64 protein-coding genes (1 of these 64 running past the window's edge) are annotated in these 57671 nt (G+C 31.9%); 15 read left to right on the top strand and 49 right to left on the bottom strand.

The window, feature by feature from the left end:
* The 42 genes from ABW636_RS17485 to ABW636_RS17280 form a co-directional block, all read right to left on the bottom strand.
* Positions 1-756 carry the 5' portion of a hypothetical protein gene (locus ABW636_RS17485; protein ID WP_367591362.1) on the bottom strand. 42 nt of this gene lie to the left of the window's left edge, so only the first 756 of its 798 coding nucleotides appear in the window; its start codon is at positions 754-756; its stop codon lies off the left edge, out of view.
* A 123-nt stretch (positions 757-879) separates the two neighbouring features.
* Positions 880-2937, bottom strand: a complete 2058-nt coding sequence (locus ABW636_RS17480) for a leucine-rich repeat domain-containing protein (RefSeq protein ID WP_367591361.1) — start codon at positions 2935-2937, stop codon at positions 880-882.
* A 116-nt stretch (positions 2938-3053) separates the two neighbouring features.
* Positions 3054-3773 carry a leucine-rich repeat domain-containing protein gene (locus tag ABW636_RS17475; RefSeq protein WP_367591360.1) on the bottom strand — a complete coding sequence of 240 codons (720 nt, stop codon included), beginning with the start codon at positions 3771-3773 and terminating at the stop codon, positions 3054-3056.
* A gap of 161 nt (positions 3774-3934) precedes the next feature.
* A complete protein-coding gene (locus ABW636_RS17470; protein WP_367591359.1) occupies positions 3935-4453 on the bottom strand; it encodes a hypothetical protein in 519 nt (172 codons plus the stop codon).
* Between the two features lie 29 nt (positions 4454-4482).
* Positions 4483-4743 carry a hypothetical protein gene (locus tag ABW636_RS17465; protein WP_367591358.1) on the bottom strand — a complete coding sequence of 87 codons (261 nt, stop codon included), beginning with the start codon at positions 4741-4743 and terminating at the stop codon, positions 4483-4485.
* Between the two features lie 24 nt (positions 4744-4767).
* Positions 4768-6825 carry a leucine-rich repeat domain-containing protein gene (locus ABW636_RS17460; protein ID WP_367591357.1) on the bottom strand — a complete coding sequence of 686 codons (2058 nt, stop codon included), beginning with the start codon at positions 6823-6825 and terminating at the stop codon, positions 4768-4770.
* A gap of 21 nt (positions 6826-6846) precedes the next feature.
* Positions 6847-7587, bottom strand: a complete 741-nt coding sequence (locus tag ABW636_RS17455; RefSeq protein ID WP_367591356.1) for a YARHG domain-containing protein — start codon at positions 7585-7587, stop codon at positions 6847-6849.
* Between the two features lie 9 nt (positions 7588-7596).
* Entirely contained in the window at positions 7597-8160 is a 564-nt protein-coding gene (locus ABW636_RS17450) for a DUF7638 domain-containing protein (RefSeq protein ID WP_367591355.1), read from the bottom strand.
* Between the two features lie 6 nt (positions 8161-8166).
* Entirely contained in the window at positions 8167-8454 is a 288-nt protein-coding gene (locus ABW636_RS17445; protein WP_367591354.1) for a hypothetical protein, read from the bottom strand.
* A 3-nt stretch (positions 8455-8457) separates the two neighbouring features.
* On the bottom strand, positions 8458-8796 hold the full coding sequence (locus ABW636_RS17440; RefSeq protein WP_367591353.1) for a hypothetical protein: 339 nt from the start codon (positions 8794-8796) through the stop codon (positions 8458-8460).
* An 8-nt stretch (positions 8797-8804) separates the two neighbouring features.
* Positions 8805-9134, bottom strand: coding sequence for a hypothetical protein (locus ABW636_RS17435; protein WP_367591352.1), 330 nt, complete (start codon positions 9132-9134; stop codon positions 8805-8807).
* A 38-nt stretch (positions 9135-9172) separates the two neighbouring features.
* Positions 9173-9682, bottom strand: a complete 510-nt coding sequence (locus tag ABW636_RS17430) for a hypothetical protein (RefSeq protein WP_367591351.1) — start codon at positions 9680-9682, stop codon at positions 9173-9175.
* A 6-nt stretch (positions 9683-9688) separates the two neighbouring features.
* Positions 9689-10126, bottom strand: a complete 438-nt coding sequence (locus tag ABW636_RS17425; protein WP_367591350.1) for a hypothetical protein — start codon at positions 10124-10126, stop codon at positions 9689-9691.
* A 480-nt stretch (positions 10127-10606) separates the two neighbouring features.
* Positions 10607-10942 carry an EF-Tu C-terminal domain-related protein gene (locus ABW636_RS17420; RefSeq protein ID WP_367591349.1) on the bottom strand — a complete coding sequence of 112 codons (336 nt, stop codon included), beginning with the start codon at positions 10940-10942 and terminating at the stop codon, positions 10607-10609.
* The gene (locus tag ABW636_RS17415) at positions 10939-11448 is read right to left on the bottom strand and encodes a hypothetical protein (RefSeq protein ID WP_367591348.1); all 510 of its coding nucleotides are present in this window, start codon (positions 11446-11448) and stop codon (positions 10939-10941) included. The genes ABW636_RS17420 and ABW636_RS17415 overlap by 4 nt, the downstream gene beginning before the upstream one ends.
* Positions 11429-11752: a hypothetical protein gene (locus ABW636_RS17410; RefSeq protein ID WP_367591347.1), complete on the bottom strand. Its 324-nt coding sequence runs from the start codon at positions 11750-11752 to the stop codon at positions 11429-11431. The genes ABW636_RS17415 and ABW636_RS17410 overlap by 20 nt, the downstream gene beginning before the upstream one ends.
* 115 nt (positions 11753-11867) lie before the next feature.
* Complete coding sequence (locus ABW636_RS17405) at positions 11868-12338, bottom strand: hypothetical protein (protein ID WP_367591346.1); 471 nt, start codon at positions 12336-12338, stop codon at positions 11868-11870.
* 54 nt (positions 12339-12392) lie between these two features.
* On the bottom strand, positions 12393-12842 hold the full coding sequence (locus ABW636_RS17400; protein WP_367591345.1) for a DUF6756 family protein: 450 nt from the start codon (positions 12840-12842) through the stop codon (positions 12393-12395).
* A 9-nt stretch (positions 12843-12851) separates the two neighbouring features.
* Positions 12852-13286 (bottom strand): hypothetical protein, encoded by a 435-nt coding sequence (locus ABW636_RS17395; protein ID WP_367591344.1) that lies wholly within the window; start codon positions 13284-13286, stop codon positions 12852-12854.
* 11 nt (positions 13287-13297) lie between these two features.
* Positions 13298-13711: a hypothetical protein gene (locus ABW636_RS17390; protein ID WP_367591343.1), complete on the bottom strand. Its 414-nt coding sequence runs from the start codon at positions 13709-13711 to the stop codon at positions 13298-13300.
* A gap of 1 nt (position 13712) precedes the next feature.
* Positions 13713-14450 (bottom strand): hypothetical protein, encoded by a 738-nt coding sequence (locus ABW636_RS17385; protein WP_367591342.1) that lies wholly within the window; start codon positions 14448-14450, stop codon positions 13713-13715.
* Positions 14451-14468: 18 nt separating this feature from the next.
* Complete coding sequence (locus ABW636_RS17380) at positions 14469-14870, bottom strand: hypothetical protein (RefSeq protein ID WP_367591341.1); 402 nt, start codon at positions 14868-14870, stop codon at positions 14469-14471.
* Positions 14871-14872: 2 nt separating this feature from the next.
* Positions 14873-15244, bottom strand: a complete 372-nt coding sequence (locus ABW636_RS17375) for a hypothetical protein (RefSeq protein WP_367591340.1) — start codon at positions 15242-15244, stop codon at positions 14873-14875.
* Positions 15245-15246: 2 nt separating this feature from the next.
* Positions 15247-15711: a hypothetical protein gene (locus tag ABW636_RS17370; RefSeq protein WP_367591339.1), complete on the bottom strand. Its 465-nt coding sequence runs from the start codon at positions 15709-15711 to the stop codon at positions 15247-15249.
* A gap of 79 nt (positions 15712-15790) precedes the next feature.
* Complete coding sequence (locus ABW636_RS17365) at positions 15791-16084, bottom strand: DUF7677 family protein (protein ID WP_367591338.1); 294 nt, start codon at positions 16082-16084, stop codon at positions 15791-15793.
* A gap of 12 nt (positions 16085-16096) precedes the next feature.
* Positions 16097-16222 (bottom strand): hypothetical protein, encoded by a 126-nt coding sequence (locus ABW636_RS17360; protein WP_367591337.1) that lies wholly within the window; start codon positions 16220-16222, stop codon positions 16097-16099.
* 227 nt (positions 16223-16449) lie between these two features.
* Entirely contained in the window at positions 16450-17181 is a 732-nt protein-coding gene (locus ABW636_RS17355) for a hypothetical protein (RefSeq protein ID WP_367591336.1), read from the bottom strand.
* On the bottom strand, positions 17171-19096 hold the full coding sequence (locus ABW636_RS17350) for a PA3715 family protein (protein WP_367591335.1): 1926 nt from the start codon (positions 19094-19096) through the stop codon (positions 17171-17173). Before ABW636_RS17350 ends, ABW636_RS17355 begins: the two co-directional genes overlap by 11 nt.
* Positions 19097-19120: 24 nt before the next feature.
* Positions 19121-19480: a hypothetical protein gene (locus ABW636_RS17345; RefSeq protein ID WP_367591334.1), complete on the bottom strand. Its 360-nt coding sequence runs from the start codon at positions 19478-19480 to the stop codon at positions 19121-19123.
* A gap of 17 nt (positions 19481-19497) precedes the next feature.
* On the bottom strand, positions 19498-19818 hold the full coding sequence (locus tag ABW636_RS17340; RefSeq protein WP_367591333.1) for a hypothetical protein: 321 nt from the start codon (positions 19816-19818) through the stop codon (positions 19498-19500).
* A 25-nt stretch (positions 19819-19843) separates the two neighbouring features.
* Entirely contained in the window at positions 19844-20089 is a 246-nt protein-coding gene (locus tag ABW636_RS17335) for a hypothetical protein (RefSeq protein WP_367591332.1), read from the bottom strand.
* Positions 20090-20108: 19 nt separating this feature from the next.
* The gene (locus ABW636_RS17330; RefSeq protein ID WP_367591331.1) at positions 20109-20453 is read right to left on the bottom strand and encodes a hypothetical protein; all 345 of its coding nucleotides are present in this window, start codon (positions 20451-20453) and stop codon (positions 20109-20111) included.
* Positions 20454-20527: 74 nt separating this feature from the next.
* Entirely contained in the window at positions 20528-20914 is a 387-nt protein-coding gene (locus ABW636_RS17325; protein WP_367591330.1) for a hypothetical protein, read from the bottom strand.
* Between the two features lie 296 nt (positions 20915-21210).
* Positions 21211-22470 (bottom strand): cadherin repeat domain-containing protein, encoded by a 1260-nt coding sequence (locus tag ABW636_RS17320; RefSeq protein ID WP_367591329.1) that lies wholly within the window; start codon positions 22468-22470, stop codon positions 21211-21213.
* A gap of 31 nt (positions 22471-22501) precedes the next feature.
* Entirely contained in the window at positions 22502-23071 is a 570-nt protein-coding gene (locus ABW636_RS17315; RefSeq protein WP_367591328.1) for a hypothetical protein, read from the bottom strand.
* 131 nt (positions 23072-23202) lie between these two features.
* Positions 23203-23940, bottom strand: a complete 738-nt coding sequence (locus ABW636_RS17310) for a LytR/AlgR family response regulator transcription factor (protein ID WP_367591327.1) — start codon at positions 23938-23940, stop codon at positions 23203-23205.
* Positions 23941-24054: 114 nt separating this feature from the next.
* The gene (locus ABW636_RS17305; RefSeq protein WP_367591326.1) at positions 24055-26235 is read right to left on the bottom strand and encodes a tetratricopeptide repeat-containing sensor histidine kinase; all 2181 of its coding nucleotides are present in this window, start codon (positions 26233-26235) and stop codon (positions 24055-24057) included.
* A gap of 172 nt (positions 26236-26407) precedes the next feature.
* A complete protein-coding gene (locus tag ABW636_RS17300) occupies positions 26408-27664 on the bottom strand; it encodes a POTRA domain-containing protein (RefSeq protein ID WP_367591325.1) in 1257 nt (418 codons plus the stop codon).
* Between the two features lie 2 nt (positions 27665-27666).
* Positions 27667-28410: a hypothetical protein gene (locus tag ABW636_RS17295; RefSeq protein ID WP_367591324.1), complete on the bottom strand. Its 744-nt coding sequence runs from the start codon at positions 28408-28410 to the stop codon at positions 27667-27669.
* Positions 28403-29401, bottom strand: a complete 999-nt coding sequence (locus tag ABW636_RS17290) for a glycoside hydrolase family 113 (RefSeq protein WP_367591323.1) — start codon at positions 29399-29401, stop codon at positions 28403-28405. The genes ABW636_RS17295 and ABW636_RS17290 overlap by 8 nt, the downstream gene beginning before the upstream one ends.
* Before the next feature lie 154 nt (positions 29402-29555).
* Entirely contained in the window at positions 29556-30470 is a 915-nt protein-coding gene (locus tag ABW636_RS17285) for a hypothetical protein (protein WP_367591322.1), read from the bottom strand.
* 44 nt (positions 30471-30514) lie between these two features.
* Complete coding sequence (locus tag ABW636_RS17280; protein WP_367591321.1) at positions 30515-31225, bottom strand: DUF547 domain-containing protein; 711 nt, start codon at positions 31223-31225, stop codon at positions 30515-30517.
* Between the two features lie 314 nt (positions 31226-31539).
* On the opposite strand from ABW636_RS17280, the gene ABW636_RS17275 reads away from it, so the two are divergent.
* The 4 genes from ABW636_RS17275 (at position 31540) to ABW636_RS17260 (ending at position 36246) form a co-directional block, all read left to right on the top strand.
* The gene (locus tag ABW636_RS17275; RefSeq protein WP_367591320.1) at positions 31540-32841 is read left to right on the top strand and encodes an NAD(P)/FAD-dependent oxidoreductase; all 1302 of its coding nucleotides are present in this window, start codon (positions 31540-31542) and stop codon (positions 32839-32841) included.
* Positions 32842-32886: 45 nt separating this feature from the next.
* A complete protein-coding gene (locus ABW636_RS17270) occupies positions 32887-34488 on the top strand; it encodes a 4Fe-4S binding protein (RefSeq protein WP_367591319.1) in 1602 nt (533 codons plus the stop codon).
* A gap of 582 nt (positions 34489-35070) precedes the next feature.
* Positions 35071-35688, top strand: coding sequence for a hypothetical protein (locus ABW636_RS17265; RefSeq protein ID WP_367591318.1), 618 nt, complete (start codon positions 35071-35073; stop codon positions 35686-35688).
* A 207-nt stretch (positions 35689-35895) separates the two neighbouring features.
* Positions 35896-36246 carry a hypothetical protein gene (locus ABW636_RS17260; RefSeq protein WP_367591317.1) on the top strand — a complete coding sequence of 117 codons (351 nt, stop codon included), beginning with the start codon at positions 35896-35898 and terminating at the stop codon, positions 36244-36246.
* Between the two features lie 56 nt (positions 36247-36302).
* Here ABW636_RS17260 and ABW636_RS17255 read toward each other — a convergent pair whose 3' ends face one another.
* Positions 36303-37580 (bottom strand): metal-dependent hydrolase family protein, encoded by a 1278-nt coding sequence (locus ABW636_RS17255; protein ID WP_367591316.1) that lies wholly within the window; start codon positions 37578-37580, stop codon positions 36303-36305.
* Between the two features lie 219 nt (positions 37581-37799).
* On the opposite strand from ABW636_RS17255, the gene ABW636_RS17250 reads away from it, so the two are divergent.
* The 9 genes from ABW636_RS17250 to ABW636_RS17210 all read left to right on the top strand — a co-directional run bounded on the left by ABW636_RS17250 (position 37800) and on the right by ABW636_RS17210 (position 48335).
* Complete coding sequence (locus ABW636_RS17250) at positions 37800-39704, top strand: glycoside hydrolase family 36 protein (RefSeq protein WP_367591315.1); 1905 nt, start codon at positions 37800-37802, stop codon at positions 39702-39704.
* Positions 39705-39737: 33 nt separating this feature from the next.
* Complete coding sequence (locus ABW636_RS17245) at positions 39738-41309, top strand: sulfatase family protein (protein ID WP_367591314.1); 1572 nt, start codon at positions 39738-39740, stop codon at positions 41307-41309.
* Positions 41310-41431: 122 nt separating this feature from the next.
* Complete coding sequence (locus ABW636_RS17240) at positions 41432-41992, top strand: toxin-antitoxin system YwqK family antitoxin (protein WP_367591313.1); 561 nt, start codon at positions 41432-41434, stop codon at positions 41990-41992.
* On the top strand, positions 41993-42685 hold the full coding sequence (locus tag ABW636_RS17235; protein ID WP_367591312.1) for a glycosyltransferase family 2 protein: 693 nt from the start codon (positions 41993-41995) through the stop codon (positions 42683-42685).
* A 5-nt stretch (positions 42686-42690) separates the two neighbouring features.
* A complete protein-coding gene (locus tag ABW636_RS17230) occupies positions 42691-44163 on the top strand; it encodes a cellulose synthase family protein (protein ID WP_367591311.1) in 1473 nt (490 codons plus the stop codon).
* On the top strand, positions 44163-45578 hold the full coding sequence (locus ABW636_RS17225) for an MptA/MptB family glycosyltransferase (protein ID WP_367591310.1): 1416 nt from the start codon (positions 44163-44165) through the stop codon (positions 45576-45578). Before ABW636_RS17230 ends, ABW636_RS17225 begins: the two co-directional genes overlap by 1 nt.
* 344 nt (positions 45579-45922) lie before the next feature.
* Complete coding sequence (locus tag ABW636_RS17220) at positions 45923-46141, top strand: hypothetical protein (RefSeq protein ID WP_445012697.1); 219 nt, start codon at positions 45923-45925, stop codon at positions 46139-46141.
* 534 nt (positions 46142-46675) lie between these two features.
* Positions 46676-47341: a hypothetical protein gene (locus ABW636_RS17215; protein WP_367591309.1), complete on the top strand. Its 666-nt coding sequence runs from the start codon at positions 46676-46678 to the stop codon at positions 47339-47341.
* 823 nt (positions 47342-48164) lie between these two features.
* Complete coding sequence (locus tag ABW636_RS17210) at positions 48165-48335, top strand: hypothetical protein (RefSeq protein ID WP_367591308.1); 171 nt, start codon at positions 48165-48167, stop codon at positions 48333-48335.
* Between the two features lie 650 nt (positions 48336-48985).
* Here the strand turns inward: ABW636_RS17210 and ABW636_RS17205 are convergent.
* From ABW636_RS17205 to ABW636_RS17185, 5 genes are all read right to left on the bottom strand, one after another.
* Positions 48986-49093, bottom strand: a complete 108-nt coding sequence (locus ABW636_RS17205; RefSeq protein WP_367591390.1) for a transposase — start codon at positions 49091-49093, stop codon at positions 48986-48988.
* Between the two features lie 204 nt (positions 49094-49297).
* Positions 49298-50164 carry a pseudouridine synthase gene (locus ABW636_RS17200; protein WP_367591307.1) on the bottom strand — a complete coding sequence of 289 codons (867 nt, stop codon included), beginning with the start codon at positions 50162-50164 and terminating at the stop codon, positions 49298-49300.
* A 56-nt stretch (positions 50165-50220) separates the two neighbouring features.
* Positions 50221-53472 (bottom strand): tetratricopeptide repeat protein, encoded by a 3252-nt coding sequence (locus ABW636_RS17195; RefSeq protein ID WP_367591306.1) that lies wholly within the window; start codon positions 53470-53472, stop codon positions 50221-50223.
* 38 nt (positions 53473-53510) lie between these two features.
* Complete coding sequence (locus ABW636_RS17190; RefSeq protein ID WP_367591305.1) at positions 53511-54248, bottom strand: tetratricopeptide repeat protein; 738 nt, start codon at positions 54246-54248, stop codon at positions 53511-53513.
* Positions 54248-54856, bottom strand: coding sequence for an RNA polymerase sigma factor (locus tag ABW636_RS17185; protein ID WP_367591304.1), 609 nt, complete (start codon positions 54854-54856; stop codon positions 54248-54250). Before ABW636_RS17185 ends, ABW636_RS17190 begins: the two co-directional genes overlap by 1 nt.
* 233 nt (positions 54857-55089) lie before the next feature.
* Between ABW636_RS17185 and ABW636_RS17180 the strand changes: the two genes are divergently transcribed.
* The gene (locus tag ABW636_RS17180) at positions 55090-55761 is read left to right on the top strand and encodes a helix-turn-helix domain-containing protein (protein ID WP_367591303.1); all 672 of its coding nucleotides are present in this window, start codon (positions 55090-55092) and stop codon (positions 55759-55761) included.
* 21 nt (positions 55762-55782) lie between these two features.
* On the opposite strand, the gene ABW636_RS17175 is transcribed toward ABW636_RS17180, so the two are convergent.
* A complete protein-coding gene (locus tag ABW636_RS17175) occupies positions 55783-56739 on the bottom strand; it encodes a carbon-nitrogen hydrolase family protein (RefSeq protein ID WP_367591302.1) in 957 nt (318 codons plus the stop codon).
* 441 nt (positions 56740-57180) lie between these two features.
* On the opposite strand from ABW636_RS17175, the gene ABW636_RS17170 reads away from it, so the two are divergent.
* Positions 57181-57531, top strand: a complete 351-nt coding sequence (locus tag ABW636_RS17170; RefSeq protein WP_367591301.1) for a hypothetical protein — start codon at positions 57181-57183, stop codon at positions 57529-57531.
* Positions 57532-57671: the final 140 nt, after the last annotated feature.

Genomic DNA, 57671 nt, shown 5'->3' with positions numbered 1-57671 from the left:
AGTACAACTATGACAATGTATATCTCCTTTAAAATATGGGATTAATGGTTTAAGCGAATTGATATTCATTATCTCAATTGGTTTTTCTAACCACTCAAGATTTATATTAGATTCGTGTAAATCAACTGCCAATTTTTCCCGGTTTTTATTCGTTGTTGGATCACTGCTATATGCATTTAAAACATTTTCTTCATTCCACAAAAAAGTTTCTTCTTCACAACTAGGACATACAAAAATATATTCGTCATTTATATTGAAGGTTTTAAATATTTCAGCTTCTTTATGTCTTTTTATAGAGACTAAAAATGCGATTAAGTAAAATCTTCTGGACTCTTCATCCAAAATTTCAGTATTGTGTGAATACTTATTTACAAGGTTTCTAAATTTTTCTATCGAATCCATAAATGCTACCTGAATCCTCTTTTTTTCTTTTTCATTAAGATGATTCTCTTCAAATATTTGTTCTAACTCTGATATATTGTCAAGGTAAATTAAAACAACTCCCAGAGATGCTATTACATCCAAATTAAATTCGATGTTATCTGATTCTTCAATTATTTTTAATAGATGAGGTATGGTAGCAAGTGTATTTTCATATACTGATCCTTGATGATAAATGTGTTCCCAGATTAGTTCATCCGCAATTTTCTTATTCAACGTTTTTGAAAGTTCGTGAATTAGTGAAGGGATTACCTCAGAATTCCCATATGGACTGCTTAACTTTTTCCAAATATGTAGTTCATCTAATTGTATCATTGTTTATGAGTTGTAAGCGTTTTGCATATTGTAATTTTAAGCATATTTCTTTTATAATTCTATAGCTAATCCATATCCGCCGGTTGGCAACTTATATTCGTTCGTATAAATCCATTATACTATTTACAATTTAAAATATTGATCGTCCCATATCCTAAAAGGCACAAAGGGCAACCCATAAAAAATAGCTATTTCAGGTTTTTTTAGTTGGGATAGGTATTCTTTTTTTTCTAAACCGTTACCTGCTAAATTGACTTCTTTTAAATTAGGGAGTGTGTTTAATACACTGATATCAGAAATTTTATTACTGTATAAGTTCAATTGTTCTAATTTTTTAAGATTTTTTAATCCGTCTATATTTTCTATCGTTCCATTTTCTGAAAGGTCCAATACTTTTAAGTTTGTAAGCTTTTCCAGGTTTTTAACTTCTGCTATATTACAGTAGCCCAGATCCAATTTTTCAAGATTAGGTACATTATCAAAACAAGTTGTATTTGTTAAATTGGACTCACCTTGTATTCTCAAAATCTTGAGTTTATTAAGTTTTCCTATATCAATATTAGCAGTACCAGTAATATTTAAATTCTCTAAATTAGGAAATTGCTCTAAAGTATCAATTTTAGATTCTTCTGATACTTCTAGCACTAGTGTTTTTAAAGATTTGATAGAATGTATTTCGTTTATATCAGTATCTTCATCTAATCGTAAGTACTTTAGATTATGTAAGGTCTCTAATCTTGTGTTTTTTAAATTCCCATAAAGTGTCAAGTTTTTTAATTTTTGAAGATGTTCTATACCTATAAATTCAATAGAAAAATAACACCAAAGTTCTAGAGTCTCTATATTCGTTATAGTACTTACATCTATAGCTATAGTATCTTCTGGTTCGGGTTCAATATCGATGAATAATCGTAATCGTTTAAGGGTGTTAAAAGCTAAAATACTTTTTGTTTCGGCAATAGAAGTTACTGTTAAGTCCAGAGATTCTAATACCGTAAATTCTTTGATGCACGAAACGTTTTTCACCTCATCTTCATCTACTTTCAATTTTTTAAGTTGATGTTTTAACGGTAAGAGTTTTTTTAAATCAATCAACCCTTTTTCATGCGGATTGGTGTAAAATGTAATTTTTTCTAATTGTGTAAACGCTTTTAGCCGTGCTGATTCTTTTAATTCTGATTGACTAAAATATAATTCTTTTATTTGAGGTGCTATGGGTATAAAATTACTAATGGTAACGGTACTATATTCAAATTCTAATTTTTCGAGCTGGGTAAAGTGTTGTAAAAACGTCATATCATTAGGCACATACTGGTTAAATTCTAAGCTTTTGATATAATGTGCTATAGACGCTAAGTTTTGCAAGTTGACTTTTGCTTTTGGATAAGACCTTTCTTCTCCCAATGAACAATAATTTATAGTAAATGTACTTGATGTATCCTGAGAAAGTTGTTGATCTTTTATACTAGTGCTGGTATCCATATCTAAACGTTCTAGTTTAGAAAATTGATGTAAGTTTTTAATCGAATTAATTGTACAACTATTTAAACCAATATGTTTTATATTTTCTGATATAGGTAAAAATAGATCTATAACATCAAAGGTCATATTACTTAAGAGAATCCGGATAAAATTCCTATCAGGTTTTGCTTTATGAACAATATCGTTGTCTGATTGCTTAATAGTTACACCATTTAATCGTAAATCATACAATTTTGTAAAGAGATTAACTTCATAAAAATTATGAACTATACAATCTGTAATAAAAATATGATCGATTTTTTTTGCCATGGGTTGTAACACCGCTAGATGATCAATAGTCATATTTTTAAGATTGATATGTTTTAAATTGCCATCGTAAGTAGTTGTACAAACCTTGTCACTGTAGAGCTCATCTATATTTTCAATAGTTACCTTATCTAAAGTAAGTTCACGCAGGATTTCAAACTTAATTAGGTCGCTAATATCCTTAATCGTACAATTGATAAAGGTTAATCTGGATACTTCTTTGACCAGATGCAAAAAGAGATCCAGATTGTCAATGCTTATATTTTGAAGGGTTAATGATGTTATTCTCTTATAATGTTCAAAATATTGATAGGTATTGGTTTGCTCTTTACCATAATCATGTTTTTCGAATTGTATGCCGAGTGCTTCTTCTATGTTTTTAAGTTTGTCCATAGTGTTTATTCTTCTTCCTTAAATTCATTAATTAGATTGATTAAGACTTCAAGGATTTCATATTGCGTTAGCATTTTAAACATTAACACCTTGATAACTTTATCACCTTTACATTTTTAAACTATATTGATGTGAGGAAGTCTTTCTTCAATAATTTCTTTTCGTCCATTTTTCAAAAATCTTGGTAAGATTCTCAAGTGATTTAAATCTTTCAGTTCTAGTAAAGGAGAAATGTCATAATTCTTGTTTTCTGTATTTAATATGAAATTCAAGTATTCTAAGTTTGTTAATTTTGATATTGACTCCATGCTTCTAATCGCTTTTCCGGTTCCGCTCATTTTTCCATGGTCCAACCATAATTCTTTTAAGTTTACAAGAGTTTCGATTGGGGTTATATCGTAAAGGTTATTGACCCCATAAATGTATAGTGTTCTTAAATTTTTTAAATCTTTTATAAAATCAATGTCTTCTGCCTTTTTAATACCACTTAGTATAAGTACCTCTAATGATTTTAAAGGGGATAAACTCGGAATTGATATTTGTTTATTATTAGAAATATGAAGGTATTTTAGATTAGGTAAAGTAGAAAATATACTAATTCGATTCTCATTTATATCGTTTAATGTGATAGCTTCTATCGTTTTATTCCCTATTAAAGCATCATAATTTGTATACTCTAACTTAAATTTTTTCAGAGGTGTACTCATCTCTAGTACCCTTGTATTATTAGGTAATTCAGAGATATCAAACGGGCAGCGAACAGTACCTTCCAAGACTCCCAAGTGTGGGTAAGAGTTTGGTGCTTTATTTTGAGATAGATAATTGTTCCAATTCATTTTTTATGGGCTTTGTATGAAACGTAACGCGTAAAAAACACTACTTTTTTACTCGATTTAACTTCATTTATTATTTTTCTATACTTATTCATATTGTCTTTATAATCCACAATGTTTTCTGTAAAATACATTTTAGTATGTCTTGTCGTATATTGTTACTATTATTCCAATTCATCTTCAAATTCATTAAAGTTTTCATGCAACCCACTTATAAATCGTTCGTTTGCTCCATCTTTCACTTCTTTTAATGCCCAGACTACTTCTCTAGAGGAATTATATGTTCCATCTATTTGATTTGTAACTTGCCACATAATTCCTCTGGCATACGATTTCAGAAAATCATTTAATTCTTTTTCTCCAATACTTTTTTTCAACTTTTCAGCTACTTCGAAAATATCTTCTTCGTAATTTTCATCTATATCATCTGCAAATCCCATATTTTCTTCAACACCATTAATGATTCCATAAAGCTCTTTTAAAAAAAGAAATCGTCCAAACTGAGGAATATTTTCAGTTATTTCACTCAAAGCCCAACTCAATGGCTCTTTAGCCCCTGAATTATTCATTTTCTCAAGTAAATTCTCCAGTTCTTCTCTTTGTTTTATGCTTAGTTTATCAATTCTGTCTTTGTAATATTCAATACTATTAGAGCTTTCAATATATTTTTCAATTAAATTCATTATGTTTTTCTTTAATGTTATCAATCTATTTATTCCTCTTCTTTAAAATCACTTAACATTACATCAATTCCTTCTTCTATTTTCCTCTTTTCATCTTTGGTGTATGCTTCTAGCTGTAAGGTTAGTTTTTGAGCTTCTTTTAATGTAATCTGTTGATTTACTTGAACGAATGCCACACAACCTAAAAATGTAACGCCATTATTTTTTAGTTCTGTGATTTTTGATGATAATGATGGTATATCATCACACTTGCACTGCATTGCCTCTTTTTTTATTTCTTCTAATGTCATACGCTTAGTTATTTTTTAATGCTATTACAGTTCAAAATCTTGATCTTCCCATATCCAAAAAGGCACTTTAGGTAACCCATAAAAAACTGCGACTTCAGGAATATTTAATTGTTTTAAAACTTTTGGTTTTTCAATAAGATTGCCTGCAATATTTACCTGTTTTAAATTTGGCAGGTCATTTAATATAGTGATATCAGAGATTTCATTTTCGTATAAATTTAGGTACTCTAAGCTCTTTAAGTTTGCTAAACCCTCTATGTTTTCAATTGTGTTTTCTGAAAGATTCAACATTTTCAGATTGGTGAGTTTATCTATCCCTTTTACGTCTGTTAGGCAATTATTTTCTAAAGACAGTTTTTCTAAGTTAGGTAAATCATCTAAAAAATCAATTTCTTTTGGAAATATGCTGGAAATATCCAGCACTTTTAAATTAGGCAAATGCCCTAGGTTAATTTTGTTAGTCCCTTTTATCGAGAGTTCTTTAAGGTTGATAAACTGTGATAATCCTGAAATTTCATATGCTTCTGTAACATCGATTTCTAATTTTGTAAGTGTATCTATTGCTGGTAACTCACATATGTTTATTGCTTCATTTATCTTTAAATACCGAAGGTTTTTAATTTTATGAATTCCTTTTGCTTTACAAGCATCTTTTAGGCTTAATACTTCTAAATGTTGAAGGCTTTCTAGCCCTTTTAGCGTAATTTGATTATCATTCTCTATATAAAGCTCTTCAATGTTCTTAAGAGTTTCTACATTAAATGTATGCGCTTTTTTTGCTCGAATATTGATCGATAACTTTTTTAAACTAGGTAACGCGAAAACACGTTGAGTTACTTTTTTTGAAGCATATAGAATAAAAACAGATTCTAGTGCTGTAAATTCCTTAATTAAATCCAAATTTTCAATACAACTATCAGAGAATTCCCAAAAATCAAATTTCTTTAATTGATTTTTTAGAGGGAGTAGTGTTTTAAAATCTTTAAAACTTTCTTTTGAGGTATTGGCATCGATTTTTAATATTTCCAGATTTTTAAAGTGCTGGATTTTTGATCTGTTCTTAATGGTTGATTCTGAAAAATCTAAAGAGCTGATTTGTGCTGCTATGGGTAAAAAATCATTTAATCTTGCGGTAACCCGATCAAATTTTAATCTGTTCAAGTTAGTAAAGTTTTTTAGAGTATCTAGATTTACTAGCTGATGATTTTCTATGGTTAGTTGCTCTATAAAATGACCAATTGAACTTAGTTTTTTAATATCAAAGTTTTGTACATCGGTATCTTCTTCTGATCTAGCTATAATACATTCTTTAAGTTTAAGATTAGAATGATTGGTAGGAAAGCTTGTATCTGCTATAGTGGTAGTAGCATCTACTTCAAATTTATTTAAAGTCGTAAACTCTGATAAATGCTTTATGTTGTTAAACTTACAGTTGTATATTCTTAGCCCATATAAACCTGTTGCGATTGGTATAAAATAACTGAGGTCATTTACGGACATATTTGTAAACGTTAACCAGGTAAAATTCCTGTCGGTATTGGGCGTATAAATAACTTTTTCAAGAGCTTGTTTTAAGTTAACATTTTCTAGTCTTAAATCGTACAATTTAGGAAACAGGTTGAGCTCATAAAAATTATGAATGGTACAATTGGTAATAAACAAATGATCCAAATTTTTAGCCATAGGTTGTAAAACACCTAAATGCTTAATGTTCATGTTTTCTAAGTTTACGTGCATTAAATTTCCATTGTAGGCAGTATTACAACTTTTATTTTCGATAGTTAACTCCTCAACATTAGTAATAGTAACATTGTTTAATGTTAAGTTTCCCAAGTTTTGGAAGTTATAGAGACTGGAAATGCTACCGATAGTACAGTTAATTAATTTTAAAGTGTGTAGGTACTTAGAAAAAGGTAATAGAACATGGATGTTGTCAATAGTTATATTTTGTAATACAAGTTCTCTTATGCTTGGACTGTTTGACCAAGTATTATATGTATTCACTTGATCTCCTTTTTTATAATCGTACTTTTCGAGTGTTACACCTAGTAATTCTTCTATTTGTTGTATTTGATCTTTCATATTGGTTTAGACACCTAATAATTACTTGCTTTCAAATGAGCGAATTAGATTAACATTATGTTTTTCAATATTATTTAAGTTTGGATTCGTAGTTTTTTCTAAAGACTGATACCAATCTTTTTGTAAAAAATAGTTTTGCATTTCTCCTCCTTGTTTAAAAATATATCCTTTTCTAGCAAAAATTTCATTCCTCATAACTTTTAATTCTTTGGCAGAGAAGCCTTCTAAATCTAAAGAGGTTAGTTTTACAAAACTTGTTTCGGGATATTTCCCTAAAGGTTTTTTAATAGTACTGTGATAGTTAAATTGTAAATAGTGATGCGTTTTTTCATTTTCAATCTCGTTATAAAACGAAGCTAAACCTTTATCTCCCTTTTTTAAGAGTACATTAGCATCATCTATATACTTATATAACTGGTATGGGGTATTTGATACATAAAGTTTTTCGTTCTCATATTTAATCGATTCTCGTTGATTTTTGAGCACCCAATTATCAATTTCCCAATCATAATATTTTGAACAAGCAAACAGTTTACCATTACTATAAATTATTTTCAATTCAGACTCAGACTCAGAGCCTCCAAAATAATAAACACCTTCATAGTCATAAATTTTAGTATTCTCTATTTTCTTGAGGCTTGAAAAATTAACCTCTTCAGTTCGAACGGATACATAAGCATTAAAAATTGTGTCTTTGGTTTGACTAAAGCCACTAGCAATACTTATTATTATAAAAAATGTACTTTGAACTATTTTTTTCATTTTTCTAACTTATTCTAATTCTATCTTGAAATAATGTTTTAATACAGATTTTCTATATGTTGGTGTACATTCCTCTAGACCATTCATTAAATTACATAATGGATCTTTCTCGTCAATATATTCGAATATTACCTTTTGATGAGAGGGCAAATCATGATACGCATCTGTTAGGCTTTTTAAATTGAGTTCTGATGGCTCGATCAGATAGTTTTTAAATAATTTCTCACAAATTATCCTTCTGGTATCTCGATTATTAAGCTCATTTATAATGTCTTCAATTTCTTTAATAAAATCTTCATTACTTTTTTCAGGAATAAACCCTGAACTCTTTATAGTTCCCAAACCACATTCTAATTCGACATGATTTGGTATTGTTTGTAATAGCCTTCCTGATGTTACTTCATTTTTGATTTGATCTATATCTTTTAATCCCCAGCAATCAATATTTCCATCTTCAAATACTGTTATATAGGACAGATAATATCCGTTATTGTTGATAATTACGGGCAGTTTTTTACCAAATACCTTCTCACCATTCTTTTCGATATATAATTTTTCTTTATAGTATTTCATGTTCCTTTAATCCCAACCTATCATATTGATAAATTCATTTTCACCTTTAGCAATCTGTTCTTCTTTTTTGGTGTTTGGGTCTAACTTAAAAATATAACCTCCAGAATGTCTAAGGAAAAAATGTCCGTTTTCGTCTACTGCTACTAGATAAGACTCTTTTCCTTTATACCAATCTGCCTGAAAAGGGCGTCTATCTTTTGTATGAATCAAGCACACTAACCTAATTCGTTGTCCATTGTGTTGAATAGTTCCTTTTACTCCTAAGTTATTTATAGTTTGTTCTAGTAACGTCATTCTTTAATTTTTAGAATTGTAACATGCATAACAAATGATTCTACATTTTTCATTAGGTAATAGGCCAAAAGAGTTTATATTCTCATTATTTTGATTTTTCTTTTTTTCAAGATAATGATCCCCATCTTCTATCAAACTATTACATATTTCACAATTATCCGGATAAATGTTTTCACACCATGATTCTTGTGAATCAAAACATGCGTCACATACATATAAATAATAAGGATGAAGACGAGATTTTATTTTTTGCCAAAAGTTAATTGGCTGTAAAACACCTTCTTTTTCAATTGCTAAACCACAATTTTCACATTGTCCATATTTATGATGAAAATGTTCCATTATTTAACCTATTTCATTATTAAAAAATCTCCTGGCATCGGTCTTAATTCCTGATCGTCGAGTTTAACTTCTGTCCAGTATGTTCTTTCATCAGATTCATGATCTTCTATCAATCTATATTCAGACGATGGTGTTTTTGTTGTTTTTTCGGGTATCATAACAATATTCAGATCTGGATGAATTTGATGATCCATTCCTTTTTTCAACCAAGTAATGGCATTGTCAACTTCTTTTTTTCTAGCTACTAATTCTTGAGTCCTATTTATTCGTAATTCTTCTATTGTTTTTTTTGACTCAGCATTTAAAAGTTTGATTATGTTATTGTAATTAATTTCCATTGCTCTATTTTTCAAATTCTGTTATCATCATTTCTATATTAGAAACCTCTATTAAAGTTATCATAATCTTCTTCGCTTTTCCCAAATGCAAAAAGTTTATATTTATTAATTTCGTCATTCATTTTTTCGGTTTCGGGATGAAACCAAAGCTTGACACCACTATATTTTATTTTGACAATCACATGCTGTTCTTCAGTGTTAAACTTCACTAAATAATTAACACTTTCTGAATTAAGCCTTTTTTGAGTTTGTTCTAATGTCAGTTCATCTAGGTTGGTAAGCATCCATTTATCATATTTAACTCGATCACTGTCTTCGATATAAGGAAGGCTATCACACCATATTAGAAATAATTTATCAAGGTCAAAATGAAGTTCAATCCATCCATACCTGATAATGCTAAAGCCATTTCCCATGTCTGTATCATCGTCAGGTTCAGGAAAGTTATTTAAAATCCATTCTTTTGTTTGCCCAACTTTTATAATGTCAAATTGTTCTTTTAAAAAAAAGTCTTTTAGATGAATATGTATTGGATTATTAATTTTCATTAGTTGCTATAAGTTGGGATATGGGTTTTCTTCCGTTGCTTTTCTCCAAATACTTTTCTCGGCAAGTATCAATCTTTCTTGTAAATTAAAGTCACCCATATTTTCTATTAAACTATTCAGATATATTATTTCATTTTTTTCATTGATCACTTCTCCATTGGTTTCTTTAGCTAAAAAATAAGCAATTCTATATACATTCTCTGCTTTTTCAGAAGTCACTTCTAAGATTAAAGGGTTTTCATTCACTGGTGAAATTTCAAAATGTACATCCGAGTTATTCCTACTACGCATATACAATTCTGTCCAATCTTTACTGGTTACCGATAAACTATCTCCATCTGAGTCATAATTGTATAAATCATCTCCAAAAAAATAACTAGCAAAAACTCTAAAATCAGGTCTTTTAGAATTCACTTTTACTTTTAGGTTAAATTTATTTTTCATGTACTTATTAATAGGAGCTTTATATCAAACATACTATATAAAAAAGAGATTTACTTTTCGGATTAACAAAGCATCGAATTTTTATCTCAACTGTGTTGCATACTGTAGGTTTCTAATCACTTTGTTTTTGTAAAGACTATTGTTTCATCAACTTTAGAGATTAAAAACATAAATAGTCCATAAAAAACAAATGTTGCGATAATACCTCCTAAGAAAAGACCTGTAAATAGAGCTTTAAAACAACGCCTTTTGATTAGTTGGTCTCCACCATTTATCAAAACAGTATATGAATATTCCCTTCATTTTCACCTATTATTTTTTATCGCACATAACTTATTTATATTAATATCGTTATTATTATTATACATTACGATATTAAATATATTTGTTTTATAAATCTATAGTGAATCCATATTCGTAGTGTAGGAATCTATATTTGTTCATTTACCACAAATAATTTATCAAATCTGTAAAAAAAGGCTATTTCATTTTCAAACTTACATTCACAATCTCCAATACTTTTCCAGAGCCTATTATATGTTTTCCTTCATAAAACTCAAACTTCATATTTTCATACAACCTATTGGCAAAATAATCTTTGCTCAAGATCGAGATTTCGGCCAAAACGATTTCTCCTGGTGCCACGGTATCTTGACCAAGGTATGTTTGCTGTCCAGAGGTTATATAATTAGGATTTCTTTCAAATTCTATATGAGGTCTATAACCCGATGTTACCGAGTTTTTTCGACCTCCCTCTTCGGTGGTTAAAAAACGGAGTTCTGCTATAAAATCGGTTGTAATAAATTTGTTTTTCATAAAACATTTTTTGGTCTTTTTAAATAGTAGTCTAACCATTCTGTTCTACACCATAACCCGCTCATTTCTTGACAAATTTCTATTTTTTCATTGGTGAATAATACTTCTAGCTCTAATGTACAATCACTATCTGTAATTTCCCAATTTGTTTCTGGAAGCAATAAAACATACCTATTTTGTGATTGGCTATGTTTTGGAATACAAATTTGAGTCTCCTCCCAATTAATCGTTTCAAAAATATCTACATATTCAATATTTTGAATTCTATTCTTTTTAAGTTCGCTGAAGTAGACTTTTTCTAATTCTGTACGTAAATTTATGTTGTTTGAATTGGGAAGTGACTTAAATTTTTCTAGTGCATTTACCTGAATTGGTGTGAACCATTTTTGTTCATTATCCAAATCCACCCAAACATCTAATAGCCGTTCTAGCCAAGGAATGTCTACTTTGGATACAGAATTTAGATAGTCTCCTTCATCATTAATTTTATAATTCTCCTTGTTCATATGTTCTAAAAGTGTTTTTTATTCGAAATGAAATGTGTTTCAGCTCAAAAACCTGAAAGTTAAAAACAACCCAATCTTTACCTGCTACCTGCCAATTATACCCATCTAATTGATCCGTTATCTCATCTAACAATTCTCCAATCACAAAACTGTTTACCATTTCTTCAAACTCAGTGATCTTTTGAAGTAATTCAGCATCAAATGAATATGATAGCATAACGCCTTGCACCAAATTACCCTCGAAACTATCTACCAAAACCTCGGCTTTTTGTCGATTGCTTATGTCTGTTAGGGTTAGTTTCATTTGTAACCGTAAATTTTTAATCCCAATTCTGATCGTTCATATTCAAACTGTTTTCCAGTTTGAAGCTTCTTTTCTAATGATTCGATGTTTTACATACTATTTAGAGTAGTTTTATTTATGAAATAATCTGATAATTCGATTTTGGTTTTTTGATTTCGATACCATCGATCATATTAAACAATAGCATTATAGTATTGTCGTTATTACCATCAAATCCTCTATTTTCTTTTAATAAAATTTTTGTCAAAAAATATAAAGGAGGACAACAATAAAATTTTTTAGGAGAAACAAGATATATTCCTTCTATATCGTTACCAAAATCAATATACTTCCATTTCCAGTCGTACTGTTTTACCACCATCTTCCCCCATAAAGCGCCTAATTTTATAGCGAATTCTCTTAAATTTTCCTCAGTATGACTTTTAGATAAAAGCTTATCCACATATTTTCGCATAATTTTCACAACTTCTTTGGGAGTTTCATTTTCGGATATAGCTAATAATTCAAGACATTCCTTTTCTTTGGCATCAATAGCTTCAATTAAATCTATCTCAAGTTCGGTTACTTTTATCTTTTGTTCTTTCATCTGTTATATTTGTGTTAATTACTACTCTTTTATCTGCTTTAGACATAATTTACCTTACCTCAACTTATCTTTATTTATAATTCTTAACTGCTCTCCAACTCCGATTAATTGATCGCTATGATTTTCACAAAGCAACCATTGTTTGTTTTTATCAATTACATAATATTCAAAAGCTGAACATTCGGCAATAAGTTCACCAATAATAGAAGACTTACAATTGTAAATAGGGTAGTAGTCTTCTTGATCATCTTCTATCATAAGCCAGGCGGTATCTGCTTCTTTAGGAATGATATGAATAAGCTCTTTAAATGGAAATTGATACGTTTTAAAATAAAATGATTCTTGCTTAAAATCTTCCCACCACCATTTTCTATCGCCAGATTTCACAAAGTGCTTAAGTAAATCTAAATAGAGTGTTTCAACATCAGCAACCAAACGGATCTCTGTTGGTGTCAAATTAAGTGTTGTAATAGCTTGTTCTATTTCTGTTTTTACTGCTCCCATTTTTAATTTCTATTCTAAATAAAATGTGTTAACTAATTGAAATAGATCTTCTCTTGATGGGTTTTTAGGGAATTTTTCATATAAAACATCTTCAAAAAACATTCTATAATCCGATACAAAGTCAGCAAACTCTTTATCCGACAACTTGTTATAATCTTCAACACTATCGGGATATGCTCTTGATAAAATTTCATCATAAAAATCTTCTTCTGGCATATGACTTTGCCAATCATCACCAGTATTCTCCCAAATAGAAATAATTCCTAATAGTCTTAATGGATCACTGCCAAAGAATGTACGACTGCCTTTTACTGCACAGAAATCACCCACATATCCTTCTCTTTTATCTGGTATGAGAAAAATTTTATATCCTTTGGACAGTATAATTTTTAATCCCAAATTATAAGTATTCATTGCATCTGCAATTCGACATCTGTTTTCCATAATAGTTGATTTTAAATGGTTATTATATCTTTCCAATAGACATCAAATCCATTTTTTTCAATTTCTTTTATATCTGTATCTGTAAAATGAATATGGAAATCCATACCGTTTAATATGGGTTCATCAGGAAAATTTTTATTGTACCTATCTCCATCAATTCGCCATAGATTAAAATGCACAAACTTAGAATGATCTAGGGTTTTGGTTTGTTCAATTTTTCTTTCTAATGCATCTTTGGTGATATATTGATAATAATTCTCTTCATTACTAAACTCTTCAATAAGAAAAAAAGGGAAATCAGCGTCTATTACTACAGTATCTAGTCTATGTTTTTTAGTATAAACTGTAGCTCTTTCTTTGTCTTTAAAAACAGCATAAACCATTTTAAATGTGTTGTTATCTATTGCTTTTGCTATGACATGCATTTCAATTTTCTTTACTATTTATAGTCTTTTGAATCATATAATGATATGTTATTGTGCTATTTATTAACAAACTGGGGTTTATTAATCCACTTTCTTTTCGAGAAAGAATAATATCAAAGTGCTTTGCTATAGATAGAGAATCTGTAAAATGAGATTTTGAAACCACATACTGACCTGTATTTTTCCTAAGTGTATCTAGTGGCTTTACAGCATAATCATATTCTATGATGCTTTTAACTAGGTTGTGTTTTGTTTTCGTCCCTTTTATGAGCTCTAATTGATGGGGAGTGTTTAAATTTTCCCATTTTAAAACAAAATCATCATTGGCAGCTATACTATCGGGTATACTGAATTTTGCTACCTGACTTTTTTCCATGGGCTTAACAAAAGCCAAAGGGTGTCTACTATTGTCAGGTAAAATAAGCTCAAAATAGTACGCATCACTTTGTGTGAAACTATCTGCTTTATAATATGATGTTTTTGTGTAGTAAAGCTCTTCCTTTACATATAAATCTAAAGGTTTACTGTTAAGTAAAATACGAATGTTTTTATTAATGATTTGTTTTTTGCCATCTGATAATTTTACTTTTAGATAGCTTAATGTATTCTTTTTTGTATCATGACAGATATTGATATTTACTTTCAAATCAGCCAAACTTAAAGTATCGGCATTTGAAAGGGTAGATACATCGCAACTGCTAAAAATAAATAGGATACATAGTATATTGTAGTATTTCATTGATTATATTTTAAGGTTTTAAAACTCATCTCCTTTTTCCCATATACAGACTTCTTTAGGTATTGCTTTTGTTTCTTGAACTTCATACCAAACTGTAACCAAGGTTTCTTGACCTTTCTCCCAAGTAACTTCATCTATTAAAATAGATTCGCTTATTCTTTCTTTTAAACTATATTTAAAAGTAATACCAGTTCTAAACTCTCCTTGGAGATCATCTAGAATAAATCGTTCGATATAATAAGGTGTTCCGCACTTATTAATGGCTTCTTCTTTTGTTAACAACATCAAATCTTTTATAGATACGTTATCTCTTAAGTTTGTTACCTTTTCAATGGTATAAGTATCATTCGTTTTTGCTTCTTTTGTGCTTGGAGCGCAAGCATTCACTATAATTAATAGTATAAAATATAGATACTTCATATTTATATATCGTAGTAGGTATATGGTTCTTTTAATTTGTGTTTTTTTCTAATTTCGGCTTGCCAAGTGAGATATTCTTCTTTAAATTCATTAAAATCACTTGGGATTCCTTTTAGCCAATACATATGACCATGGGCAATGAGCATCGCCCAATGAAATTCTAACTCGCGTGTTATATAATAGATATCATCTAGGGACTTTGGCTCTTCGTATAGAAAATGTTTCTTTAGTTTTTTGTCTGCCTCTTGATACGTAATATGCCCATATTGAACCATAATATGTTTTATGATTTCACAGAAAGAATAGTGATTGAAAATGACACCTTCTGTAGCATCTTCGAACCTTAAGTTGTCTTTTAACTTTTGATCTTTCATTGCTACTTCTTCTCTTTAAATATATACTCGATAACCTGTCCGTTTAAATGAGTACTAGTTCCTATAAGCTGTTTGTCTTGTATTTTTAAGGCTATATTTTCTGCATACGTGCCTTCTGTCGTAACAGGATCAAAATCTATCTTAACTTCTTTGGTGCATAACAATTTCCAGGTATAGGTTCCTATGATGTGTAAAGTTTCTTTATCACACGATGATACTTCTATTTCTGATACTTGTACTTGTTTTTTATCAAACAAGAATGCCAAATAGATTTGGCTACCCGCACAAGGATTGTCATCTGGAGTTTCTTCATAAACCGTTCCTACTTTTGCTATCAATTCTTTGTTTAAGAGTTTCTTCATTTTTTGAGCATGAGATGATAGATAGCACATACTGCATAAGATAAAAACGAAAGTCGTTCTTTTATTAAGGTACTTTATAGCATGTAATTGTATTTTCTGTATCATATACTCTTTTTTTAATTAAGAACTAGTTTAAACTTTTTTGAAAGTCATTTTCAACGATTTTTATATGTGTTTCAAAGGGTTAATACAATTCTGTTTCCCAATCTTCATAAGGAGGCTCTACGTTAAACTCTGGATCACAATAGGAGCGAAGGTAATCTACGGCTCTTTTTTCGGCATATTTTGCATTGAGCACTTCTCCGTTTTTATCTAACTCAATCACATTGGCAAATATGGCAAAGACTTGTTCTATGGCACTAGGTTCTTCTCCATACAGTTTTAAATAATCAATACCTTTTAGTTGGTAATGTGTACCACTAGCCATAAAATAAGCAAAGGTTCGTAAGGCTCCGCTAAATGATTCGCTTAGTTTCATATGTTTTGTTTTTTAACAATCTACTTTACCTGTTTTTGTGTTAATGGTCTTACCTCGACCATACCATACTTGTGTATTTTTCAAATCCCAAATTACCTCAATGCTATCATTATAAATGGCTATCGCTACTTTTTCCAATTATTTTACCCTTAGCATCTTTTAAAATAACTTCTATGGAGATGTTCCCGGCACCTCCATCTCCAGGCATTGTTATCGACAAAAAACTTTTTTCTCTTTTTATAACTAATTCATAGTTGTTATCTGGGCTATGATAGGTTGCTAATTCTTTTTATGAATTATAAAAATGAACACCTAATGCTATGAGAAATATTAAAATTAATGATGTATATATCTCTTTTTTCATTTTAAGCTTTTATCCAGCCTATTATGCTATTATCCTTCTCTTTTAAAACTACTTGCAACCAACCATTTTTGTTTTGAATAACCGTTACTTCTTTGCTTTTGATCTTTTGTAGTTGATTTCCTTCTTTCATGTCTTCAGTACAAGAATCTTTTTTCTTGGTATCATCTATAATTGGTTGTGATCTTAGGATTCCTGAAATTATTTTCTGCTCGAAAACCGTGTTAATTGTACTGATTTTTGTGTCTGAATGTAGCGTTACTGTATTTTCAATAATGGAGTTATCTTTTTTAATACTTAGTTCTGACAACAGTATCATATCAAAACAACCAATAGCACTGGTTAAAACATGAATGGTATTTTTTTCTCCATATGTTATGTCAACTAATACTCCTGATCCGTTCCAAATCTCAACAAAATCATTACCCTTTTTTAGGAATACTATTATTGCTTGATAATGTCGATCATCTTGATAAATAATATCTTTTATACCGTCCCTATTAAGATCTACTATATGTATGTTTTTACCATTGATGTCAAAAATACCTATGTCACCATTTTTGGTATAAAACTTGGCATTTTTAATTGCTGAAAAACCGGTACTATCTAAAGGGAAACTATAATCTGATGGTATTTGTAATAGCCGTAACTGTGATTTTAAACTCTCGTTTTGAGCGTACCCAGATAGAGTTAAAAACAGACACCATATACCAAAAAAGAAAACTTTATTTTTCATTTTTTAAATACTCTTTGCCATTAAACTTTAATACCGTTGTTTTTGAAGTAATTTTATTTTCTTCATCACATTCACCCTTTTCATCTACAAAAGTTTTACTTTTGGTAATCTTGCTTTTTACTATAATATCAAAATATGTATTGGTCTTTTCTTTAGACATAATGAGTGTGTTTTTTACACTTATTGATTCTCCAGCGCAATGGGTATCCCATTCACCTCCATAATCCATTACATCATAATGACGTAACACTTTTTTTAAAGTATTGCCTGATTTTACAAACAAAGAAATGGTTTTGTTACTATATGGATTGGGCTTAGATCTACCATAATGATATACTCGAATACCAAATGCTCTCGCATCTTCGCTAACCATATAGGGAGCTGTATCAATTGCTATTTCTGATAGCTCAATTGCATCAGAATCCCAACCATTTGTATCTGCACTTTCATAGTACTTATGGGTTATTTTTCCAGTAGTACTATTTACTATTACGATATGACTATTAAGTTCAAAATGATGTTTGTCATCATCTCCCTCAATTTCGGGAATCACTACAATGGTTTCATTAGGATTATGAGGTTGCACTTTAGAAACGATAAATTCTTCTTTAATTTTTAGTTTATTTAACCCTAATTGTTGTATTACAGTATCGATAAGGGTTTCTCCTTGCGAAACTGGCTCTATTTTACCGTCTGTTTTTATTTCGAAAACTTCAATTGTTTCTTTCTTTTCATCCATCCATTCTATGTATGTTATCGTGATTTTCTCTTTTTCAATTTTTGATTTTCTTTGAAAAGCTCCTTCGGCTATTTCATCATAAGAAATAACTTTAGCATCAATTATGTTTCCATCAAAATCATAGTTGATTAAAGTGGACTCCATTTCGTTCTCTCCTTTTAGAACTGTTACCACGACGGTATAGAATTTTTTAGAGAATTCTAATCTATAAGCAGCTATTGCCCTATAGTTATGGCCTTCTTTATAAAAATCAGGATATACTCTTTCTAGTTTTAACCCTTTTTCGTCTACTTTTTTATAATCCTCTTCTTCAATAAAATCATCAAAATTTGTAGTATCAACTAAAGGAATTGATTTGACTTTAATTTTATTGATTATGTTGTTGAAACCTGAATTTTTAAATTGACCTTTAAAAACGGCATCTTCCTTTATAAACTTTCCCTCTTGATTCGGATTTTGATAGGAGTGTGTATTATAGAAACTAGCATAATCTTCCTTGTGATGATGTTTTGTTTTCCAAACATCATCATGTAAATTGTGTTCTATTTCTAGTTTATTAGTATCATAGTTTTTTGCTTTTTCATACTTCTTTAGATACTTTTGATAATCTAGTTTCGCGTTTTTGATTGTTTTAACTAGTGATACAAAAAAATTGAGTTCATGTTTCTTTTTCTTGTAGAGCATATAATTCCTGAAATTACCGCCATATTGAACAATTCCTAATGAATCTCCTTTTTTGTGAATGATTACCTTGTTGTGTAGGTACAATCCGCTTGTAAAATTATCTTTAGTATACCCTTCAATATCTTCTTCATCACAGATGTCCAGTTTATAAAAGTTATTTTTAAAATTTCTTAAAATACCAAAATCACCTATTGGCGTAATATCTTTTCTTTTATAAGCCGAGTAGAACCCAAAATCGGTTTCTGAAAGTCTTTCTATAGCAATAGCTGCCTTATAAATCTCAAAATTTTCTGAACCAATCATATATGTCTTGCCATTGATCAGTTCATATACACCAGAAATATCTTCTACAGTTGTATTTTTTACTTTAATAGGTTCTACCTCTTTTTTAAGACTATCTACTGCAATATCCTTTACAGTATCTTTCTTTACTTTTGTGTTTTTGGTACAAGAGATACATGCAAGTAAGATTAAAACGTATAGGTTTTTCATTTTTGTTGAGTGTTTCGCATTTAATTATTTCTTATAGGGTATTAGTTCCAGTATTAAGGTTTCTATTTTGTCAACTATTTCTTGTCTGTTTTTACTTTTAAAAGTGATTTCTGATGCTGAGTTTTCTGGAATCTTTTCTATTACTTTTTTCTTTGAATTGTACTTTTCTATAAGGTTAAAAACGTCTAGTATATAGCTCCCATTCAGATCTCCTTGAGGGTGCCAAATCAATTCTATATTTCTATTAATTTGGGTATTAGAAATAGATAATAAAGTCGAACTGGAAAACTCGTACAAGCGGTTTTCTTCATTAATGTTTTGTTCGTAAAACAAGTTCCAATTCACTTTCCAACCAGATGATATTCGCAAGGCTTGTAACTTCATTTTTTATACTTTTAAAATTAACTCAAAAACCTATCTAATACTTGATAATTTGCTCCCACAGTAATTGTAATGATTAATAGCCAGATAAAACGAATACTTATTGCTTGTAGACTGCTGTTTAATTTCTTTTTCAAGTAAGAAATATCTAGAATAATATAAAGTGGTATGGTAACACTAGCTATAGCAATTGTAATATGTAGTGTTCTTAACTCTTCAATAAACCCACTATTTTCTTTTTCTAAAACAAATTTCATAAAAACTAAACTCAATAAAGCGGCTATAATGCCCCAAATAGAGTAGGATAAAATTTGTTTAGCGGTGTTTACAATTACATTCATTTAATATAAAATCTTTCACTTATATTTACTTCCAAACCAGCATGTCCAGACCGCAATATCCTGTAGCTATATCTAAGATATCATCGGCTCCGTCTTGTATGGTTTGATTGTTAAGGTTTTCTTTCTTAATGCTCTTTAATATCGAAACTACGGTATCCTGAGTTCCTCCAGAGTTTTTATAATGAAGTAATATGGTTCTCACCTCTTGTGTAAAGCAATTACCTTGTTTACTAAACTCTAATAAGGTCTTATACAACTGCTGTTTTGTCATTTTCTACATTTTTATTTTTCTAGATGATATCAATCACCTTCTCTAAAATATAATGTATTCCTCCTACTAGGATTGTAATCACCAAAAGCGATAGCAATCGAGTTAAAGTCGATTTAATTTTATTATTTATTAGTTTTTTTTTAAGGTAAAAAGTATCTAAAATAATAAATAAAATTGCAATGATACCACCAATTCTTAACCCTAGATGAATTAAACCATAATTGTAAAAAATATGAAACAAATACCATAAGCCTTCTTTGGGCGCATCATTGGCCCCTAAAAGAATTCGCATGTATCCTATACCCAACAATAATGCTATTGCTGTCCAAATCAGGTACGTTAAAATTTGTTTTAAGGTTTTCATTAAGTTTTATTTATAAGATACAAATATTGAACTTTTTAATTCGCTATACATACGCCTGTTCATGTTATTTTGAGTTATACCACTATTTCATCAACTACCATCTCTAGTTCCTGAAAAGCCTTTTTCTGGGCGGGAGCTAATACTATTTCCTTTATTTTTCCTGCCAGTATTTCAATGATATCTCTTCGTACTTTAACACTTTTACCAAAATACGCATTCATAAGTGAATTAGGAATGATATAATTTATTTTTACTTTGTTTTCCCCAATAAAGTAGATTTTAACAGCATGTATTGCGCTTTTTTTAAACACAATACATTGTGCCATTTGCCCATTTGTATCTGTTCTTACTTCCCATTTATCATATTCTTTTGTACAATTATAAGAGGAAACTGTTTTTAAAGCATTGTATACCTTATCTAAGGAATTGTATTCTTTTTTGATGGTAATTATTTTTTCCATATTTCTTATGTCATTTTGTTATGATGAACACACCACTTTTTAGGAAAAAGAAAAGTAGTGTGTTTCTTTTGAAGGTTAAACCTTATTATACCCGTAGTGCATTTAATTTATTTTGGTTCAAAATTCGTCCATTCGAGTACTTCGACCTAAGGAAGAAGTGTATCGAGAATAGGATGTTGTATCCAAAAAGCTGTTCTCGATACAATTTTTCTCCATTTCATTATGAAAAATTACTCGAACCGACGCTTTTTCTAATTTACATTTTTCTAAATGCAATCCAGGTTTTACTTATAATTTTACCACTGTACCTGAGTCGTACTAAGGCCTTGATAGAAAACATTTCTGTTACTATATGGCGCAGCGTTTAGATTTGATGTATCTGGTATCCCCCAATATGCTCCGCTCGTAGTAGCATCATCATAAAGGAATATACTGGAATTAGATTGAAAAAAACCTAAATAACTCTCAGCATTAATAGAGGTATTGTTATTCTTTAATACAAAAAAGACATCTTCATTATTTCCTGAATGTGTTGGTAATGGATTCCCAAAATCCATAAAACCACTATTATTAGCACTACTGGATAATTTTAACTTTACGCCAGTGACGTTTGCAGAATTCCATATCTTGTACTTAAAAGCAATTAAATAACTATTAGCAGGTACCAGATTTGTAGTACTATTAGCAACCGTAATAGAATTGTTGTTACTATTTATAACTGAAGAAGTAGTACTTCCATATTCTGTTTCTGTTGTTGCTGATCTTGAAATAGCTGCTAAATTATTTGCTATATTGTTGTATTCTGCCTCGGTAATAATAACCCAATCTCCAGAACTGGCAACATTGTAATCTGCTTGAGACGTTGATAAAAGCTCCTTGATATTATCAATATCATTAAGGTTTATTGTAGCGCTACTATTTTCGTTTCCTACCGAATTACTTACCGAAATAGTTGCAGAAATAATTGGATTCGTTTCATAATCGAACAATGTGGCATCCATAACCGTTAGCTCTCCAGTATTTGGATTTATACTTATGGCACCACCAGGTGTTTGCGATGTTATGCTAAAACTTAAGACTCCATCTCCTGTTGCTTGTACTGTACCTATAGTATCTCCATTGGTTGGGTTTTCATCGATATTTGCAGTTAAACCTTGAATAGCCAACTCATTTATATTATTTAGGTTAATTATTACACTAGCAGTGTTTTGAGCTTCATCTGCGGTAATAGTGGCCGTAATCACCGGGTTGGTTTCAAAATCAAACAATGTTGCATCTGCAACCGTTAGTTGTCCTGTACTCGTATTAATACTTAACGCCCCCGTTGGTGTTTGTGTAGTTATACTAAAAGTTAGTGAAGTATTACTATCACTTTGTACGGTACCAATAACTTGATCACTAGTCGGGTTTTCATTTAAAGTTACTTCTAAATCCTGTAGAGTTATTATTTCATTATCGGTTATAGGTGTTATTGCTTCGTCATCGTTACCACAACCATAATTTATAAATAGCATTGTTAACAGTAATAGCTTTGTAAATTTGAAAATTTCTTTCATCTTTTTTTGATTTATTTTGAGTTGTACGTTTTTAATAATCCATTTCTATAAAATCCCCGTTTAACTTGTAACGAAAAGTAAATTTGGTACCACCATTTTCTGGTTGTAACACTACATCATATTCAGTTTTTGATATATCGCCATTTTCAGGAAAATTTATATATGCCATACTAAGAGCAGGGTTTTCGATATTCTTTTCTGCTTTTAATTGCTCGCTCGACGTTTCAACTAATTCACCTAATTTTGATAAATTAATTTGATCGTTTAGCTGAAACATAAAGTCTGCTGCTTTGCTACCTTCTGGAACTTCTAAAGATATTTCTGAGTTTTGTTTCCAGCTTCCTCGCATTAAATTCCACTGTCCCATTTTTAAGGATTCAGGAGCTTCGGTAACGGTTACACCAATAAGGTTGCCAACAGTATTGTCATAGCTTATATGTAAATTGGTATAATAAGCATCGACACCAAATTTGTTTTTGAGCTCTTTTTCTATAGAGGTAAACCCTTTTTTTGTTGCGGGTTGACTACTAACTCCATTTCCACAAGAGATTAGTGATACTACTAGTATTACTGCGATAATTGTACATTTTAATATTTTCATTTTAGCGTGTTTTTATTTTTACACAACCAAAATTACTGTACAAGAGTGGTTTAGAAAATAGAGGATCTATTTCCGAGGCTTTCAAATAAATAAGTGCGATACTTTATAAAATATTTGCAGAAGGAAGTAATTTACCTATTATTCCAATCTAAAAAGGTGTTTAAGAAATGATCCTTTTTTCTAGAAGATACGGGTATTTTTTTTCCGTTTTTTAAATGAATAACACCAGCTTTATCATATTTGTCTATAAATTTTAAGTTGACCATAAACGACTGGTGTGGACGCGTAAAATTGGCTTTAGAAAGACGCTCTTCGAATTCTTTTAAAGTTTTCGATACCAGGTATTTTTTATTATTACTACAATAAAAAGTAGTATAGCCTTTGTCAGATTCACAAAATAGTAATTCGTTTAGATCCACCACCTGAAAACTATCTTGAAGTGATAATATTAATGTTGCGTCGTCATTATTCCATACCTTTTTTACAGTTGATATTTGTTGTTTTTGTTCTGGTATGGGTATGTCAGAAACTTTCTGTAATGCTATTTGTAGTTCATTTATATCTACGGGTTTTAAAAGATAATCTATTGCACCAATTTTTAAAGCTTGCAAAGCATGTTCTTCATAAGCAGTAATAAAAATCACTCTAAAGTCTAAGTTTTCTGTTTGCTCTAAAAAATCAAACCCGGTACCATCAGTAAGGTTAATGTCCAAAAAGACCAATTCGGGTTTACAAGCGTTAGCAACTACAGTAGCTTCTTTTACAGATTCACACTCGCCGATTACTTGCACATCGGTTTCAATAAGTTCGAGTAGATTAAGTAATCCTTTTCTAATATATGCCTTGTCTTCAACAATTAATGCTTTCATGTGTTTATACGATTGTTTTTAGATGTCATACTTCGGCCTGGCTCAGCATGAGTATGGAACTCGCCAAATAATTATTTTTGATTTGTATCCAAAACCTTATTCTGGCTTGTTTCATTACATTTTCTGAATTTTATAAGGAATTATCAATGTAACAATGGTTCCTTGCTCGTTATATTTTTGTCTATCTTCTATAGTAACCGATCCTGTCATTTTAAAATCTTTAGAAAGCATTTTTAAACGTTCAGAGGTTATAGTGGTAGATAATGACGTTTTGTTGTTTGTTTTCTTCTCTTTTTGAGAATTAATTCCAATGCCATTATCAGTAATAGTACAAATTAATTCATTTTGTATATAGTCAAGCTTTACTTCAATGATTCTATGTTCTTTTTGGTTAACAAATGCATGCTCTATAGCATTCTCAACAAAAGGTTGGATAAGCATAGGGGAGATTTTGAACAGTGATGTATCTACGCTATCTGCTATTGCAACGGTATAAGTATACGACTCGTTTTCTAAATTTTGAAGTGCCAAATAGTTTTCTATAGCGACTAATTCTTGGGATAGTAGCACTGTTTTATCTCTTGAGTTTTCTAAAATAATGCGAAGTAGTTTTGAAAATTTAGACACATACGACACTGATTTTTTTCCTTCTTTATTTAATATCATGCCTTGTAAAACAGACAATGAATTGAAAATAAAATGAGGTGTCATTTGTGAACGTAATAGCTTTTGTTCTATCACTATATTTTGAGTTTTGGATTTTATATTCCTTAATTTTAAGAAAAAAATTATTGCTCCTAAAACTAACGTTGTCATTAAAAAAGCAATGACACCAAGTAATAGGTTTCGCTGTGATTTCTCAAGGCTTTGAGAGGTTGTTTTTACAGTCTTAGTTAACTTTAATTCTCTTTTTTCGGCAGATGCTAACTCGTTTTTGTATTTGTATTCATATTCTAACTGGGTAATCTTTTCTACATTTTTTTTATTAAAAAGGCTGTCGTTTGCTATTTTGAATTGTTGGTGACTTATGAATGCTTTTTCATGTTCTCCTAGTTTATTATTTATTTTAGACAGTAAATTATAGGCATCTTTTTGATGTTTTAAAAATTTATATCGTTTTGCCAGATCTGCCGCTTTTTCTGCATTAATTAGTGCCAGGTTGTATTTGCTTAGATTATAATACGCATTTGCCATGCCCACATAAGACTCTAATAAATCATATTGTTTTTGAGTAGTTTTGGTAATTCTATTTGCTTCTTGAAAATTAACCAAAGCTTTAGCATATTCTTTAATTCCTATATATGCAAAGCCAAGACCATTATGACTAATAGCTAAATATTCATTATCACCAATATTTTTACTAATAGTAATAGTTTCCTTAAGATAAGGGATGGCGTTATTAAACTCCCCTTTATCAAGGTGTATTGCTCCAATATTATTTTTTATAGCTATAATATTTCTGGTATTGTAATTCGCTTGATGAATAGTTAGCGCTTTGTTATAGAAATTTAATGCTTTATCATAGCGTTCCTGTTGTCTATATACATTGCCAATATTACTTAACGACTGAAAAATACCAATAGAGTCCTTAGCTTTTTCAGCAACATCCAATGATTTATTATGATACTCTAAAGACTTTGGAAAATTACCTTGCTCAATATATACGATAGCTATCGCATTGAAACAACTAAGTACTCCATGCTCATCATTATTCTTGGTATAGATAGCGAGTGCTTTTTTAAAATTAACTAAAGCCTCTTCATATTTCCCTATATCCGAATAAATATCACCTATATTATAAAGGTAACTAGGCATATTCTTTTTCACCCCTAATTTCTCATCTATGGCCAATGCTTCTTTATAATATTTTAAAGCAAGTGTAACGTTTCCTTTATAGTTGTATAAAACTCCCAAGGCATTTTTACAACCGGCTATACTTTTTATATCATTTATAGAGGTATATAGCTGTATTGCTTCTTCATAATGGCTAATAGCAACTTTAAAATTAGCTTGCTCCATATACACAATCCCCTTCATATAAAAACTACGAGCCTTTCCCTTTACAGACTGTATTTCATCAGCAAGCTTTCCTGCTTGTTCTGCATATGCTAATGCTCGAGGTGGATCATTTCGATAGTTATAATAAGCTAAATGATTAAGAATTTTTACGCGAACAGTATCTTTCTTTGTATAAGTTTTTAATTCATGTTTTAAGCTATCTATCTTTTTATTTTGCGAAAAGACGGTTGTAGAAAAAGATAATAAACATAGTACGTAAAGAATAGATGCATTCATTATTTTCATAAAATAAAGAACGGCTATTAAAATGTTAAATCAAAAAAAGATTATCATTTCGAATATATAGATTATTCTAGTGTTTCTTTGTCTTGATCTATTCGGATACCTATGTTTATTTATATAATAATAAATAGGTAATATTATGTTGTGCTATAGAAAAAGCAATAGCTTAAAAATACTGTCCAATCCCCAAAACAAATCCTTGTGTAGCATCTTCTGTTACTCCGTGCCCATAGTCTATTCTAAAAATAGCATTAAAAATACGTTTATGCATAATTCTAAGACCAACCCCTGGGTATATTCTAAAGTTTTGAGAATCTCCGAAATCACTAAACTCTCCTCCCGGATTACGCCAGCTACCACCATCTACAAAGATATTGCTTTGTAGTACAAACCAGTCTTTTTCTACCAAGGTGTGCCTGTATTCTGTATTAAGGACAATCACTCCCGTTCCTCTATCAATAATGTTACCCACACCCCGTATATTAAGATTATTATCGACGGCAAAAGGAGCAAAAGGAGTATCGGCATTGGTGGCTAACCCAAGGCGAAGTCTTGATGCCCAGTTTCCTTTACGACCTACTCTTTTGTAGTATAAAAAGTCATTCCACCCTATAAGGAAATCGGGTAAAACATCTTCGGTACTTATTACATACTGAAAATTTAAAGCACTTTTAAAACCAGAAACATACTGATAGTCATAGTCAAGATTATCGTATTGATAAATTAGTTTGTAAAGCAACTTATTTACATCAAAATCTTGAGGAACACCGGGAGCAGTAGCACCTCTTTTATACGTGTAGTCTTCATTAAAATAATTAGCTCCAAGTTCTATTCTGTTTTGTGAATTGAACTGATACAGCCCTAATACTTCATAAGAGGTATTATTGTATTTATAATCTGCTGTTCCATTATCCAGAAATACAGGTTCTTGGGTAGTAAAATTACTATAGGTAAGAGAAACTCCCAGCTTCTTACTAAATAAAAAAGGAGCTCTTAAATTAAAAATGTAAGAGTTGTAAATGTCTTGCTGAAATATAGCTCCTAAGATAATATTGCGTCCTAAGGCATTAAACTCATACAATCCTAGTCTAAAAGCAAATTCATCATCATTGGTGGTATATATATTGGCAGAAGGAATGATCGTAAAATTCTCTTCTATGTTATAGGCCACTTCATATCCGGTTCCCTTTTCCTGAACCTGATAAGATACATTGGCAATAGAAGGAAGTCTTTTTAGAAGCTTCACATCTTTTTCGATCTGGATAGAATCCAATACCTCACCTTTTTGAGTAGAGATAAGTTTGGATAGTGCAGCCGTTTTTGTTTTCTTATTTCCCTCTATAACAATATCAGTAATGACAGGCTCCTGCGCATATATTATACTGCATAAAAATATAGAAGCTATTAAGGTTAAATTTTTCATAGTTAGTTTAATATGAATTTTTTTTCAATAAACAAGTTTACCCAATTGTCTTCGCTCACTCCCATAAGAGTAATAGCATAAGAATCGTTTGAGTTTAATTGAGGGGGTGTGCTGGTAGTAACGTTTAGTACTACATTATCCAGTTTATAATATTGAAATTGTTTTTCGAAGGTATAGGTTCCCGAAAGTAAATTGTTATCAGTATCTGCCACCACCTGAAAATAGATCTTATTTTCGGCAATGGTACCATCATCCCAAGCAAAAATAGGCATTAGGGGCGTATCCTGTGTAATAGTAATATCGGTGCTAAATTCTGTGGGTTTCGTTTTGTGTTTTAGTTTGATAGGGTTAGAAAGGTGTAATTTGTTGTTTTCAAAAAAAGTAATAATTACCCATTTTTCTTGAGCGGTAACCCTAATAAACTTTTTTAAATACCCATTAAAAACATCTTGAGGTGTGATAGTTATCCTTTTATATTTGGTATAGTCGTTTTTATCGTCTGATACACTATTGGTTTCATAGTACCTTAGATCTGTGGCTCCCGGTCGAGGATAGGCATAGGTTATAATAGTATTTGTATTGGAGTCTGTATTAGAACCAGAAGCACATGCAATTACATTATCCATCACAATCTCATTAACCGCAACTAATGAGGATAGCGAATCATCTACCTGTACTGTATCATCTTTATCACAGGCAAACAAAATAAATTGTAGTATTACTATGAAATATCCTGGTCTAATCATCTTTATAAAAGGATTGTATTAATTTTTCGGCAGGTTTGTTTTGCACAGTAAATCGATTATTATTGTTACCTCCAACTTCGGTATGATTATGATACCATTTCCATAAAAATCCACCTGCAAACCAGGGCTCGCTCCAAAACTCTTGATAAAGAGCTGTTAGTGCATTGTTTTGGGACTCCAGATCTACATTTCCAGTGACTCTGTTAGAGTCCCACGGTTCTTTGCCGGTAAAAAATACACTTCGATAGCCATATTCGGTAAATAGTACTGGCTTATCCATTTTTGATTGTAATGTCTGGATGTTGGTTTTATGTTGTTGCCAACCTAACTTCATCTCTTCAATAGTAGGACTTTTACTAGTTGAAACAGGAAAATAGGCATCGATACCAATATAATCTAGTTGATTCCAAAAAGGAACATTGTGGTATTGATCCCAGTTTTCTGCATAAGTTAGTTTTCCTTTATATTCGGCTTTAATCTTTTGTATTAAACGATTCCAAAATTCGGGTCGTTTTTGTACAAAAGTATGTAACTCGGTACCAATACATAAAATAGGAACGTTCATTTCTTGAGCGAGTTTGGCGTATAAAAGAATATAATCTTCATACGACTGTTCAAAAAGTTCCCAGTTTTTTTGAGATGTCATTTTAATAGTACCAGTAAACTCACCTCTCCAAACCCATATTTGGGGTTTTAGCATTACTTTAATCTTTTGTTGATTTAGTAATTCGATTGTTTTTTTGGCACCTTCTCTTCGTTCTCCCCACCACTGTTCTTCGATATCAAAAGTGATATTGGGTGAGCTAAGGTTTTTTATAAAACCAAAAGGCATTACAGCAGCCCAATTGGCATTAACATTTACTACAGGTGTCACTTCATTGGCAGTAATCGCCTTAGGAGATCCCACAAAACTAACTCCATTTATTTTTGAGGGTTGACCAGTGCAACTGGTCAAAAAAATACTAAACAGCAGTACAAAAAATTTTTTCATCTGTCTTACAATTTTATTGTTTTCAAATAGCAGATGGAATTGCCAATATTTATCGGGATCCAAATAGAACCCGGTCGTTATGGTTGTTTCATAGCAATTTTTTTCCATCATTTTTCATACTGCCGAAAGTACAATTTTATTTGGTTCTTTGATCTTAAAACAAAGCTCGAATTCCTAGACTAAAGGTTTGTCCTAATCCCTGAAAATTACTTCCTCTTACAAACTTACCAAAGGATGCTTCTAGATTTAAAACATCTGTTAACTGATATTTCCCTCCAAAACCTACTTGCGTATAATTTTGAGAAAAATCATTTCCTAGATCAATTAAAAACGCTTGTTGTGTGTTTACAAAAATTGTTGATTTAGAAGATGGAAAATAACTTAAAAATGCACTTAGTGGTAAAAACAAACTGTTGTTAGCAAAACGCTCTCCTATATTTGCCGATTGCGGATCTGCATCGGTTGCTTTTTCTCCAAAATTAAATCCAAAATCTGCTTCGGTAAAAATTTGCCATTTATTACCTCCAAAGGTTTTGTCATAGAAAAATCGAGTTTCCCAGAAATAACTTCTCTTATCTAAATAGGGAGCGTTAGGCTCGTCTTTAAAAACTGGAATGTAAAAAGAACTGGTAAACGAAAAATTACCAACGTTTTTAAAAGGCTGTACTCGAATCGATGGAGCTATAGTGGTCAAACCACTTCTGGCATCTGTCGTATTATTTTCAAAATTCAATACTTCCAAAGCTCCGGCACCTCCATCCGTATTGGCACGAGCTTGTAGAATTAATCCAACATTAACTCGTGAACTATTACTTACTCCCGTATACACTTCGGTAGTATTTGTAAAAAAAGTTTGCCTATCTATTTTTTGAGACTTAGACCCAGAGTCAGTTTGCTCTGTTTGGGTATAAATACTATTAAAAAACTTAACATCCCATTGTCCTTTCTTTAATAATTTAGAAGGTGTATAGGTTTGTATATTAGATGCTTCTTGTTCCTCTTCTTGTGCAAATCCAATTACACTAGTTAATAAAAGTAGTGAGGTAAAAATATTTTTGGTTAATTTCATGTCTTTTTTTTGTTTAGTTTTTGATACTTTGTTTAGTATGAATGTTATTTTATGTGATTTAAACTCCAGTTATATGGGTAATAAGAGATTTTTGTTTTTGCAGGGATTTTTTCTTTTCTAAATTGATTGATATAATCTATTTCTGATCCATTATGTGTAAAATCTACCTTATACCATTCGAATATTTGAGATAGTTGTACTTTTTTCCCTTTTACTTTAATAAAATTTGGGTTGTTTAATGCAATTCTTGTCTGGCGTTGTAGTTGCTTTTCTAAAGAAGCAGGGGTGTATGCTTCTGAAATAATAGGAGGGCACCCTAATCCGGCACATACTAGTGCAAAATGGAAACGCGCTTCTTTAGGGAAATTTTTACGAAGTAACTTATTTTCCAGATCATTTAAAGTGGTCTTTTTGCCACCAAGAGTATAAGTGATTTTGTCAAAAAAACCTTTAATGTCTAATGGAGACTTTGTTGGATATGCCTTCGTGATTCCTTTGATTACTGCCAGGTTATATGCATTAATATAAAAGGCTTGATATGTTTTAGGATCACTGGTAGAAACTGTAATGCCAGCAGCCATGTTGATCAATTCATCAAGTGATGAAGGATCTTTTTTGATGTTTTTATAATTTACTTTTCCGTTCGAAACGTGAGTCTTAAAAAATTGATCTGCTTTGGTAAAAAAACTTGATGTGCTTTGCGAAAATCCTATTTGAAAAGAAAATAAGATTACTAATATTGCTATTTTTTTCATGTGATTACTATTTTATTTAAAATATAGAATTGATCAGGTTCTTAAATTTTATTCTTGTTTAACGACCATTCAGTCGAATCACTATCCATCAGCTTACACTCAAAATATTTATTTTTTAAGTTAACAATTTTTCCTTTCATATAAAACGTGTGAAGAGATAAATCTCCTCGTAAAAAGAATACAAACCTTACAAATTGTCTTGTTTTTAGACTGATTCTAAATTAATCACACCCCTTAAGTTCTTATATTTATATTCGACTGACTGTCCGAAGTTCTCACTTCATCTACAAATAATATAACTAACAATCATCAATATGGAACATATAGTAATTATAGGAAATGGAATTTCGGGAGTTACCGCCGCGAGGCATATCCGGAAACTATCAGATAAGAGAATTACAATAATCTCTGCCGAAACAGAATATTTCTTTTCGCGCACAGCACTTATGTATATATATATGGGGCATATGAAGTTTGAGCATACTCAACCTTATGAAAATTGGTTTTGGGAAAAAAATAGAATCGAACTCAAAAAAGGATATGTATCTACCATAAATCATCAAGAAAACCAACTTGTTTTTGCAGATGGAGAAACTTTAGATTATGATAAATTAATTATAGCCGTAGGTTCTAAACCCAATAAATTTGGATGGCCAGGGCAGGATCTTGATGGTGTGATGGGAATGTATCACAAGCAGGATTTAGAAAATTTAGAAGAACATGCACCAGATAATACAGTATGCAAACGAGCAGTGATTGTAGGTGGAGGTTTGATCGGGATCGAATTGGCAGAGATGTTACATTCTAGAAATATTCCTGTAACATTTTTGGTACGCGAAAAAAGTTTTTGGAACGCAGTATTACCCGCTGGCGAAAGTGCAATGATTAATAGACATATTTTAAATCATCATATCGATCTGCGATTAGGGATGAACTTAAAAGAAATTTTATCAGATGAAAATGGTAAAGTAAAAGGAGTCGTAGTGCAAGAGACGGGAGAAGTAATAGATTGTAACGTAGTAGGATTGACCCCAGGAGTATCACCAAATATTGATTTCTTAAAAGATTCTGGAATAGAACTGGGAAGAGGAGTAAAGGTAAACAGGTATCTAGAAACCAATATTCCTAATATATATGCTATTGGCGATTGTGCAGAACAACACGAGGCTATAGGCAACCGTCGCCCTATAGAAGCTGTATGGTATACTGGGCGTATGATGGGTGAAACCGTTGCGCAAACCATTTGTGGTAATAAAATCCAGTATAAACCAGGACATTGGTTTAATAGCGCCAAATTCTTAGATATCGAATATCAAACCTATGGATGGGTATTTGGACAACCAAAAGAGTACGAACAGCAGTTTCATTGGTTACATAAAGACGATACAAAATGTATTACGGTGTCGTATCACAAAGACACCAACGAGTTTTTGGGGATCAATACCTTCGGAATTAGAATGCGACATGAAGTTTTTGATAGATGGCTAACAGAAAAGAGGACGGTAGATTATGTGATGGAGCATCTGGCAGAAGCCAATTTTGACCCAGAATTTTATACCCTACACGAGCCCGAGATTCTGGCTACCTATAAAAAATCACAACTTCAAAACGCATAAATAATATACAGACTTTTTAGGGTCTGCAAAAAACAATAATTAAAGATGAGTAATAAATTAAATCATAGTATGTCACTGGCAAATCCCAATGCCAATGGGGTTTCGGTAAAGCAAAAAATAGCATTAGCAGTAGGTTTTCTGGGTCTTTTTATTCTGGGACTGGCACTATTTAATACAGCATTTCCTAATCAGGGAGTTTTCTTAACATTATCTCTGGTATTGATTGCAGCCGGAGTGATCCTATTTGCAAACGATGCCTACCTAACCAAATTAGAAGGAATCAAAAATGATAAAGTCTGGTTTAACTCTATTTCTTCTCGAGGTGCTTTAGGGTGGCTTACAGGAGTGGGGCTAACCGCATTCTATATTGTCTTGTATTTTAAAGCAGAATTATTAGGATTGAGTGGTAATGGAGAAGCAAATACAGGTTTGATTGCATTGTTCGACCCCTTAAGCAATTTGCTAAGCGGTAGACCTGCCAGCCAATGGTTTGTATACGGTACCTTATATACTGTAGCCATAATAGCTTTTGGATATAAGTTTATTTTAAAATATCGCCATAACCGCTATCAGCAAATACGAACTGTATCAGTCATGTTTTTTCAATTAGGATTTGCATTTTTAATCCCAGAATTTATGGCGAGATTAAACACTAGTCCTGATTATAACCTTCCTTATTATGATTTAAAAAGTGTTTGGCCTCTAAACTATTATTTGTTTGATAATTGGTCTATCGACGGGCTTTTATCATCACAAAATTTAGGAATTGGCTTATTAATCTTTGGTGTTGCTTCTATATTTATCATTACCCCCATTCTTACCTATAAATTTGGAAAAAGATGGTATTGTTCTTGGGTTTGTGGTTGTGGTGGCTTGGCAGAAACTGCGGGAGATTCGTTTAGACAGTTGTCTAGTAAAAAAGTAAGTGCTTGGCGATTAGAGCGATGGTTGATCCATACCGTATTAGTGTTTTCTGTAGTAATGACCATTGCCATGATCTATACCTATCTGGGGAGTGATCCCAATAAATATTGGTTGACCAGAAGTACATTTTTAATAGCGATCTCTGTCTTTCTTACGCTAGTATTTGCGTTAGTCATGATTTTTAAAAGAAGAGAACTGGGTAAAGATGCCAAATACGGAGCTATAGGATATTTTGTTGTGATTGCAGCACTGATAGGAATGCATTTTTCTGGAACCTCTAATGAAATTTTCTTGATCAAATCATCCAGTCTTAGATCTGCCTATGGTCTATATATAGGTTCTATATTTTCTGGTGTGATTGGTACTGGTTTTTATCCAATTTTGGGTAGTAGAGCCTGGTGTCGATTTGGATGCCCTATGGCAGCAATTTTAGGATTTCAGCAACGATTATTTTCAAAATTTAGAATTACTACTAATGGGGGACAATGTATCTCATGTGGTAACTGCTCTACCTATTGCGAGATGGGAATTGATGTACGTGCCTATGCACAAAAAGGAGAAAATATAGTACGATCCAGCTGTGTGGGTTGCGGGATTTGTTCTGCTGTTTGTCCTCGCGGAGTATTAAAACTAGAAAATGATTCATTAAACGGTCGAATTAATCCTACAGAAGTATTATTAGGGAACGACGTAGATCTAATGGATTATGTAAATAAAAAATAATTTATATATTGTACGCATTAAGTAACTCTTAATCGCAAACTCAGACTCCAAAAGTTTACTCAAACTTTTGGAGTTTTTTTATTTGGTAGTAGGCACAACTTATTTGATATCACACCTTAGGATTTATTTTTTGGGGATGATAAATACCCTGTTGTTTGTCCTTTAAATGATAGGTTTTGAAATGATTCTAGATGTTATAGGGTTTCTAAGGTATACTATAGGTTTAAAGTCGAGGAACGCCCGTACTTAATTACCGCCAACATTTTCGACTTTAAAAACAACCAAAATCATAAAAAAATAAAACGAATAGTATGTTATGTTTAGAATAGTAGCTGTATGTTTCTTTTTAGAGGTACCCCTGGTACTTACTTTATGTTTCATATAGGTTACTATGTGTTTTAAAACTCTGTGATAAAAGTAGTACGAATAAAGACATTTTGCAGAATAGGTTAGGTCGAAGTAATGTCTCTGTAGACCAAATACCCAGGTTGTGTCGATTAACGGAAAATAAAACAGTAACATTTTAGCGGGGTATGACATCTACTTAGACCATTGTCTCATTATGAATTAAAAACACTTAGAATGAAAAATTGGATAATTTCAGAATCAGAAGTAACAAACACATATTTTATTGCAACAGAAAAGTCTATTTGGTTGTCTGATCAAAAGAAAAATGTAGATATCAATGAACTGATAGCAACCCAAAATTTAGGTAAAATAGAGAGCATTAGATATGAAGATGTAAAAGAAATTATTTTTATTGATTCAGAGTATATTATTGAATTTAATTATTTGGATGACAAAATTACTGATAAAGAGTTTCGTATGGATGAAAATATTTATATAGACATAAAATCGTATTTAAAAAATCACTTAAAAGAAACTGAATTGAAAAATTACCCTATTTTTAAACAAATAGCATCTCAGCTTACTGTTTTGGGAGTTTCCGTTTTTTTTGTTGGACTGATATACCATACCGCAACCGAATTAGAAAAAGGAGAATCGATAAGAATTTCGGGAAGAAGATCCTGGTTAAAAAAGATAATTGTTTCGATTGCAGAATTGCTAGGGTCGACTGGGGTTTTAATAGTGGGTATAATACTTATCTCGATCATGTCATACTTTATTATTAAAAAGATTAAAAACCCAAAAAAAGGAGAGTTATTAAAAATGACAAAATACTCAAAATTAGTATATTAATTATAGCTGGAAATAGTGGCATAACATGAAGCAAAGAGTTCTTGCTGCAACTAGAAAGGTAGCTGCGACTAGTGATGGTATGAGTGAGAAATAAAAAACAAACCAGTTTCATTTTTTGAAATTGGTTTGTTGTATTTTTGGATTAACAGTATGAATTTTTGTGGTACGTTAGTCATGAATTAGCTGCTCTAGCATAAAAAAATAATTATGGATAGTATAAAAGATTTCTTTTCTTATCTAAATGAATCTTTACCAGATGATATTAACTATAGAGAATTGTCAAATTTATGCTTAACATTATTTTGTACTATTAGTGTTTTACCTGAAAAATTTCAATCTTTAGCTTTGAACAAGGAAAATTTAGCAATTGTGTTTTCTATGATTGCAAAAGAAAAAGGAATTTCTTCTTATCCACCTATTGCTTCAATCTATGGAGCTTCATTTCAGAATAGTTATGATAAAGGGCATTGGTTAGAAGTTCAGACGAGTGTTCTTAAATTAGGCAATAAACCCGATATAAAAGGAGCTGAAAAATTATTCGAGAGTTCGGATTTGTAATCTCGTCTCGTCCTAAAAAAGCTTTTCATAATAAATTTACTACAAATAACAACCGATCACTCCTTATAAACAACCCCATCCTTCATCACAAAAACTACATTCTCCATAGTTTTTATATGTTGTGTAGGGTCTTCGCTTACAGCTACAATATCTGCCAGAAAGCCAGGAGCGATTTGTCCTAATTCATTTTGCATATTCAAAATTTTTGCATTGGTAATAGTAGCACTTTGTAGGGCAGCCATTGCTGGCATACCAGCTTCGACCATAAATCCAAATTCTTTTCCGTTTTGTCCATGCTTAAACACTCCGGCATCGGTGCCAAAGGCGATGCCTACCCCTCTTTGATATGCTTTTTTAAAGGTGTTTTGTATTTTGGGGCCAATCTCTAACGCTTTGGGAACAATCATTTCGGGATAATAATCTTTTACTTTAGCTTTTTCGGTAACTTCTTTGCCAGCAGTAATCGTAGGTACCAAATAGGCATCATGCTGTTTCATAAGGTCCATGGTTTTTTCGCTCATCAGTGTACCATGTTCTATGGTTTTTACACCTCCTATAATAGCGCGTTGCATTCCTTCATCACCATGCGCATGAGCCGCTACATGAAACCCATAGTCTTTGGCCGTTTCGCAAATGACTTTTATTTCTTCTATTGTGAACTGAGGGTTAGAACTGCTTTTGGCCATACTTAATACACCACCGGTAGCTGTAATCTTAATCATATCGGCTCCGTTTTTATAGCGTTGTCGTACTGCTTTTTTTGCATCTTCGATACTGTTTACAACACCTTCTTTGGGACCTGGATCACCTATCAATGCCTTTTTGTTGCCGTTGGTAGGATCAGCATGCCCTCCTGTGGTAGCCAGTGACTTGCCGGCAGTAAATATTCGAGGACCTGTAATACTACCTTTATTAATAGCTTTTTTTAAAGAGATATTTACTCCTGTACCACCCAGGTCTCGTACCGTTGTAAATCCGGCCAGTAGTGTTTTTTCTGCAAAACCTACAGAATTATAAGCCACATCGGCATCGTTATAGGTGTATTTTTGCAAATAAGCCCCAGGATTAGACTCACTTTCGATATGCACATGCATGTCGATCAACCCTGGTAATACTGTTTCGTTTTTTAGGTCGATGATACGATCTTCCTTTTTTCCGGGGGTATACCCATTTTCGATCTTTACAATCCTATTTTTGGATACTACAATAGTTTTTTCGGTCAATATTTTTCCTGCTTTGGTGTCTACTAGTTTTCCGCAATGTAAATAAGTGTCTTGAGCTGTACCTATTATACAGAAAAGTATAAGAAATAGTGTGGTGTATATATACTTCATAAAATGTTTGTGTTTGTATGGTTTCAATTTAAGGAATTACCGGTAAATCCTTACTTAATTAAGTTTTTTTTAGAATTTGATCTAAAATGACAGAGTGTTTAAATTGTATCTTGCGTATAGAAAATAAAAAATCCTGTCTTTTATTTTTGGTGAGTATTCCTATCTTAGTAAACTCATATTTGAAGAGCATATAATTTTATATAAATCATCACACAAATTATGACAAGGCTTACCCAACGATCTATACAAAAGGTTTCTTCTTTATGTAAAAAAAATCACCAACTCTTGGTATTGGTGGTTGCAATGCACATTATTGCGGGATGTAATACCATCATCATAGGTCAGGAATCCGCTCAAAAGTATACCATAAATTCCTTTCCGATCGAAGTAAACGGAGATCTTAATGGGTTTACTATGGCCTTTACTTCGACCAAAGTTAAAGAAGGAGTAGAGGTTGCTACCTTAAAACTAACTCGCGATAGTGCAGCACCGCCTCCAAAATTAGAGCTAAAATGGTCTTTACCTTCTAATGATATTTCTGGACACTGGACTACCAGAAGCGGTCTTAAGAAAAACATTCAACCAGATTGGTGGCCATCGCAGGTAACGTCGAGTATGGCAAGAAATGCTCCTGTCTTAACCTTATTTGGGAGTGCCCATCAAAATCGATTGACCGTAGCTGCATCTGATGCGTTAAATACCGTAAAACTAACAACTAGTATTCGTGAAGAAGATGGTTTTATCTACAACCAGGCCGTTTTATTTACATCGAAACATAAGGTGGTTACTAATTTTGAAATCGAACTTTATTTTGATACCAGAGACCAGCCTTTTTATAGTTCGTTAAAAGACGTGGCAGCGTGGTGGGCTTCGAAAGATGCCTATCAACCTGCCAAGGTTCCAGAACATGCATTGTTACCTATGTATTCTACCTGGTATAGCTACCACCAAAATGTAAATCCAACTGCTCTTTTAAAAGAATGTACGCAGGCCAAAAAAATGGGATTCGAGTCTATTATTGTAGATGATGGATGGCAGACCTTAGATAATAAAAGAGGATATGCGTACACAGGGGATTGGAAGCCAGAGCGAATTCCTGAAATGAAAAAATTTGTAGAAGGGGTACATGCCCTGGATATGAAATTCTTATTATGGTATGCATTACCCCTGGTAGGCGAAAAATCTGAAGCTTATAAGAAGTTAGAAGGTAAATTTTTACGCTATTGGGATGGACAAGGGGCGTATGAGTTGGATCCCAGGTATCCCGAATCCAGAAAGCACGTAATAGATATTTGTGTAAAAGCATTAGAAGAATGGAATCTGGATGGGTTTAAGCTAGATTTTATTGGGCGATGGGTAGCGCGCAAGCATACAGTGCTAGAGGCCAAAGATGGTAGAGATTATGCTTCTGTAAATGAGGCGGCAGATCGATTAATGACAGATCTTATAAAAAAACTGACCAGTATCAATCCTGATATAATGATCGAGTTTCGACAGCCGTATATAGGGCCATTAATGCGTAAATATGGTAATATATTTAGAGCAGGAGATTGTCCTAATTCGACATTAGAGAATAGAGTACGAACTACAGATTTACGTATGTTAAGCGGCACTACTGCAGTACATTCTGATATGATTATGTGGCATTATGAAGAACAGGTAGAGGTTGCAGCGTTTCAGTTACTTAATGTATTGTATGCTGTACCACAGATATCGGTACGATTAGAAGATATCCCAAATGATCATCTTAAGATGATGCAGTTTTACCTGGACTACTGGGCAAAAAATCAAAAAGTATTATTAGAAGGTGATTTTGAAGCACCCTATCCTTTACAGCATTATCCTATGCTAGTAGCAGGAAATAAGGATAAAAAAATAATCACCTTGTATTCTGATCAGTATATTTCGTTGGCAGAAAGTTTACCTTCTAGTATCGACATTATTAATGCAAAAAATAATTCGACTGTGATGCTCAATGCACAAAAGGATTTAGGAACATATATCTATACGATTTACAATTGTCTGGGAGTGGTACAAAGGACAGGAGAAATTGATCTGAAACAACAGGCGCATGCCATAGAGATACCCGTTTCAGGCTTGGTCAGTTTAGAAAGAAAAAAGTAATTAATCTTGACATTTTTATATAAAAAAGGACATATGAACTCTAATAGTAATTGCCTATTGCGATTCATTAGCATTTTATTGCTGATGCTAAGTATTGGATCCTGCGCTGAAAAAAAATCAGAAGAAAAGAAATCTTCAGACTCATTAGCAGAAAAAAAGGAGGAAGTCAAAAAAACTTCGCCAAATATATTATGGATTTATGTAGAGGATATTTCTCCAGATTTAGGAGCCTATGGCGATCCATTGGCTAATACTCCGCAGTTAGATGCAATGGCAAAACAAGGAGTACGATTTACCAATACGATTATGCCATCTCCTGTATGTTCTCCCAGTCGTTCTGCAATGATAACAGGAGTGATGTCTACCACGATTGGTACACATAATCATCATAGTTCGAGAACAGAAGCTTCTGCTATTCGTTTGCCAGATACGATCACCACAATTCCAGAATTGTTTAAAAAGGCAGGCTATTATACATTTAATAGTGGTAAAGACGATTACAATTTTTGGTATAACCGAAAAGACCTGTATAATGAGGCATATTATCAACATCCTTTATATGGTAAATCGGCAAAAAGAAACTATTGGAAGGAGGGAATCAAAAACAAACCCTTCTTTGGGCAAATACAATTGTCGGGGAGCAAGCATATCTTTAGTAAAACTTTTAAAGAAAAAGTAATTACCCCTATAGATCGTTCTAAGGTGACGATACCTCCTTATTATCCCGATGTTCCTTTGATAAGAGAAGAATGGGCACAATATCTGGAGACCTTAGAACTTACAGATATGGAAGTAAAAAAGATACTAGATCAATTAAAGGCAGACGGTCTGTTAGAGAATACTGTGGTTTTCTTTTTCTCTGATCATGGTATGCGTTCTCTAAGACATAAACAGTTTCTTTATGAAGGAGGAATAAAAGTTCCGTTTATTGTACAATGGGAGGGTAATCCTGATCTAATTAAGCCAGGTACGGTAAATGATAAACTAATTAGCGGCCTGGATATAGGGGCCACGTCTTTGGCGCTGGCGGGGATCAAAAAGCCCGATTATATGGAAGGAGAAAACCTGTTTGCTGCTGATCACAAAGCACGTCCCTATGTAATCTCTACCAGAGATCGATGCGATTTTACCATAGATAGAATTAGATCTGTGCGTACAGAAAGATTTAAATACATCAAAAACTTTTACCCTAACCGTTCGTATATGCAACCTAATTATAGAGACGAATGGGAGTCAACACAGCTATTACGTAAATTATATGCTGAAGGAAAGTTAAATGAATTACAGAGCCGTATTTTTAAAGATAATCGCCCAGAAGAAGAATTGTACGATCTTGTACTGGATCCAAATGAAATTAATAACCTTGCTACTAATGTCGAGTATCAAAATGAGTTAAAAAGACATAGAGAAATTCTAAACAATTGGATCAAAAAGACAGGTGATAAGGGACAATATCCAGAAGACAAAGAAAATCTGAAGTACATGCTGGGCATCTGGGATGAGCAAGCAGTTAATGAAGAATATACTGCAATACGAAAAGAATTTCCTGATCTTGCAGGTTCATTAAAAGACAAAAAATCTGCGAAGTTTGAGCTGGTTGAGTAATGCCGATTTTTAATGATTTATGCTTTTTGGTAAGAAGTTAATCTTTATTTAACCATTTTTTATGGCAGAATAGTGTTAGCTATAGAATTACGTTTCGTCTAAAGCCATCAATAAAGACTATTATGATACTAAAAAAAATATGTATTCTGATATTTTTGGTTTGTTTTTCAGGAAATCAATTGATTGCTCAAGATAAGTACCATCGAGAATATTATACTTCTGGTGCCTTGAAATCTAAAGGATGGAAAAAAGGAAAAGCTAAAGAAGGCTTTTGGTACTTTTATCATCCAAACGGAAAAACCGCTATGGAAGGGCATTTTGAGAATGGCAAGAAAGAAGGTTTTTGGTATCATTATGACAGTAGCGGAATTAAGAAAAAAGAAGGGCATTATAAAAACAATGATAAAAATGGATACTGGTATTATTATGCCAAAAATGGTAAGAAAGTAACCAAAGAAGGACATTTCGTAAAAGGGAAAGCCGAAAAATGGTGGATTATTTACGATATTGCGTCCGGAATAACTAGAAAACACCAATATCAAAACAATAAAAAAGAAGGGTATTGCCTTCTATATAGAAATAATAAACTTTTTAAAGCCGAACGATACATTAATGATCGAAAAACTGGAGAATGGACAGATGTATTTAGCTTTAAAAGAGATAACCCTAATGCTTCGCTGTAAATGTCTCTCATTATAAATGTTATTATCCCGGCCTATAATGAAGAAAGTTCGATAGGGCATGTGATTAAAGAAATTCCAAATACGGTTTCAGAGATTATTGTAGTTAGTAATAATTCTACAGATCAAACCGAAAATGTATCGAAAGAAGCGGGAGCTACAGTCCTTGTTGAGCAACAAAAAGGATATGGATATGCTTGTCTTAAAGGGATGGATTATATAGCATCCAAACAGCAAAAACCAGATATTGTAGTTTTTTTGGATGGGGATTATAGCGATTACCCAGCAGAGCTCACCAATATTATTGCCCCTATTATTACCAAAGATATCGATATGGTAATAGGAGCAAGAGTTAAGAAATTGAGAGAATCAGGATCCATGACCTTTCCTCAAATTTTCGGAAATTGGCTTGCAACCAGTCTTATGAAACTTTTTTTTAATGCAAAATTTACCGATCTTGGACCTTTTAGAGCTATTAAATATGATAAGCTCTTATCACTCGAGATGGTAGATAAAACCTACGGTTGGACCGTAGAAATGCAGTTAAAAGTGTTAAAGAAACGTTATACCTATGTCGAAGTGCCCGTGCACTATAAAAAGAGAATAGGTGTCTCAAAAGTTTCAGGAACCATAAAAGGTGCTATATTTGCAGGCGTTAAGATATTAAGTTGGATTTTTAAATATAGCTTTGCGTAAGAATAATGGATATAGTTATCATCATAACCTATACACTAGCCCTACTAATTATATTTTTGTATAGTTTGGCGCAACTAAACCTTCTGTTTAATTACCTGAAGTCACGTAAACAAAAGGATAGCTCACCTACTTTCGATTTTTCTAAGAAAGAGGAGATTCCTCATGTTACCGTACAATTACCGGTATATAATGAGTTGTATGTAATGGATCGTTTGTTAGATAATATTGCAGAACTCGAATATCCAGAGGGTAAATTAGAAATACAAGTCTTAGACGATTCGACAGATGAATCTGTAGTGACTACGGAAGCTCATATAAAGAAATTACAGGAAGCAGGACTTGATATAAAACACATTCGTAGAGAAGATAGATCAGGGTTTAAAGCTGGTGCATTAAAAGAAGGACTTAAAATTGCCAAAGGAGAATTTATAGCAATTTTTGATGCCGATTTCTTGCCAGGTAAAAACTGGTTGTTACAGACCATCCCTTATTTTAAAGATGATAATATAGGAGTTGTACAAACCCGATGGGGACATATTAACAGGGATTATTCGATGCTTACCAAAATACAAGCATTTGCTTTAGATTTTCATTTTACTATGGAGCAGGTGGGCCGTAATTACAAAGATCATTTTATTAACTTTAATGGTACTGCAGGAGTTTGGAGAAAAACATGTATCGAGGATGCAGGAAATTGGCAGGGAGATACGCTTACAGAAGATCTGGATTTGAGTTATAGAGCACAGCTTAAAAAATGGAAATTTAAATACCTCGAAGAGGTAGAGACTCCAGCAGAGTTGCCTGTGGTAATTAGCGCGGCAAGATCACAACAGTTTAGATGGAATAAAGGTGCAGCAGAGAATTTTCAGAAACTGTACTGGAAAATGCTTAGAGATAAAACGGTTTCATTTAAAACCAAGTTTCATAGCTTTTTCCATTTATTAAATAGTAGTATGTTTTTATTAGTGTTGTTGGTAGCAGTGTTGAGCGTACCAGTAATGTATATTAAAAACAGCAATCCTCTATTTAGTTGGTATTTTAATGTCATTGCATTTTTTGCCATGAGTACCGTTATATTTTTCTTTTGCTACTGGCATACTTTTAAAAATATTCATGGAAAAGGGTTCTGGAATTTTATGGAGTACGTAAAAATGTTCTTTACCTTTTTCTCGATAGCAATGGGATTCTCTGTACATAATTCTATGGCTGTTTTAGAAGGGCATTTTGGAAAGAAAAGTGAATTTGTGCGTACGCCAAAGTTTAATATCAATACCTTAAAGGATTCTTGGAAAGGGAATAAATATGTAAATAAAAATATCTCTGGTAATACTATTATAGAAGCAATGCTAATGGGATATTTTGGTTTTGCTTTATACAGTGCATTCAAACTACAGGATTTTGGACTTTTCTTGTTCCATATTATGTTATTTCTTGGATTCGGTTTTGTGTTCTTTAAATCGGTAACCTCAAAACTATAATGCTAGGTAATGTATGGAAATACCATAAGTTTTCTGTACTCCTTATTCTTATTACTTTTTTATTTTACTGGAGCTTTGCATACACGCTGGAGCGGGTTGATTTTATTAAAATGATCAGTCTTTGGACTGGGCTATTTTTTGTTTCGTATAAGTTAATTCAGCTAAATCCAAATAATTGGAAGTTTTTGGCGGTGATGGCATTGCTGTTTAGAATAGTTTTTCTGATTGCAATCCCAAATTTGTCACAAGATTTTTACCGATTTATCTGGGATGGTCGAATGATATTAGAAGGATTTAACCCCTACTTGTCATTACCAGAAGTTTGGGTGGCAGAAGGAAATGCTCCTATCGCTCAGGCACAAGAGTTGTACCAGGGCATGGGAGAACTTAATGGCCATCATTATACGAACTATCCACCTGTAAGTCAATTGTGTTATTTTATCGCTGCATTGGTTGCTAGTAAAAGTATTCTTGGTTCGGCAATGGTGTTTAGAATCCTTATTATTTTGGCAGATGTGGGGATTTTTTACTTCGGAAGAAAATTGTTGCAATCTCTAAAAATACCAGAAAATAGGATTTTTTGGTACATTCTTAATCCCTTTGTTATTATTGAGTTTTCCGGAAACCTTCATTTTGAAGCGGTTATGGTGTTTTTTCTTATCTGGTCGTTGTATCTTTTGCAAAAGGGATATTGGTATTGGGCTGCGGTAGTGTTGGCATTATCGGTTTCAGTAAAGTTAATTCCCTTACTATTCTTACCCTTATTTTTTAGGAAATTTGTTTTTAGAGAACCAGAAAATTGTAATGTATTTAGTTGGATAGGGACATTACCCAAATTAATAGGTTTTTATAGTATTGTTCTTGGGGTAGTTTTACTCACCTTTGCGCCTTTTCTCTCTGAGCAGTTTTTATACAATTATAAAAGAACCATCTCATTATGGTTTCAGAATTTCGAGTTTAATGCCAGTATTTATTTTATAGTACGTTGGATTGGGTACAAAGTAGTGGGTTGGAATGTAATCGAAACTGCTGGTAAAATATTGCCATTGGTGACTGTTACAATTATTCTAGGTCTAACTTTTTTTAGAAAAAATAGAACAATACCCCAACTTATTACCGGAATGCTTTTAGGAATATGTACCTACTATTTTTTATCAACAACGATACATCCTTGGTACATTGCAGTACCATTGTCTCTCTGCATATTTACCAGGTATAAGTTTCCTATCGCCTGGTCTTTTGTTATTATTTTTAGCTATACCGCTTATATAGATCCTAATTTTAAAGAAAACCTATGGATGGTTGGGTTAGAATATCTTGTAGTTTTTGCTGTTTTTGGTTGGGAAATATATTGCAATGGGTATGATAAAGAATTACCTTTTGCAAAGGAATCTTATCAAAGAATAAACGATTAAATAAAGATTCGGAGAGCACGTTTGTATATACATTGTAATGATTTTACCCCCCCCCTCTCTCTCCCAGAGATTATTCTATAACGTGATAATAGACATCGGTTGTAGAATTATAGCCGACCCTTAAAATCCGTTTTAGTGTTGTATTATCTATGCTTTAAAGAATTTTTAGGTATGATAAAAGACAATGTTTTATTCAATTGAGTTGTACAACCTTTTCAAATGCGTTTACAAAATAAATCTACTGATCAGCTAAGTTTCTTAGTGCGTACTTTAAAAGCCAGTATTAGTACAAGAAAAACAGTAAAAACAAGATTTACAGTTTACACGAACCCGAAGTCTATTGTATGGGCAAGGGTAAAGCGCATAAGAAATATGAATATGGTTGTAAGGCTTCTGCGGTATTGACTCAAAAGACTGGTATTGTTGTAGGAGCTACGAACTTCAAAGAAAACCGGTATGATGGGCATACCTTAGCTGAGGTTTTAAAGCAAACCATTAAACTTACTGTAAAACTCATAAGACCGCAACGGTTGACAGGGGGTATAAAGGAAAACAAATGGTAGGAACTACCAAAATTAATGTTCCTAAACCTCCGCTAAAACAAGATAACAATTATCAAAAATCAAAAAAAGAAAACACCACAGAAGAAGAGTAGTTATTGAACCCATTATTGGACATCTCAAAACAGATTATAGGGTTTATAAATTTTCTTAAAGGACAAATTAGCGACAGTATCAACCTTATGATGGCGGCACAGGATTTAATTACGAAAAATTGATGGTAAAACTCAAAAAGCAAGCTCTTTGGTTCAAATTCACAAATATTTGGATCAAAACACCTACATAAATGTTCCCAAAATCTTAATACTGCTTATTAAAAATACTTGATAACAGTAGCAAGAATGTGTTTTTAAAGTATATTTAGCCAATTTTTATGGTTTTCACAAAACCATTCATACAGTTTAATGAACCATTCGTACAGTCCAGTAAACCGTTCATACAATTTAAAAGTTTTTTTTTTTTACTTAAGAAAGGGCGTGTGTTTTTATGTTAAATTTGATGTAAGCTATTAAAAATTAAAACATTATGAAAAACAAAATGAAAACAAAAGTTTACTTTCTTGGAATAATATTCTCTATTATTTCTTTAAGTTCTTGCGAAAAAGAAGAAGACTTTATTTCTTCCGAACAAACTTCAGAAGAAAATATTAATGATGAAATCACCACACTCCAAAATGATCTTGTCACTTTTTCTAAATCTACTTATGGAGGAATCTACAATACCTATGCAGATGCGTTAACAGCAGTTAGAAGGGCAAAATCTAAATGGGGGTTTGGGGTGTCTGCTTTGATAATTTTTGGAAACCAAACAACACATGAATTGGATTTAGTGAGTACTGGTGCATCTTGGGGAAACTGGAATGTAAAACCTAATGCTAAATTACCTCCAAAAAAATACACTATAGCATTTGGAGTAAAAACCAGTGGTGCAGCAACCGGTTTTGAAGGACATTTTAGTTATCAAAATTCGGACGCTCAACTTATAGGTGATTTCGCTTATGACTCTCCTTTTAGTGGATCAAACCGTATAGGTTTAAATCTTGATTACGTTCGAAATCCGCCCTCACCTATTAAATGGACATCAAGTAATGTAATAGAAAATAGAGAATTTGGAGAGGATGGACATTTATATTTGGCAAGGTCTATTTTTAAAGAAAATACATCTAGCCCATTGATTTATACCACTCTTACGGAAAATTTTTAAAATAAAAACTTAGGCCGTTATCTTCGTTTGTACTTTAAGTTTGGTGTAAAAGAGCACTTTTACACCAAACTTAAAGTACAATTATTTGATCATTTAGCACAACTATCCGAAAGTTGGATTAAAAAAGTAACCTTAGAATTCTGCAGGGCAATTTCATTTAAAAAATAACCGTTCAGATCATTTTTTAAATGAAATCGTACTGATTCTTACCGAATTACTTGCCGCTATAACTCGTTGTAAAGACAATAGCTAAGAAAAAACATGCTTTTTCAAATTTTGTGGAAAAAAATGAGTCAATTATAAAAATTGCGTGTATATGAAATCCTAATCCTCTAAGTGAGGCATTGGTGGTGCCAATACTATCATCTTTTCGTATACGATTCTTATGATTATATAAATTAATCTCATGGCTATCCTGACTACATGATATAGATCGATTACCAACAGCATTAACACAGTTTATAGAAACGGTAAAATCATTTAAGAATTGGTATAAGAAACCTCATCAACGGTTATAAAACTCTCTTCTAGTTTGATGCTATTTTCTATTTTATGAAGATTTTCAAATCTTAGATTACGTTCTAATCTATCCAATTGTATTTTTATATTCCTTTGACAGAATGGATATTACTATCGATAAGTTTTAGGTCGAACACACTATTACTAAAAATTATCCATTTATACATTAAAATATACCATTCATACAATGAAGAGATCCGTTTATACAAAACTAATTTTATTCTAAAGATTATTATGTAATTTTATTAATGACTTGAAATTGAATCAATTAAATGTTTTTTATTAAATCTTAAAACCTAATATTATGAACCAGAAAAAATTCAATGTAACAGAATTAGAAGAACGTTTAGAGTTTTGTTCTTGTCCTGATGGGTACAAAGCTCAAGCTAATCCAGCTTTTTTTCATGATGGACAACCAATAGCTTGTGTTAAATCTCCTTGGGTTGGGCATGTGGATATAATACCATGCCAATAACTTTAATACAATAGTACTTTTATATTATGCTTTACTTAAAACAAAGAAAGCTTTTTAATAAATGTTTTGTATAAACTTTATGATTTAAGTAGCCTACTTTAGGTTTGTATTTTAAAGTAGGCTACATTTTCTCTATTATTTATTCACAATGAAAGCTTTTTAATAAATAAAAACCTCCACATGGAGGAGTATGCTTCTAAAGCCTATCATTATCTAGTAGAGTACCAATTTTAGAGCATCAAGTGGTAATTGATGTGTCCTTACCAATTAGTTAATAGTATAAAAAATATTCTAATATTTCTATTAATGAACTGCATCAAAAATATAGTAAAAGAACCATTAGTGTCGGATAAAAATTATAATTGAGCATATTTTATTTTTGATGCCTTATATTTACTGACAGTTTTTTGAATATTTCGATAGTATAATGTCTATGTAAATAGATTAAGTTGTATTTCTGGAGGTTTAGTTATCAATTTATTACAACTTTTGTTAGAGTCGTTAAGGAATTTATAAATATCTATTCTATATAGTTCATAAGATGCAATCGAATCATGGATACCATATTAGAAAACGCCCATTTTCTATTTATTTTTTTCTGGACAACTAGCATTAATAATTGAATGATCAGCCCATACCATATCTGAATTTCAATAGCGTTTTGACTTTTTCCAAGACACTATTTTGATGTGAATTTTTTGCTTAAACCTCTTGAACATTGTTTCTATTTGCCACCTGCGCTTATAAATATCACATATTTTACTTGGGCTAATAAAGAAGTATCAGAATGGAAAAAAGATAGGCTAGGAACAAATACTTTGTTTAGTGATTTCCAACGTATTTTTACTACAACAATCTGCGTCAAAGGATTGTGTTGTTTTAAAATAGTCAGTGATTCCTGAGAATAAACTCATTCTTTGAAATTTTTAGCAGTTTTAAATAAGCTTTTTATTATAGCTTAATCACATCATCTTCAAATTAATCACTTCTTGCTCGGTAAGGATTCTCCAATGTCCTCTGGGTAGATCTTTTTTGGTCAATCCGGCAAAGATGACTCGATCTAATTTTACAACACTATAATTAAGGTGTTCAAAAAGTTTATGAATGATACCGTTTTTAGCAGACTGTAATTGGATTCCTATCTCGTTTTTTGGAGAACCATCGATGTAAGAAATTTCATCAATATTGATAAACCCTTCTTCTAATTTGATTCCTTTTTCAATTTTTTGAAGATCTTCAAATTTTAGATTACGCTCTAATTCTACATGAAATATCTTACGAACTTCACTTTTATGATGGGTTAATTTTTTTTCTAAATCTACATCATTGGTAAATAATAGCAACCCCGTTGTGTTACGCTCTAGTCTGCCCACAGGTTTTAGAACAGATTTAGAAGCATTAGACACCAAGTCCATCACAGTCCTTGTCTTTTCTGGACTCGTACTGGTAACAAATCCTTTTGGCTTGTTAAGAAGAACATATTCTTTTTTATGCGGAGTGATCAATCTACCGTCAAACTTCACCTCGTCTGTTAGTTTTACTTTATATCCCATTTCGGTAACAGGTTTACCATTTACCCAAACACTACCGGTTTGAATATAAAGATCAGCTTCTCTTCTAGAACAAACGCCAGAATTTGCTACAAATTTGTTGAGTCTGATCTCATCAGACTCAGTTATTTTTTTGGGAGAGTTAGTTGTCTTTTTTGTTGATGATTTACCTTTTGTATAGGGTTTGTTTCCAGAATTAAACCCTCCTCTTGCATTCGACTTGCTTTTACCTTGTCTTTCGTTACTTTTTCCTCCTCTAGAATTATCTCCGCGGCTCATATCTTAAATTTTGTGCAAAGATAGTTGATTACGACATAGGTACAACATTTATTGTTTTATAGAGGACTCTTTCTTTTCTTATAGAACAAAAACGATATAAATGCGATCAAAAAGGCTCCGAATATCCAGTAATAAATAGTATAAGGATTACCTATGTTGATTGGATTGGTATCTCCCAAAACATAAAAACTGCCCCAATAAAAGGGGTGTGTGTAAAACGCTTCTGTAGTAGTAAGAAACTGCAATTTTGCTTGTTGTAGCGCTTCTGCCTTATTCATACCGTCTTTTAGGTTGGCATAAAAGTATTGCATGAGTTGGGGTGTTGTTTTATCTGATACCTCCCAATTGCTTAATAATAAACTTTTGGTCCCCGCATACTGAAAAGCAGTTCCTAAACTTAATACCCCTTCTCCGTTAGCGATTTTACCCGTACCCGTATTACAGGCGCTTAGTACAGTAAGCTCTGCTGGGATATCCAGCGCAAAAAGCTCATGGCTATACAATAGATTGTCTTCTAAGGTGTCCTTGCTTTTTGTAAAATAGAGCTTTGAGTTTTGTGGATTTTTATGATCTACCTCTCCGTGTAATGCCAAATGTAGGATGCTATAGTTATTGGCATGTTTTTTAAAATTGTGCTCGATAGCCTCAGACCCATAATAGTATTGTCCATCTATAATTTCTGAAATGGCTTTGATTTCTTGTCGTGTACCAGGTAGATCATTACCGGCATCACGTAGAGCAGCTAGACTTATAGTGGTGTTGGTATTAAGGTTAGTAGAGTCTGAAAAAGAAAAAGCAAGACACTCCCTACGTATTTCAGATGAATTCGAAATGTTTTTTGGTGATTTAAACAAAAGGTTAGCAGAATTGGCATACGAGATCGCATAGTCTCTTAGTAGATACGATAAATTTCTACTGTTTTTTTCTGCTTCTTGCTTTGTAAGTAATAAGTCAAAATTAAGGTGCCATAAAACACCATCGGGGATAATGATTAGATTATTACCTTGTATGTTGCTTTTAATAGGTGTAAGAAGCTCTTTATATAAGGTGTGTCCAATTTTTTTATAATTAGTAGCGTTTTCTGAAGTAATCGCTTCTCTAAATTGTTCTATATTCTCCTCTAATTTTGGTGTTGCTAATTCTTTGACCCTAATATCATTTTTAGAGATCGTAAAGGCATAGGTAGTACTGTCTGCTACAAAAAATTCTAAAACAGTTGTTTTATTATCTAATCGCTCCTGAATTTCTGAAACAGAAACTACCTCGTTTTTATATTTAAGTTGGTAGTATTTGGGGTAGTTTTGTTCGACTATTTTAGTCAATGAATCTTGTCTTCTGTTAACAGCAAAAAGATCACTTTCCAATTCCCTTATTTTTTCGGGATCTATAGAATCTTTAGATTGTTCTTTTACAATTTGAGATTGATAAAAGGCACGATTAGATTTTAATGTTTTTTCTAGTTTTATTAACCCTTTTGGCAATCTCGAAAAACTTTTAGCATTAGAATCAGCGAGTAGTTCTTTTAAGGTATTAGCTTTGCTTTTTTCTGTATAATAAAACGCCTTTTTAATGGTTTCAGAATTATTAATTTCTTTGAACAGGAGTAATTGAGTTGATATTGCATTTGTATAAATTTCTTTAACCTTTGTAGCCAACGCTATTTTATCTTGGTAGTTTTGTGCCGTTTTTCTAATACTATTGGCTAAAAGATCTACGTTTTCATAAATGACCGTACTTTGTTTAAGACTTTCTACGTTATTTTTTTGCAGATATAGCTGTTGAAGTGTTTTAGCTTTTCCTTTAAAGGTGCTCAATAACTCTATATGATTATAAAAATTATCTGGGTTAAACGATTTTTTTTGAAGTTCTTGGTTTTTAATATTGGCCTGTAGCGCTTTATTATAGTAGCTTATAGCTTTTACGTATTCTTCTTGTTTGTAAAATAAATCAGCAATAAGAATATATGCCTTGGTTGTGGTTGGACTATTTATACCATGATTTTGTTGTGTAGAATTTAAACTTTTTTGGTAATAAGATAGAGCGCTATTGTAATATTTTTTATTTACTAATACCTCACCTATACTTAGGTGCAGTTTAGTAATAAAAGGGTTGTTTTTGCTGTAAATACGATTACTGATAGCTAAAGATTTTTTATAATACTCTAGAGCATTTGTATATTCTTTTTTATGCGAGTAAGCATTTCCTAAATTCGCATACAAACTCGCAGTCATATCATGATTTTCTCCAAAAAATGCAAGACTAATTTCTAATGCTTTATTGTAATATTCTATTGCTATATTATTGTTTTTTTTCATACTATAGGTAACTCCAATATTTATATAATTACCCGCTGTAGAAGGATGATTTTTTCCGTAAAGAGCTATATTTATTTCTTCACTTTTTTTGTGATAGGATAGTGCTTTATCAAATTCTCCTTTTTTTTCTAAAAAAGTTCCTATGGTAGTGTATACGTGGCTTTGAGTGCCTAAATTTTTGTGTTCTTTGAAAATGGATAGCGCTTTTTCTGCATAATATAAAGCTTTGTCTATATCGTTACAATATGAATAAATAACACCAATGCTTGCGTAACTATACCCTGCATAAAGGTGTTTGTCTCCAAGATTTTGAAGAATGATTGCTAAGTCTTTTTTAAGGTATTCTAAAGCTAACTCAAAATTTCCCAAAACCTTATAAGCGATACCAATATGATTATAGTTTTTTCCTGTTTTTAGATTATTTGGCCCGAAAGATTTTAAGTTGATTGCGAGTGCTTTTTTAAAATGGTCAAGAGATTTTTTGTGTTGAGCGGTTTTAGTATAAATAATTCCTAGGTAATCATGTACTTGTGCAATATCTGTGTGATCATTTTGAAATATTTCCTTCCTTATTCTTAACGTTTTTAAACCGATTTCTAATGCCTTACCAAAATCTGGTTTACGCATATAGTATTCTATCAAATTAATATAAGCATTTGCAACTTCTTTATTATTTTTTTCAAGGTGTGAATTGCATATTTTTAAAGCTTTATCAGAATAATATTTTGTATTATCTATAGCTTGATTATGCCAGTGATTTTCAGAAATCTTATTATAACAACTCGCCACTCGTTCCCAGGCTTTAGCCTTTTCATAAACAGGCAATGCCTTGGCGAAAAGTTTAATAGATTCCTCATGTTTTTTATCGGTAAGCAATGAATCTGCCTTTTGATAGTATTGATAGGCAATTAGAGTGTCTTTGGTTACTTGTGCAGAAACACTAGGAGTTAAAAATAATAAGCTTATCCCAAGAAATACTATTTTTTTGATCATGATAAGATGGTGTTGTTATGTGTGGTAAGAGTAATGAATTACTCTTTTAGTTGTATGGCTGGATTATGTCGATTGGGTAATTGTAAAAACTCTTTTGCTTTCTGTTTTTTACCCATTTCCAGATAGATTAATCCTTGGTACCAACGTGCTACTTTTGCTTTTCGCTGGGTGTGGTGCTGGGTAAGGGTATCTAATGTTTGTAATGCTTTTTCTATAGCTCCTTTTTTGTAATAAGATAATCCTTTTATGAGTAAGGCATCTTCATAATAGGGTATGGTTGTATTAAAACGAGCTAAAGTATTGATGGCGTATTGGTATTGCTCGTTTTCATAACTATCTACTGCCGTTAAGAGAATAGATTTTAAAGAATCGTGTTTTGTATTTCTAAGAGACTTGTAATCTAAACCTACTTTTTTGTGCCAGGCTTCGGTAAGCGCTACCTCAATATTTTGTTGGGATTTGGTATTTAATTGCCATCCAAAAAAGAGTAAAGCGATAGTAGCTGCAATGCCTCCTATCCATTTCCAGGAGAGTTTATTACTTTTTGCTTTTTGGTTTGCATTTAATTGAGTTTTCCACTGTTCGATTCGGGCCTTATCTGCATTTGTCTGATAGGCTTCTTCTACAATATCAATGCTATCCTTATATAGGGTTACTTTTTTGGCAAATTCCGGATCATCTTCTATTCTTTTTTCAAAGACAAGCAATTCATCTTCAGAAAGGTCGAAGTCGAAATACCGAATAATAAACGTTATGTCTTTTTCTTGATCTGCCATTATAAATCTAATGTACGTTTTTTTATTTTTTCTAAAACTTCATACACTTTTTTGATGAGTCTTTTTTTACAATTGTATTTTGCCTGTACCAATGCCTGATACGTATCATATCCCAAGGTTTCTTGTAGTTCTTTCAAAGGGGTGTTGATGTCTAATTCATTTTCAATCAATGCTTTGCATTTATAAGATAATGTTTCTAGAGCAATGGCTAATGCCTTATGCCTGTCGAATTCTTCTCCTACATAAGCTTTATCTTCTTTGACAAGAGAGGATTCTTCTGCGGTTTCTTTCTGTTTTTCAATAGTATCTTCACTATAGCTTACCGAACTCCAAGGGTTTCTTTTTTGCATTAGCCAAGCATTTTTGCACATCATAAATATATATCCTATACTATTATGAGGCAATTGCTCCTGATTAATAACAAAACGTTCCCAAAATTTTTGCATCGAAATGATAAAAACTTCTTTAGCGTCTTCTTCAGATTTGGTGATCGTACATAAACCAGTTCTTATTTTTTGAAAGGCACTATCAAAGAAATTGTTAAAAGGTTGTTCATCTCCCTTTTTTGCACAATCAATAATATATTTTACATCTGTACTATTCACCATTCAAAAGTAGAAAAAAAGTTCGTTTAGCAATGTATGTATGTACACCTTTTTTGATAGGTTTCATGCAGGCTTATAGCTGTTGTATCCAGTTCTAGGTTTTTTCTTACACATGACAGATTCAATATATTTTCTCTAAAAGGTTGTTATGTTTTTTGAAACGGTCATTATCTATACAAACACCCCTTCCGTTGAAAGTAGAATAGTTTTATGAACAACCTAATTTTTGAAAAATTATGAAAAAATACACATTGTTTTTTATGTCATTGGTTGCCGATTTGACAATGGCAGCTAATAATTTGTCTTCTATTTCAAGTGAAATGGAAGACTCGCAGTCAAAATTAAATGCTTTTGCTTATAAAGGTATAAGTAAGGTAATTATTTCTCTTACTGTAATAGTGATTAGTCTTGGGGTAGTTATACTTATGCGTGTACCTTATTATTTATACATATTGATTTTGTTATTTTCGTTTTGTATTTATTGGATAGGTTTTGTTGGGATACATAAGAATGTAAATGTCACAGATGCCTCTGGTAATAAAATATCTAAAGAACAGCCTTCAGAAAAATCAGGTAATACAACTTTTGTTAGAATTAATAATCACATCATTTCTGAAAAAAAATATTTACATGCAGCTATAAGTTTAAAAAGCGTTGCAGACGAATTTAACATTTCGAAAGGGTATCTTTCTCAACTAATTAATATACATGCTAAAAAAAACTTTAATGATTACATAAATGAGTTAAGGGTAAAAGAAGCTAAAAGAATGTTATTAGATGATTCTTATAGCAATTATACGATAGAATTTATAGGCCTAGAATGTGGGTTTAGGTCCAAATCAAATTTCTATACTGCTTTTAAAAAGTTTTCGGGACAGACTCCCAATCAATTTAAAAAAGTTAAATAGTTTTAGAAATCGAAAAGGTCATTATTCATTCCTAAGTTTAATAGTGCTTTGACGTTCTCTATTTATATGTAATTGAGTTACATCGGGTCTTGAATAATGTCCTACAGGGTCAAAGTTTTGACTTTCTTGCAGAACCCTGTTGTAATCCAGAGTTTCTATGAGCAGTCCTTCTTTATTCAGCACAGGAGGAAGTATCCATTCACCATCGGGTCCTGCAATACAGGAACCTCCATTACCTAAAACATCGGGAGCAGTTTTTAAAATTTCATTTAAATGGGGAGTGGTAGAAGGAAAATCATGTTTTGTCATCAAACTAGAAACAGAAATTACATACGAGCGAGATTCTCTTGCGATAAACCGGGTGATATCTTTGGTGTTATAGTCACTGCCGGGCCATACGGCTATATGCAAGTTTTCTCCTTGGCCATATAATGCCGCTCTGGGCAAAGGCATCCAGTTTTCCCAGCAGTTGAGTCCGCCAACGGTAAATGCCTTAAGAGGATGTACAATAAGACCATTGCCATCTCCCGGTGCCCAGGTAAGTCGTTCTTCGTAAGTAGGTTGTAGTTTGCGATGCACAGATTTGATTTCTCCCTTTTGATCGATATATACTAATGAAGCATAGATACTATGTCCACCACGATCTTTAGGGCGTTCGAGTATACCGATATAAATTGCAATATTGTTTTTCTCGGCGAGATCACATAATGTATCTAAATCTCCGTTTTCAATAACAATTGCATTTTGTGCATAATGTGCATGAATCTCTTTTTGAACTGTACTATCAAACCTAGCACCATCAGTAAGTGTTACCCAAAAAGGGTATCCTGGTAACAAAGTTTCTCCAAATACAACGAGCTCTGCTTTTTTAGTAGCAGCTTCGGTTATATAATGTGCTACTTTTTTTAAAGTGGCCGCTTTGTCTGACCATACCGGTGAAATCTGTGCCAATGCAACAGTGAGCATTTGATCTTTCATAAAAATTTACTATTAACAATTGTTTGTTTCTGTTTTTTGAGTTTAGGCTCTATATAATCCTAAATAATTGTTGAAAAAATGACTGCTTAAAAAACTGATTTACAAAATATTAGTATTGTGGGAAAACCATAATTTAACCTTTAGGTAACATTAAGGTGTCATCAAAAAGTTAGAAATCAATAGCTATTGGATGTAAATATTGTGAATATCGTATTCGATAATTAAATCTGTATATATTCTCTAAAAGTAAACATATAAAAAGTATTTATTCTTCAACGTTTAGGTTACGTTAAAAAACCTCTTTCTTAACTTAAAGGTAATCATAGCTATACATTCTAATAAAGAAAAAAGAAAAAAAAGAATGTGGTTCGATACTACATTTGTCATGTAAAAATTAAAGAAATAAAATTTAAAACAACAACATCTTTAAAGTACAAACAAATGAAAAAGTTAACAGTATTAGTAGTAGTATTCGTATTAGGAGCAACACAACTTTTTGCCCTAGGAGAAAGCCCAATTAATGCAGAGGGAGAATTAAGAGATCATATTGCTGTTCTTTTAAAGAATCCTGAAATCAAATTTGAAACTGAAGAGCTTAAAGCTAATATCGAGTTTACATTGAACAAACAAGGAGAGATCGTTGTATTATCGGTAAATGCTGAAGATGAGTATATCAAACAATATGTAAAGTCAAGATTAAACTACCAAAGAGTAGAAACAGGAGTATCTGCTGTAGGAACTAAAATATTTAGAATTTCTTTAAAAATCCTTAACGGACAAGAAAGAAAATAAGTATTAGCCAATATAACGTAAGAGGCTGTCTAAAAAGGCAGTCTTTTTTTTGTAGATTTTTGAGTTATTTTTTAACTTTAAGAATGAGTAGAAAAGTAGTTTTTAAGACCTATGATCAAGATCAGTTAAGTTTATTACCT

This window comes from Aquimarina discodermiae (genome assembly GCF_040786235.1).
Taxonomy (GTDB): domain Bacteria; phylum Bacteroidota; class Bacteroidia; order Flavobacteriales; family Flavobacteriaceae; genus Aquimarina.
Note: the sequence above shows the minus strand (reverse complement) of the source record. Positions and strands in the feature narration are given on the sequence as shown.

What these genes read in the sequence shown, in the direction of transcription:
- ABW636_RS17210 (WP_367591308.1), top strand. Translation starts at nt 48,165, where the DNA reads ATGAACCAGAAAAAATTCAATGTAACAGAATTAGAAGAACGTTTAGAG.
- ABW636_RS17170 (WP_367591301.1), top strand. Translation starts at nt 57,181, where the DNA reads ATGAAAAAGTTAACAGTATTAGTAGTAGTATTCGTATTAGGAGCAACA.
- ABW636_RS17245 (WP_367591314.1), top strand. Translation starts at nt 39,738, where the DNA reads ATGAACTCTAATAGTAATTGCCTATTGCGATTCATTAGCATTTTATTG.
- ABW636_RS17240 (WP_367591313.1), top strand. Translation starts at nt 41,432, where the DNA reads ATGATACTAAAAAAAATATGTATTCTGATATTTTTGGTTTGTTTTTCA.
- ABW636_RS17290 (WP_367591323.1), bottom strand. Translation starts at nt 29,401, where the DNA reads ATGAAAAAATTTTTTGTACTGCTGTTTAGTATTTTTTTGACCAGTTGC.
- ABW636_RS17215 (WP_367591309.1), top strand. Translation starts at nt 46,676, where the DNA reads ATGAAAACAAAAGTTTACTTTCTTGGAATAATATTCTCTATTATTTCT.
- ABW636_RS17420 (WP_367591349.1), bottom strand. Translation starts at nt 10,942, where the DNA reads ATGAAAAACAAATTTATTACAACCGATTTTATAGCAGAACTCCGTTTT.
- ABW636_RS17325 (WP_367591330.1), bottom strand. Translation starts at nt 20,914, where the DNA reads ATGGAAAAAATAATTACCATCAAAAAAGAATACAATTCCTTAGATAAG.
- ABW636_RS17200 (WP_367591307.1), bottom strand. Translation starts at nt 50,164, where the DNA reads ATGAGCCGCGGAGATAATTCTAGAGGAGGAAAAAGTAACGAAAGACAA.
- ABW636_RS17295 (WP_367591324.1), bottom strand. Translation starts at nt 28,410, where the DNA reads ATGATTAGACCAGGATATTTCATAGTAATACTACAATTTATTTTGTTT.
- ABW636_RS17315 (WP_367591328.1), bottom strand. Translation starts at nt 23,071, where the DNA reads ATGAAAATATTAAAATGTACAATTATCGCAGTAATACTAGTAGTATCA.
- ABW636_RS17455 (WP_367591356.1), bottom strand. Translation starts at nt 7,587, where the DNA reads ATGAAAAAAATAGTTCAAAGTACATTTTTTATAATAATAAGTATTGCT.
- ABW636_RS17410 (WP_367591347.1), bottom strand. Translation starts at nt 11,752, where the DNA reads ATGAAACTAACCCTAACAGACATAAGCAATCGACAAAAAGCCGAGGTT.
- ABW636_RS17370 (WP_367591339.1), bottom strand. Translation starts at nt 15,711, where the DNA reads ATGATACAGAAAATACAATTACATGCTATAAAGTACCTTAATAAAAGA.
- ABW636_RS17450 (WP_367591355.1), bottom strand. Translation starts at nt 8,160, where the DNA reads ATGAAATACTATAAAGAAAAATTATATATCGAAAAGAATGGTGAGAAG.
- ABW636_RS17275 (WP_367591320.1), top strand. Translation starts at nt 31,540, where the DNA reads ATGGAACATATAGTAATTATAGGAAATGGAATTTCGGGAGTTACCGCC.
- ABW636_RS17305 (WP_367591326.1), bottom strand. Translation starts at nt 26,235, where the DNA reads ATGAATGCATCTATTCTTTACGTACTATGTTTATTATCTTTTTCTACA.
- ABW636_RS17190 (WP_367591305.1), bottom strand. Translation starts at nt 54,248, where the DNA reads ATGGCAGATCAAGAAAAAGACATAACGTTTATTATTCGGTATTTCGAC.
- ABW636_RS17230 (WP_367591311.1), top strand. Translation starts at nt 42,691, where the DNA reads ATGGATATAGTTATCATCATAACCTATACACTAGCCCTACTAATTATA.
- ABW636_RS17365 (WP_367591338.1), bottom strand. Translation starts at nt 16,084, where the DNA reads ATGAAACTAAGCGAATCATTTAGCGGAGCCTTACGAACCTTTGCTTAT.
- ABW636_RS17440 (WP_367591353.1), bottom strand. Translation starts at nt 8,796, where the DNA reads ATGGAACATTTTCATCATAAATATGGACAATGTGAAAATTGTGGTTTA.
- ABW636_RS17470 (WP_367591359.1), bottom strand. Translation starts at nt 4,453, where the DNA reads ATGAATTTAATTGAAAAATATATTGAAAGCTCTAATAGTATTGAATAT.
- ABW636_RS17175 (WP_367591302.1), bottom strand. Translation starts at nt 56,739, where the DNA reads ATGAAAGATCAAATGCTCACTGTTGCATTGGCACAGATTTCACCGGTA.
- ABW636_RS17390 (WP_367591343.1), bottom strand. Translation starts at nt 13,711, where the DNA reads ATGCATGTCATAGCAAAAGCAATAGATAACAACACATTTAAAATGGTT.
- ABW636_RS17460 (WP_367591357.1), bottom strand. Translation starts at nt 6,825, where the DNA reads ATGAAAGATCAAATACAACAAATAGAAGAATTACTAGGTGTAACACTC.
- ABW636_RS17310 (WP_367591327.1), bottom strand. Translation starts at nt 23,940, where the DNA reads ATGAAAGCATTAATTGTTGAAGACAAGGCATATATTAGAAAAGGATTA.
- ABW636_RS17435 (WP_367591352.1), bottom strand. Translation starts at nt 9,134, where the DNA reads ATGGAAATTAATTACAATAACATAATCAAACTTTTAAATGCTGAGTCA.
- ABW636_RS17425 (WP_367591350.1), bottom strand. Translation starts at nt 10,126, where the DNA reads ATGAAAAATAAATTTAACCTAAAAGTAAAAGTGAATTCTAAAAGACCT.
- ABW636_RS17430 (WP_367591351.1), bottom strand. Translation starts at nt 9,682, where the DNA reads ATGAAAATTAATAATCCAATACATATTCATCTAAAAGACTTTTTTTTA.
- ABW636_RS17385 (WP_367591342.1), bottom strand. Translation starts at nt 14,450, where the DNA reads ATGAAATACTACAATATACTATGTATCCTATTTATTTTTAGCAGTTGC.
- ABW636_RS17180 (WP_367591303.1), top strand. Translation starts at nt 55,090, where the DNA reads ATGAAAAAATACACATTGTTTTTTATGTCATTGGTTGCCGATTTGACA.
- ABW636_RS17285 (WP_367591322.1), bottom strand. Translation starts at nt 30,470, where the DNA reads ATGAAATTAACCAAAAATATTTTTACCTCACTACTTTTATTAACTAGT.
- ABW636_RS17320 (WP_367591329.1), bottom strand. Translation starts at nt 22,470, where the DNA reads ATGAAAGAAATTTTCAAATTTACAAAGCTATTACTGTTAACAATGCTA.
- ABW636_RS17265 (WP_367591318.1), top strand. Translation starts at nt 35,071, where the DNA reads ATGAAAAATTGGATAATTTCAGAATCAGAAGTAACAAACACATATTTT.
- ABW636_RS17225 (WP_367591310.1), top strand. Translation starts at nt 44,163, where the DNA reads ATGCTAGGTAATGTATGGAAATACCATAAGTTTTCTGTACTCCTTATT.
- ABW636_RS17300 (WP_367591325.1), bottom strand. Translation starts at nt 27,664, where the DNA reads ATGAAAAATTTAACCTTAATAGCTTCTATATTTTTATGCAGTATAATA.
- ABW636_RS17475 (WP_367591360.1), bottom strand. Translation starts at nt 3,773, where the DNA reads ATGAATTGGAACAATTATCTATCTCAAAATAAAGCACCAAACTCTTAC.
- ABW636_RS17355 (WP_367591336.1), bottom strand. Translation starts at nt 17,181, where the DNA reads ATGAAAAATAAAGTTTTCTTTTTTGGTATATGGTGTCTGTTTTTAACT.
- ABW636_RS17235 (WP_367591312.1), top strand. Translation starts at nt 41,993, where the DNA reads ATGTCTCTCATTATAAATGTTATTATCCCGGCCTATAATGAAGAAAGT.
- ABW636_RS17250 (WP_367591315.1), top strand. Translation starts at nt 37,800, where the DNA reads ATGACAAGGCTTACCCAACGATCTATACAAAAGGTTTCTTCTTTATGT.
- ABW636_RS17260 (WP_367591317.1), top strand. Translation starts at nt 35,896, where the DNA reads ATGGATAGTATAAAAGATTTCTTTTCTTATCTAAATGAATCTTTACCA.
- ABW636_RS17480 (WP_367591361.1), bottom strand. Translation starts at nt 2,937, where the DNA reads ATGGACAAACTTAAAAACATAGAAGAAGCACTCGGCATACAATTCGAA.
- ABW636_RS17380 (WP_367591341.1), bottom strand. Translation starts at nt 14,870, where the DNA reads ATGAAGTATCTATATTTTATACTATTAATTATAGTGAATGCTTGCGCT.
- ABW636_RS17270 (WP_367591319.1), top strand. Translation starts at nt 32,887, where the DNA reads ATGAGTAATAAATTAAATCATAGTATGTCACTGGCAAATCCCAATGCC.
- ABW636_RS17375 (WP_367591340.1), bottom strand. Translation starts at nt 15,244, where the DNA reads ATGAAAGATCAAAAGTTAAAAGACAACTTAAGGTTCGAAGATGCTACA.
- ABW636_RS17415 (WP_367591348.1), bottom strand. Translation starts at nt 11,448, where the DNA reads ATGAACAAGGAGAATTATAAAATTAATGATGAAGGAGACTATCTAAAT.
- ABW636_RS17255 (WP_367591316.1), bottom strand. Translation starts at nt 37,580, where the DNA reads ATGAAGTATATATACACCACACTATTTCTTATACTTTTCTGTATAATA.
- ABW636_RS17445 (WP_367591354.1), bottom strand. Translation starts at nt 8,454, where the DNA reads ATGACGTTACTAGAACAAACTATAAATAACTTAGGAGTAAAAGGAACT.
- ABW636_RS17465 (WP_367591358.1), bottom strand. Translation starts at nt 4,743, where the DNA reads ATGACATTAGAAGAAATAAAAAAAGAGGCAATGCAGTGCAAGTGTGAT.
- ABW636_RS17340 (WP_367591333.1), bottom strand. Translation starts at nt 19,818, where the DNA reads ATGAATGTAATTGTAAACACCGCTAAACAAATTTTATCCTACTCTATT.
- ABW636_RS17400 (WP_367591345.1), bottom strand. Translation starts at nt 12,842, where the DNA reads ATGGGAGCAGTAAAAACAGAAATAGAACAAGCTATTACAACACTTAAT.
- ABW636_RS17350 (WP_367591335.1), bottom strand. Translation starts at nt 19,096, where the DNA reads ATGAAAAACCTATACGTTTTAATCTTACTTGCATGTATCTCTTGTACC.
- ABW636_RS17395 (WP_367591344.1), bottom strand. Translation starts at nt 13,286, where the DNA reads ATGGAAAACAGATGTCGAATTGCAGATGCAATGAATACTTATAATTTG.
- ABW636_RS17335 (WP_367591332.1), bottom strand. Translation starts at nt 20,089, where the DNA reads ATGACAAAACAGCAGTTGTATAAGACCTTATTAGAGTTTAGTAAACAA.
- ABW636_RS17330 (WP_367591331.1), bottom strand. Translation starts at nt 20,453, where the DNA reads ATGAAAACCTTAAAACAAATTTTAACGTACCTGATTTGGACAGCAATA.
- ABW636_RS17220 (WP_445012697.1), top strand. Translation starts at nt 45,923, where the DNA reads ATGGGCAAGGGTAAAGCGCATAAGAAATATGAATATGGTTGTAAGGCT.
- ABW636_RS17195 (WP_367591306.1), bottom strand. Translation starts at nt 53,472, where the DNA reads ATGATCAAAAAAATAGTATTTCTTGGGATAAGCTTATTATTTTTAACT.
- ABW636_RS17185 (WP_367591304.1), bottom strand. Translation starts at nt 54,856, where the DNA reads ATGGTGAATAGTACAGATGTAAAATATATTATTGATTGTGCAAAAAAG.
- ABW636_RS17345 (WP_367591334.1), bottom strand. Translation starts at nt 19,480, where the DNA reads ATGAAGTTACAAGCCTTGCGAATATCATCTGGTTGGAAAGTGAATTGG.
- ABW636_RS17280 (WP_367591321.1), bottom strand. Translation starts at nt 31,225, where the DNA reads ATGAAAAAAATAGCAATATTAGTAATCTTATTTTCTTTTCAAATAGGA.
- ABW636_RS17405 (WP_367591346.1), bottom strand. Translation starts at nt 12,338, where the DNA reads ATGAAAGAACAAAAGATAAAAGTAACCGAACTTGAGATAGATTTAATT.